The sequence below is a fragment of the Coprococcus sp. AF16-5 genome, from assembly GCF_003479365.1.
GTDB lineage: Bacteria > Bacillota > Clostridia > Lachnospirales > Lachnospiraceae > Coprococcus > Coprococcus aceti.
This window is the reverse complement of record NZ_QUGZ01000006.1, coordinates 1-57,671: the sequence shown is the minus strand read 5'-3', so window position 1 is coordinate 57,671 and position 57,671 is coordinate 1. Positions and strand designations below refer to the sequence as shown.

General features: G+C 42.7%; 48 protein-coding genes and 1 pseudogene (1 of these 49 running past the window's edge). 8 read left to right on the top strand and 41 right to left on the bottom strand.

The features are described 5' to 3' along the window. The 4 genes from DWW70_RS12985 to DWW70_RS12970 all read right to left on the bottom strand — a co-directional run. A protein-coding gene (locus DWW70_RS12985; protein ID WP_118650001.1) for an AGE family epimerase/isomerase crosses the window boundary here: on the bottom strand, positions 1-610 show its 5' portion. 566 nt of this gene lie to the left of the window's left edge; only the first 610 of its 1,176 coding nucleotides appear in the window; its start codon is at positions 608-610; the stop codon falls past the left edge of the window. Between the two features lie 24 nt (positions 611-634). Further along, a complete protein-coding gene (locus DWW70_RS12980) occupies positions 635-1,519 on the bottom strand; it encodes a carbohydrate ABC transporter permease (RefSeq protein ID WP_022216162.1) in 885 nt (294 codons plus the stop codon). 1 nt (position 1,520) lies between these two features. Continuing rightward, positions 1,521-2,552, bottom strand: a complete 1,032-nt coding sequence (locus DWW70_RS12975; protein ID WP_118650000.1) for a carbohydrate ABC transporter permease — start codon at positions 2,550-2,552, stop codon at positions 1,521-1,523. An 86-nt stretch (positions 2,553-2,638) separates the two neighbouring features. After that, a complete protein-coding gene (locus tag DWW70_RS12970) occupies positions 2,639-4,084 on the bottom strand; it encodes an ABC transporter substrate-binding protein (RefSeq protein WP_022216160.1) in 1,446 nt (481 codons plus the stop codon). A 290-nt stretch (positions 4,085-4,374) separates the two neighbouring features. On the opposite strand from DWW70_RS12970, the gene DWW70_RS12965 reads away from it, so the two are divergent. Next, positions 4,375-5,295 (top strand): helix-turn-helix domain-containing protein, encoded by a 921-nt coding sequence (locus tag DWW70_RS12965; RefSeq protein ID WP_118649999.1) that lies wholly within the window; start codon positions 4,375-4,377, stop codon positions 5,293-5,295. Positions 5,296-5,318: 23 nt separating this feature from the next. On the opposite strand, the gene DWW70_RS12960 is transcribed toward DWW70_RS12965, so the two are convergent. The 5 genes from DWW70_RS12960 to DWW70_RS12940 all read right to left on the bottom strand — a co-directional run bounded on the left by DWW70_RS12960 (position 5,319) and on the right by DWW70_RS12940 (position 13,302). Beyond that, positions 5,319-6,344, bottom strand: coding sequence for a LacI family DNA-binding transcriptional regulator (locus DWW70_RS12960; RefSeq protein WP_022216158.1), 1,026 nt, complete (start codon positions 6,342-6,344; stop codon positions 5,319-5,321). A 60-nt stretch (positions 6,345-6,404) separates the two neighbouring features. Then, positions 6,405-8,606 carry an alpha-galactosidase gene (locus tag DWW70_RS12955; RefSeq protein ID WP_118649998.1) on the bottom strand — a complete coding sequence of 734 codons (2,202 nt, stop codon included), beginning with the start codon at positions 8,604-8,606 and terminating at the stop codon, positions 6,405-6,407. Between the two features lie 35 nt (positions 8,607-8,641). Further along, positions 8,642-9,445, bottom strand: a complete 804-nt coding sequence (locus DWW70_RS12950) for a hypothetical protein (RefSeq protein WP_118649997.1) — start codon at positions 9,443-9,445, stop codon at positions 8,642-8,644. A 258-nt stretch (positions 9,446-9,703) separates the two neighbouring features. Then, positions 9,704-11,467, bottom strand: a complete 1,764-nt coding sequence (locus DWW70_RS12945; protein ID WP_118649996.1) for a phospho-sugar mutase — start codon at positions 11,465-11,467, stop codon at positions 9,704-9,706. A gap of 110 nt (positions 11,468-11,577) precedes the next feature. After that, on the bottom strand, positions 11,578-13,302 hold the full coding sequence (locus tag DWW70_RS12940) for a phospho-sugar mutase (RefSeq protein ID WP_118649995.1): 1,725 nt from the start codon (positions 13,300-13,302) through the stop codon (positions 11,578-11,580). 240 nt (positions 13,303-13,542) lie between these two features. Between DWW70_RS12940 and DWW70_RS12935 the strand changes: the two genes are divergently transcribed. After that, a complete protein-coding gene (locus DWW70_RS12935) occupies positions 13,543-14,043 on the top strand; it encodes a sensor histidine kinase (protein ID WP_243002957.1) in 501 nt (166 codons plus the stop codon). Between the two features lie 71 nt (positions 14,044-14,114). Here DWW70_RS12935 and DWW70_RS12930 read toward each other — a convergent pair whose 3' ends face one another. The 15 genes from DWW70_RS12930 to DWW70_RS12860 form a co-directional block, all read right to left on the bottom strand. Next, positions 14,115-15,851, bottom strand: a complete 1,737-nt coding sequence (locus DWW70_RS12930) for a phospho-sugar mutase (protein WP_022216152.1) — start codon at positions 15,849-15,851, stop codon at positions 14,115-14,117. Positions 15,852-15,935: 84 nt separating this feature from the next. After that, complete coding sequence (locus DWW70_RS12925) at positions 15,936-16,547, bottom strand: NUDIX hydrolase (protein ID WP_117550306.1); 612 nt, start codon at positions 16,545-16,547, stop codon at positions 15,936-15,938. Between the two features lie 448 nt (positions 16,548-16,995). Further along, complete coding sequence (locus tag DWW70_RS12920) at positions 16,996-17,739, bottom strand: hypothetical protein (protein WP_147360151.1); 744 nt, start codon at positions 17,737-17,739, stop codon at positions 16,996-16,998. A 10-nt stretch (positions 17,740-17,749) separates the two neighbouring features. Beyond that, on the bottom strand, positions 17,750-18,613 hold the full coding sequence (locus DWW70_RS12915) for a metal ABC transporter permease (RefSeq protein WP_055280263.1): 864 nt from the start codon (positions 18,611-18,613) through the stop codon (positions 17,750-17,752). Continuing rightward, complete coding sequence (locus DWW70_RS12910; protein WP_118649993.1) at positions 18,579-19,304, bottom strand: metal ABC transporter ATP-binding protein; 726 nt, start codon at positions 19,302-19,304, stop codon at positions 18,579-18,581. Before DWW70_RS12910 ends, DWW70_RS12915 begins: the two co-directional genes overlap by 35 nt. Before the next feature lie 43 nt (positions 19,305-19,347). Continuing rightward, positions 19,348-20,355 (bottom strand): metal ABC transporter substrate-binding protein, encoded by a 1,008-nt coding sequence (locus DWW70_RS12905; protein ID WP_118649992.1) that lies wholly within the window; start codon positions 20,353-20,355, stop codon positions 19,348-19,350. A 174-nt stretch (positions 20,356-20,529) separates the two neighbouring features. After that, a complete protein-coding gene (locus tag DWW70_RS12900) occupies positions 20,530-20,823 on the bottom strand; it encodes a hypothetical protein (RefSeq protein WP_015534692.1) in 294 nt (97 codons plus the stop codon). Between the two features lie 95 nt (positions 20,824-20,918). After that, a complete protein-coding gene (locus DWW70_RS12895) occupies positions 20,919-21,344 on the bottom strand; it encodes a Fur family transcriptional regulator (RefSeq protein ID WP_015534691.1) in 426 nt (141 codons plus the stop codon). A gap of 88 nt (positions 21,345-21,432) precedes the next feature. Next, complete coding sequence (locus DWW70_RS12890; RefSeq protein WP_118649990.1) at positions 21,433-22,254, bottom strand: class I SAM-dependent methyltransferase; 822 nt, start codon at positions 22,252-22,254, stop codon at positions 21,433-21,435. Positions 22,255-22,371: 117 nt separating this feature from the next. Then, on the bottom strand, positions 22,372-22,971 hold the full coding sequence (locus tag DWW70_RS12885) for a TetR/AcrR family transcriptional regulator (RefSeq protein ID WP_118650040.1): 600 nt from the start codon (positions 22,969-22,971) through the stop codon (positions 22,372-22,374). A gap of 59 nt (positions 22,972-23,030) precedes the next feature. Continuing rightward, positions 23,031-23,582, bottom strand: coding sequence for an NUDIX hydrolase (locus DWW70_RS12880; protein WP_118649989.1), 552 nt, complete (start codon positions 23,580-23,582; stop codon positions 23,031-23,033). Positions 23,583-23,686: 104 nt separating this feature from the next. Further along, positions 23,687-24,979, bottom strand: a complete 1,293-nt coding sequence (locus DWW70_RS12875; RefSeq protein WP_118649988.1) for a zinc ribbon domain-containing protein — start codon at positions 24,977-24,979, stop codon at positions 23,687-23,689. Positions 24,980-24,993: 14 nt separating this feature from the next. Then, positions 24,994-25,320: a MerR family transcriptional regulator gene (locus DWW70_RS12870; RefSeq protein WP_158576565.1), complete on the bottom strand. Its 327-nt coding sequence runs from the start codon at positions 25,318-25,320 to the stop codon at positions 24,994-24,996. A gap of 272 nt (positions 25,321-25,592) precedes the next feature. After that, positions 25,593-28,619 carry a protein kinase domain-containing protein gene (locus DWW70_RS12865; RefSeq protein ID WP_118649986.1) on the bottom strand — a complete coding sequence of 1,009 codons (3,027 nt, stop codon included), beginning with the start codon at positions 28,617-28,619 and terminating at the stop codon, positions 25,593-25,595. Between the two features lie 50 nt (positions 28,620-28,669). Next, positions 28,670-29,851: a hypothetical protein gene (locus DWW70_RS12860; RefSeq protein ID WP_118649985.1), complete on the bottom strand. Its 1,182-nt coding sequence runs from the start codon at positions 29,849-29,851 to the stop codon at positions 28,670-28,672. 251 nt (positions 29,852-30,102) lie between these two features. On the opposite strand from DWW70_RS12860, the gene DWW70_RS12855 reads away from it, so the two are divergent. Continuing rightward, complete coding sequence (locus tag DWW70_RS12855; RefSeq protein ID WP_118649984.1) at positions 30,103-30,750, top strand: DUF4230 domain-containing protein; 648 nt, start codon at positions 30,103-30,105, stop codon at positions 30,748-30,750. A 358-nt stretch (positions 30,751-31,108) separates the two neighbouring features. Continuing rightward, positions 31,109-31,654, top strand: coding sequence for a type III toxin-antitoxin system ToxN/AbiQ family toxin (locus DWW70_RS12850; RefSeq protein ID WP_118649983.1), 546 nt, complete (start codon positions 31,109-31,111; stop codon positions 31,652-31,654). Positions 31,655-31,659: 5 nt separating this feature from the next. On the opposite strand, the gene DWW70_RS12845 is transcribed toward DWW70_RS12850, so the two are convergent. Next, positions 31,660-34,431 carry an AAA family ATPase gene (locus tag DWW70_RS12845; RefSeq protein WP_118649982.1) on the bottom strand — a complete coding sequence of 924 codons (2,772 nt, stop codon included), beginning with the start codon at positions 34,429-34,431 and terminating at the stop codon, positions 31,660-31,662. Continuing rightward, entirely contained in the window at positions 34,428-35,600 is a 1,173-nt protein-coding gene (locus DWW70_RS12840; RefSeq protein ID WP_055272282.1) for an exonuclease SbcCD subunit D, read from the bottom strand. The genes DWW70_RS12845 and DWW70_RS12840 overlap by 4 nt, the downstream gene beginning before the upstream one ends. Before the next feature lie 171 nt (positions 35,601-35,771). Between DWW70_RS12840 and DWW70_RS12835 the strand changes: the two genes are divergently transcribed. Then, positions 35,772-36,290, top strand: a complete 519-nt coding sequence (locus DWW70_RS12835; protein WP_055272281.1) for a DUF6512 family protein — start codon at positions 35,772-35,774, stop codon at positions 36,288-36,290. On the opposite strand, the gene DWW70_RS12830 is transcribed toward DWW70_RS12835, so the two are convergent. The 10 genes from DWW70_RS12830 to DWW70_RS12785 all read right to left on the bottom strand — a co-directional run bounded on the left by DWW70_RS12830 (position 36,277) and on the right by DWW70_RS12785 (position 47,983). Beyond that, positions 36,277-36,855, bottom strand: a complete 579-nt coding sequence (locus tag DWW70_RS12830; protein ID WP_015534682.1) for a DUF1294 domain-containing protein — start codon at positions 36,853-36,855, stop codon at positions 36,277-36,279. The two genes, DWW70_RS12835 and DWW70_RS12830, sit on opposite strands and share 14 nt — an antisense overlap. A gap of 59 nt (positions 36,856-36,914) precedes the next feature. Beyond that, positions 36,915-39,371 carry an ABC transporter permease gene (locus DWW70_RS12825; RefSeq protein WP_022216823.1) on the bottom strand — a complete coding sequence of 819 codons (2,457 nt, stop codon included), beginning with the start codon at positions 39,369-39,371 and terminating at the stop codon, positions 36,915-36,917. An 11-nt stretch (positions 39,372-39,382) separates the two neighbouring features. Next, positions 39,383-40,144 (bottom strand): ABC transporter ATP-binding protein, encoded by a 762-nt coding sequence (locus tag DWW70_RS12820; RefSeq protein WP_015534679.1) that lies wholly within the window; start codon positions 40,142-40,144, stop codon positions 39,383-39,385. A gap of 107 nt (positions 40,145-40,251) precedes the next feature. Continuing rightward, positions 40,252-41,469, bottom strand: a complete 1,218-nt coding sequence (locus DWW70_RS12815; RefSeq protein ID WP_118649981.1) for a sensor histidine kinase — start codon at positions 41,467-41,469, stop codon at positions 40,252-40,254. 67 nt (positions 41,470-41,536) lie between these two features. Further along, positions 41,537-42,256, bottom strand: a complete 720-nt coding sequence (locus tag DWW70_RS12810) for a response regulator transcription factor (RefSeq protein WP_015534677.1) — start codon at positions 42,254-42,256, stop codon at positions 41,537-41,539. A 103-nt stretch (positions 42,257-42,359) separates the two neighbouring features. Continuing rightward, the gene (locus DWW70_RS12805) at positions 42,360-44,126 is read right to left on the bottom strand and encodes a MutS-related protein (RefSeq protein ID WP_118649980.1); all 1,767 of its coding nucleotides are present in this window, start codon (positions 44,124-44,126) and stop codon (positions 42,360-42,362) included. 87 nt (positions 44,127-44,213) lie between these two features. After that, the gene (locus tag DWW70_RS12800) at positions 44,214-44,780 is read right to left on the bottom strand and encodes a cytidylate kinase-like family protein (RefSeq protein ID WP_117550274.1); all 567 of its coding nucleotides are present in this window, start codon (positions 44,778-44,780) and stop codon (positions 44,214-44,216) included. A 129-nt stretch (positions 44,781-44,909) separates the two neighbouring features. After that, positions 44,910-45,389: a GNAT family N-acetyltransferase gene (locus DWW70_RS12795; RefSeq protein WP_118649979.1), complete on the bottom strand. Its 480-nt coding sequence runs from the start codon at positions 45,387-45,389 to the stop codon at positions 44,910-44,912. Positions 45,390-45,414: 25 nt separating this feature from the next. Continuing rightward, positions 45,415-45,849, bottom strand: a complete 435-nt coding sequence (locus DWW70_RS12790; RefSeq protein ID WP_133300880.1) for a hypothetical protein — start codon at positions 45,847-45,849, stop codon at positions 45,415-45,417. A 106-nt stretch (positions 45,850-45,955) separates the two neighbouring features. Beyond that, on the bottom strand, positions 45,956-47,983 hold the full coding sequence (locus DWW70_RS12785; protein WP_118649978.1) for a RecQ family ATP-dependent DNA helicase: 2,028 nt from the start codon (positions 47,981-47,983) through the stop codon (positions 45,956-45,958). Positions 47,984-48,478: 495 nt separating this feature from the next. Between DWW70_RS12785 and DWW70_RS15260 the strand changes: the two are divergent. Continuing rightward, a pseudogene (locus DWW70_RS15260) lies at positions 48,479-48,631 on the top strand (transposase); the annotation flags it as partial. 266 nt (positions 48,632-48,897) lie between these two features. Beyond that, positions 48,898-49,848, top strand: coding sequence for a hypothetical protein (locus tag DWW70_RS12770; protein WP_118649977.1), 951 nt, complete (start codon positions 48,898-48,900; stop codon positions 49,846-49,848). A gap of 91 nt (positions 49,849-49,939) precedes the next feature. Here the strand turns inward: DWW70_RS12770 and DWW70_RS12765 are convergent, their stop codons facing one another. The 5 genes from DWW70_RS12765 to DWW70_RS12740 all read right to left on the bottom strand — a co-directional run bounded on the left by DWW70_RS12765 (position 49,940) and on the right by DWW70_RS12740 (position 56,006). Continuing rightward, complete coding sequence (locus DWW70_RS12765; RefSeq protein ID WP_118649976.1) at positions 49,940-52,417, bottom strand: beta-mannosidase; 2,478 nt, start codon at positions 52,415-52,417, stop codon at positions 49,940-49,942. A gap of 24 nt (positions 52,418-52,441) precedes the next feature. Continuing rightward, positions 52,442-52,792 (bottom strand): arsenate reductase family protein, encoded by a 351-nt coding sequence (locus tag DWW70_RS12760; RefSeq protein ID WP_055145229.1) that lies wholly within the window; start codon positions 52,790-52,792, stop codon positions 52,442-52,444. A gap of 368 nt (positions 52,793-53,160) precedes the next feature. Next, on the bottom strand, positions 53,161-54,078 hold the full coding sequence (locus DWW70_RS12750; RefSeq protein ID WP_118016903.1) for a hypothetical protein: 918 nt from the start codon (positions 54,076-54,078) through the stop codon (positions 53,161-53,163). 420 nt (positions 54,079-54,498) lie between these two features. Then, a complete protein-coding gene (locus DWW70_RS12745) occupies positions 54,499-54,993 on the bottom strand; it encodes a hypothetical protein (protein WP_021984481.1) in 495 nt (164 codons plus the stop codon). Between the two features lie 212 nt (positions 54,994-55,205). Continuing rightward, positions 55,206-56,006 carry a hypothetical protein gene (locus tag DWW70_RS12740; RefSeq protein WP_243017727.1) on the bottom strand — a complete coding sequence of 267 codons (801 nt, stop codon included), beginning with the start codon at positions 56,004-56,006 and terminating at the stop codon, positions 55,206-55,208. Positions 56,007-56,369: 363 nt separating this feature from the next. Here DWW70_RS12740 and DWW70_RS12735 point away from each other — a divergent pair, with 363 nt between their 5' ends. After that, complete coding sequence (locus tag DWW70_RS12735; protein WP_118018530.1) at positions 56,370-57,536, top strand: IS110 family transposase; 1,167 nt, start codon at positions 56,370-56,372, stop codon at positions 57,534-57,536. Positions 57,537-57,671: the final 135 nt, after the last annotated feature.

Genomic DNA, 57,671 nt, shown 5'->3' with positions numbered 1-57,671 from the left:
CCTTTACCTTGGAATCCTTGGATACCTTATAAAGTTCTGTGTAAGCCTCAAGTGCATGGAGCAGTGTGTTCATTGTTCTCTCTGCGAGAACACCATTCTCAGAAAGCTTATCATTTGACTCCGGCTTGAACTCTCTTGTAAATGCCTCGAGATAGCCACCTTCGTCAGTACATTTCTCTTCTATTGTATGGAAAAGCTGCAGGGCCAGGTCCAAAGCTTCCGAATCACCGGAAGCTTCGTAATAGGCGGATAAGGCATATATACTAAATGCCTGATTGTATGTGTGTTTTGTCGTATCTTTGGGTGAACCATCGTAATTCATGGACCAATATATTCCGCCATATTCCCTGTCTATACAATATTCTTTCAGAAATTCATATCCATGAGCAGCCTCATCTAGAAGCTTCGGGTCCTTGAGTGCCTTATACGCACTTGCGAAGAACCAGGTAATTCTACTGTTAAGAATACAACCCTTCTCAGCCTTTTTATCAAGGTTGAGGTCATAATCCATATACCCATAAAATCCGCCGTACTCATCATCCCTCAGGGCCTCCCAGAATGGGATGATAGCATCTATTAATTCTTTTTGAATTTCATTTCTCATATTCATGAACTCTCTTCTTCTAATAAATTATTAACCCTTTACAGCACCCTGTGTAATACCACTGTAGATCTGTTTCTGACAGCAGATGAATACTATAAGTGCCGGTATGATCGATATGATAACACCTGCACATATCAGGTTGTACTGGCTGCCCATAGGTCCTACGAACTTGTAAAGTGAGATAGCCATTGTCTTGATCTCCGGGCTTATGAGGTAAAGGTTTGCAGCGTAGTACTCGTTGTAGATTACAACGCCTTTCAGTATACAAGCAGTAACGATAGCCGGCTTGAGAAGTGGAAGTATGATCTTCCAGTAGATGGTCCAGTATGATGCACCATCCACGATAGCTGACTCGTCAAGAGATACTGATATGTTCTCCATAAACTGTATAAAGATGTAGATCGAGATAACATCTGTACCACAGCTCATGATGATGTAACCATATAAGTGATCTATGAATCTCAGATCACCCATGATGTTGTAGACTGTAACCTGCATAGCAACTGCAGGGAGCAATGATGCCACAAGGAAAAGTGTTCTGATAAAGCCGTTTCCTGGGAACTTGAATCTATTAAGCACATATGCAAGCTGTGTTCCTATTACAACTGACACGATAAGTACGCATACCATGACTATTACTGAGTTGAGGAATGCACGTCCCATGTTGGCAGTCGTGAATGCCTTTACAAAGTTGCTGAAGTTCAGAAAGCTTTCAGGAAGTTCCATTACTGAAGTAGCCTTATACTCATCTGTTGTCTTGAAGGCTGTTGTAACACATGATATAAGAGGTACAACCGCACACAGTGAGAAGAATATGAGTACAAAGTACTTGAGGAAACCTCTTACATAATATCCAACGGTTCGTTTTTCTTTTATTGGTGCTATGCCTGGCACATCTGTCTTTCCTCTTGCCATGTTACTTGCCTCCCTTCGCAGAAGCAGTCATCTGCTTCATGTATTTCTTGGTATCTCTCTCCTGTTTCTTGCGAAGCTTCTTTGCCTTATAACTCTCATCATCTGAGCTTGAATCCTTGAAGATGTACTCAAAGAACAGCTTCTGAAGCGCAGCACATATAAGTATGATAAGGAGAAGTACAACGGCCATTGCTGAAGCAAGACCGACCTTCTGGCTTGTATGTGCTATCTTGTTCATGATGATGAAGTAAGTACCTGTTCCGTTTGCACCTGTTGTGATAACGAAAGGCTGCTCGAAAGCACTGAGTGATCCTGTTATTGCTAAAATTACATTTAATGTAACGATTGTCTTGATACTTGGCAGTATGATATATCTAAACTGCTGGAATTTATTTGCACCATCAAGCTCTGCCGCCTCATAAAGTTCTGCATCTACCGACATGATAGCTCCAATGAAGAGAACCATCATCTGTCCAAGGTATCTCCAGACCGAGGTTGAAACCAGTGTCCAGTTGTTGACACTCTGGTCTTTGAGCCAGTATGGAAGGTTGTCTAAGCTAAATCCACACAACTGAAGGATTGAGTCAAACACGAATCCTCTTGTGAAGAAGAATTTGAAAATGAAACCTACAGCGATACCACTGATAAGATAAGGGAAGAAAATAAATCCCTTGAAAAGGTTACCACCTTTTACTTTGAAACTCAGAAGAGTTGCAAGGAAAAGTGCAAGCACTAACTGTACAAGTGCTCCTACGATGTAATACAAACTGAGCTTTAATGCACCGAAACAGTCTTTTCTTGTGAACACATCGATATAATTTGCTAATCCTACGAATTCTCTCTTTTCTACAGGCGTCGTATATTTCATCTTGTAGAAACTAAATTTAACCATCTCTCCGAATGGTATATATGTAAATACTAATAGCAAAAGCAATGGGATAATTGCGAAGGCTGCGCATATTATAACCTGCTGCCCCTTCCTGCTTGACGCCCATTTACCAAAGCCGGATTGTTTTTTGTTAGCCATACTCATTCCACCGCCTTTTTTTAATAAACCGGGGCGGGCAATCCCCGCCCCGGTCTGTAGCTTATTCTTACTTATTTATATTGAAATCTTTATTACTTCTCAGTAACTTCGATTCCTAATGACTCCTGAGCATCTGACCACTTCTGGTTCCACTCAGCCATGATATCGTCGAATGACATGTCGCCGTTTGCAGCATGCTCGATGATGGCCTGGATCTTGTCGTTACCACCATTGCTTACGTTAAGCTCTGACTCTGAATTGAGCTGATTGAGGTAATCCTCCTCGCCCTCAAGAGCTGGCTCGTCTGCAACGAAGTCAACACCGTCGAATGAGATCTTTGACTCTGAACCAGGAACAATTGCAAGTGAATCCTCGTTGTAAGCATATCCTGACTTCTCTGTCATCCACTTAACAAATACAAGAGCTGCCTGTTTCTCATCATCTGAAGCGTTTACGTTGATACCGAAGCAGTAATCTGCTCCTGATGAAGCGTACTGCTTACCATTTACTGAGATAGGGAAAGGAATGTATCCTATATCGTCTGCGTTAGGTCCGCCTGCTTCCATCTGTGGGTATGCCCATGAACCAAGTACCATACATCCGATCTCGCCGTTGTTGATCATTCCCTTACATGACTCCCAATCTGTTGTTGAGTAATCATCCTCTGTAAGTCCCTGTGATACTGCATCGTAAAGGATCTTATATACTGCATAAGCATGTGTATCGTCGCCATAGTTCTTGAATGGATCCTTTGTATGGGCTAACTTCTGGTTCTTGTATGTAGCATCGCCTGTTGCTGTGATCGCGATATAATCATCCCAGGCTCCCATTGTCCAGCCTGCTGCATAGTTTGTGTAAAGTGGAATACAATCCGGATTCTTATCCTTGATTGCCTTGAGTGCCGCAATGAACTCCTCTGGTGTCTTAGGTACGTCTGTCACACCTGCATCAGCAAATACCTTCTTGTTGTATACGATACCCTGTGTTGTAGCTGCAAGAGGTACACCATATACCTGACCCTGATACAGCCATCTGTTTGAGTAATTTACAAGACTGCTCATTGTATCATAATCGCCATATGACATGAAATATGTTGAAAGGTCTGCCATGTCAACTGCTGGGATACACATTACTGTCTCGTAGTTTCCTGACTGAAGATGTGTAAGAGCATCTTCTGCATAGTTTGTATCTGTGATAACATCAACCTTGATATTTGGGTACTCCTTGTTGAAGTCCTCAAGATACTGCTTCCAGTTCTTTCCGCCGTAGTCATCTGAGTCCATATCAGTTCTGTTGTTGTAGAACTTGATCTCCGCTGAAAGATCTGTGAAGTCTGTTCCTAACTGGATGTCTGCATATGACTTGATTCCCTCAGCATCAGCTGTTGTGTCATCTGCTGAATCACTTCCTGCTGCCTCTGTGGCAGCCTTTGTTGCCTCTGTTGTGTCCTTGTTATCGCTGTCTGAGCCTCCACAACCTGCAAGTGATGCTGCCATAAGACCAGCCATTGCGATACATGCAATACGCTTTGATTTCATAGTTTTGTCCTCCTTAAAACCTTCTTTGTTTTTAACTTTATATTAAGTATACATTAATTTACTTTTTAGTCATCACTCAATTTTGTTTTTAATCACAGTATTTTGTACTTTTCGTTAATTTTACCATTATCGTTATTTTTTTTCAATATCGTATAGACATTTTATCTATATATTTTTATCTTTAATTAGCATTTTATTGTTTTTTTAGCTAATTAGCCACTAATTTATATCGCTTTTAGCTTGTGATGATTGTTTAATAATTGTATTATTATGGATAGGAGGTGGTTTACATGTTAGCTAAAGAATTAATTTCCTGCACTGTACTGTCAGGTTACAATATTCAGAAAGATATTGAGAACGCAAGATTCCACAGTGCGTTCTTTACATATGAAGAATCAATGATTAACGATGGCCTGATTCATCTTCTGGCCAACGGCGATATTTCTTTTGCTTATTCATGCAGTTATACCTTCTCTTTCATTCCGTGTTACCATTTCTTCTATATATATGAAGGAACTCTTACAGTAACATCGGGCAACAGCAAATCATCATATTCCAAGAATACAGCCGCGCTTTTTGAGGCAGGATCAGAAATAACATACGCCACGAACGGCAAGTGTCGTTTCTACGATGCATTCATCCTCGGAGCTCCACTTCGCCTGTATCACGAGTTTCTCCCCGAATCCATATATTATAAAAAGGACTCTGCCGGAGCCTCTGTACTCTGGAGTCATCTTTCACTGATAAGCAGACTCCAGGGGGAGTTGTCTGCCACCGATATTTTCAGAATTTCCAAATGGTTTAATGATATCCTGACCGAATTATGTGTATTTATTGAAAACTCATCCAAGAAGATGGATTGTGTGCCTTCTTATCTTTTATCGGTAAAGAATCAGATGGATACAAACTACGCCGAACCAATGTCGCTTGATGACCTCGAGGCAACTTACAGGATCAGCAGATACAGGATATGTAGAGAATTTTCATTTCACTTCGGTGAATCACCTATGCGCTATCTCAACAGTCGCAGGATCGATGCCGCCAAAAGGCTCCTTCTCACAACAGATCTGTCCGTCCACGAGGTCGGATCCCAGGTTGGAATCGAGAACACAAACCATTTTATAAATCTGTTCAAAAAAGACACCGGTACAACTCCGCTGTCTTTCAAGCAGGCTGCACCGGTGTCTATTTCCGATTTGCATTACAATTGATATGTAGTTTTATTATCGTTCCATTATCGTTCTATTCTGGCAACGCTATCCTTTACCACGATTCGTCCATCCACGACAAATATGCCATCAGTATATTTTTCGTTGGATATCTTTTTTATAATCTTATGCATGGTTCTCTCTGCCATCTCCTGCATATTGATCTCGTATGTGGTCACGCCTATATCGCAGCTTCCAGGATACATGTAATTATCAAACCCCACAACGGACACATCCTCAGGAACTCTGTAGCCCGCAGCATTGAGTATCTTTATGAGCGTAGCTGCCGCAAGATCACAGTTGCACACAAACGCTGTAGGCATATTCTTTGGAAGTTTAAAACAGTTCTCCTCGTCAAACTGACCCGTCTTCACATCTCTGTCCGGAATAACCCAGTCTTCTCTGAGCGGAATATCATGCTCCAACAAAGACTTTATATAGCCCAAATATCTGTCAGTTATACTGTTCGTTGAACCTATCGTGCCAACATATGCAATATCTCTATGTCCCATATCATACAGATAATTAGTCAGCATATAGCTTCCATAGAAACTGTTTGCTATAACCGTGTCTATCGGTCTCGAATTGTCATAGTAATCCACATATTCTACAGGAACCTTGGCTGTCTTCTCCAGCTTTTCCAGGTATTCCTTACCCATGGAACCTACAACAACTATTCCATCAACCTTGTCGTCCTCCAAGAGCATAGGCATCTCAGCGTTCAATACACTATCTCTGGAAACAAACTCCAGCATAGTAAAGCAGCCTCTTGCCACCGCCTTTTTGTTAAGCACCTGATATAACTGCCAATAGAACGACGGATACTTTCCAAGATATATCTCTTGAATGAGAACACCAATATTATACTTTTTCTTTGCCGTCTTCTTTCTGATCTCAGATGGTGACTGGTATCCCATCTCATCTGCCAATTGTTTGATCTGTGCTCTGAGCTCCTCGCTGACACCCTTCTGATCTGAAAGTGCCTTTGAGACCGTCACGGTACTCACGCCAACAATGGCAGCTATGTCTCCCAATTTTACTGATTTTGCCATAACTAGTCCTTCTCACTTTATTTTTTCACGTGGTTAAATAACTTAATTTTTATTTTATTTTTAGGTTAAACTATTGTCAAGTACAAAGTGATACAGTCTGCTCATATAATCTCCACGCATAGTTTCAATGAGCATTCCGGCATTCATGAGGAGATCTCCCCCATACACTTTCTCCGTTCCGTCAAGTCTGTAATCTGCAGCCACGTCAAGCCCTAAAAGTTTTATCTTTCTACTGTGTACGTTAGGTCTTCCAAGCACCTGAACGTAAGTCACCAACGCCTCACTCTTATCCTTTGCAACAACCATCCAGCAATCATACAGTCCATTTTCCCTATACGATGCAACCCTATAATAATCACCCTCCCTTACAAGATCATTATATTTATGATACATAGACACCTGCTCAGGGATCATCGCACGTTCTTCTTCACTTATTTTTGTGATATCGAGTTCATAGCCAAATGTTCCCGCTAGAGCCACATGTGCCCTGGTCATAAAAGGTGTACTCCTTCCAACTGTGTGATTAGGGCAATCCGACACATGGGCGCCCATGGTCGAAAGCGGATATATCAGTTCCGTTCCCTCCTGTATAGAAAGTCTCTCTATGGCATCCGTGTCATCGGAGCACCATATCTGCGGACTGTAGTAAAGCATGCCAGGGTCAAATCTTGCACCACCGCCCGAGCAGTTCTCAAGCAAAAGATCTGGGAAATCGTTAACAAGGCGCTCTTGCAGCTCATATACTCCAAGCACATACCTGTGAGCCAATTCTCCCTGCCTGTCTCCGGTGAATTCTACGCTGCCGATATCCGTGAGCTGTCTGTTCATATCCCACTTAACATACTCAATATTTGCTGATGAGATCACGTTATGCACACATTCATACACGTAGTCTCTAACTTCTTTTCTCGAGAGATCAAGCACGTACTGATTTCGCGATAATGTAGCCGTTCTCTCCGGAACCGCAAACGCCCAGTCGGGATGCTTTCTGTAAAGTTCAGAATCAGGGGAAATCATTTCAGGCTCCATCCATATTCCAAATTTCAGCCCCAGCTTATTCACCTCATCAACAAGATGTTTCAAACCGCCCTTGATCTTGTTTTCATTTACAAACCAGTCTCCAAGACTTGTGGCATCATCATTTCTATGTCCAAACCAGCCATCATCCATGACCAGCATCTCTATTCCATGTTCTGCCGCACTCTTTGCTATCGCAAGGAGCTTATCGGTATCAAAGTCAAAATATGTAGCCTCCCAGTTGTTGATGAGGACAGGTCTCTTCTGGTGAAGATATCTGCTCCTTATCATGTGGCATCTGTAAAAATCATGAAGATTTCTAGTCATCTGTCCAAGTCCATCATGGCTGTATGTAAGCACAACCTCAGGCGCTGTAAACGTCTCTCCAGGCGTGAGCCACCACTCAAATCCCTCTGAATGTATGCCCATGACTGCGCGTATGGAATCAAACTGTGATTTCTCTATCTGTGCGATGAAGTTACCCGAGTACACAAAATGCATTCCATATACATCACCCGTAGTCTGATCTGTACCCTTTGTCATCCATGCCATAAACGGATGGTCCTGGTGGGATGACTCACCGCGGAGAGAGCTTACACTCTGCTTGCCATAAGCTATCGGGCGTCTCTCGATCTGTCTCTCCCTGGCCCATGAGCCATGAAGAGTGAGCATCTCAAAATCCTCGTCATCCATGTCTATACATGCAGAATATACCTTTGTGAGCCTGATATCCTTATCACCTGCATTTTTCACGCTCACACTTCTGGTTATAACATCCTCATCCTCAAACACAGAATATATCAGGTCAACATCAATGCCACATCCCCCATCCATCATATGGACAACGAGAGTCTGAACCTCCTCTTCTCCCGCAAATGATGCCGGGAGGCCACTAATCCCCGGTTTTCCATTTACAATATCGTAATCCACAAATTTCAGATCAACGGTTCTGCTGCCATTTGCGGTCTTTACTGCAATACAACTCTCCCTGTAGTCTCCTATTCCATTTCCGGAATACTCTGTCGGAAATGTATCCATAAATGAACATCTCTCCCTGTTATTCTTGGACGGAACAAAAGGAGCCTCACACGTTCTCAAAAACTGATCACATTTCTGCGGACGAATCTTCTGTCCATAATATATATGTCCGACAAACCCCTCTTCATCGACGATTCCGATCCGGTAACTCGTGTTTCTCGTATCAAGTTCAAATATTCTGTTTGCCTCATCATATCTTATGCTCATATGTATCTATAGTCTCCTCGTTTTATTTATGGGTATCACTCTCTGCTTATGTATTCAAGAAATTCAAGTGCAAGATCCATATTCTTGGCATTCTCACCAAATCCCACTGCAACATCCATTTCATACCAACCGGTATCCTTCACCCAGGAATTATCACCGATCTTTATTCCGACAGGTATCTTCTCACCCGTTTCAATAACCGTTGCATACACAAACGAATCTTTATACTTTTCTTTCAGTTCATCAGTCAGCACCTTATCAAGATCCTGCATATATCCGAACTCTCCAAAACTCATGACAAGGTCTGTGTCGGCAAAGAACACGTCCACCGCATTCGCCATGAATTTGTTCTGTATAAGCTGTAGACTATCCTGACTCATGGCATCATTCGGATCAGTTGATACGCCGATCCCTGTACTTATGCTGACATATTCCTTCTCCGCATCAAGGCCATTTTCACTGAGGAATTCCTCATAATATGCCTTGTCATTCGCCGCAGATTCCTGTTGTGTAGTGTTGACCGCAAGGATGTTGAGTGCAGCAGATTCCGCCGTAAAATGTTTTATGACAAGGAATACAACTATGCCAACAACAACAAGTGCAAACAGAGCCTTCGGGGCATAATACTCCAGTATATATTCCCTTTTCTGCTGTTTGTTCATAAGACTGAGCTTCTGTTTCTCAGACATATGCTCATCCACATCCAAGACACTCTCCGGCTCTCGTTTCTCTTTTTCATCGGTTTTCTCATCGATGATATGTCCAGCGATACTTTTTATATTTTTCTTTTCTATTTCTCTCTCTTTTTTTATTTCTTTTTCTATTTCTTTTTCTGGCATATAATCTCCTATACTACTCCTATACGCGTTTGCCACACACTGCAGTTACTTTATACATTGTAGCATTTTTTAGTTAATTTTTAAACAGATTTTTAGCATTTTTAACTATATTTTACTTTTACAAAAGGGACCTCAGCCTCAAAGCCGAGATCCCTCTTGTTCAGCGCATTGGCTGGAAAGTGCATTTACATGTTAAATTTTGTAGTATATGGAAGGAATGTTTTTTTAGCAGTAAATTCTGCCATATTTTGTGATTGTTTATTTAACAAGCTCCTGCACACATGCTTTCATCTCGTCTATCTTTGACATGGCATTTTTTAGGCTGTTTTCATTCACGCCAAAGTAGAATTTGATCTTTGGTTCATTTCCAGAAGGCCTAACCGCGAACCACGCATTATTTTCCAGCTCATAGTACAGCACGTTTGATTTTGGAAGACCCATGTGTTCCTCTTCGCCATCAAGCGGCTTGCGGATTCCGCTCACATAATCCCTCATGCCGGTAACTTTGATACCTGCAAAGTTCGTAAGTGGATGGTTCCTGAAGTTCTCCATCATCTCCTTAATCTGTGCTGCACCATCTACACCCTTTAGAGTTATCCCAAACGCACCTTCAAAGTAATAGCCATATTTGTGATAAACCTCTTCCATGGCATTACAGATGGTTTCTCCCTGCAGCTTATAAAATGCTGCTATTTCACATAAAATGACAACGGCTGCGCAAGCGTCCTTGTCACGAGTGTAGTCTCCTACTAAACATCCAAAGCTCTCCTCCATTCCGAAGATGAACTTGTATGTGTTGTTCTTCTCAAAGAGAAGGATCTGCTCACCTATGTACTTGAATCCGGTGAGTGTCTCTATATATTTCAGATTATAATTCTCTGCTATCGCCTTTGTAAGATTGGTGCTGACTACTGTATTACAGATAGCACCATTTTCCGGCAGTTTGCCGACTGCCTTCTGCTCACGGCATACATACTCTGCTATCAGGGCACCTGTCATATTGGCATTGAAGCGGACATATGGATATGCCGGATCATCTGCAAATTCCGTGTCTTTCCAGATTCCCGTGCTGTCCTTGACGTATATTCCAAGTCTGTCTGCATCAGGATCTGTGGCCATGATAACGTCCGCATCAACCTTCTTTGCCAGGTCTATTCCCATGGCAAATGCTGATGGTTCCTCCGGATTTGGTGACTTGACTGTACTGAAGTCTCCGTCAGGAACAGTCTGTTCTTCTACAACATACACGTGCTTGAAGCCAAGTCTCTTGAGCACTTCCCTTACAGGTACATTTCCTGTTCCGTGAAGTGGTGTGTATACTATCTTGATATCGTCTGCAACCTTCGGAATGATATCGCCGTGGATGGTCTGTTTTATGAGTGCCTGATAGTAATTCTCATCAACACTCGTAGGAACCATACAGAACAGGCCGTCTGCGATAGCCTTGTCCTTATCCATGGTCTTGACATCCTCGTATCTCTCAACATTCGCCACATGTTTCAGGATATCCTGATCCTGAGGAGATACGATCTGACTGCCGTCCTCCCAGTACACCTTGTAGCCGTTGTACTCAGGTGGATTGTGGCTTGCTGTTACCACGATTCCGGCTATACATCCAAGCTCTCTCACTGCAAATGAAAGCTCCGGTGTAGGGCGGAGTGCATCAAACACATAAGTCTTTATGCCATTTGCATTGAGGCACAGAGCTGATGCCTCTGTGAACTCTGCTGACATATTTCGGCAGTCATGTGCAATTACTACACCTCTCTTAGCAGCCTCAGGGCCAACCTCAAGTATGTATTCTGCAAGGCCCTGTGTAGCCTTTGTAACTGTATATATATTCATTCTGTTGGTTCCAGCACCCATGATTCCGCGCATTCCGCCGGTTCCAAATTTCAGATTCTTGTAGAATCTGTCCTGGATCTCTTTGTCATCATCTGCGATACTTCTAAGTTCTTCCTTGGTCTTCTCATCAAAGCAGTCTGACTCAAGCCAGAACTTGTATTCGTCCATGTAACCCATCTTTTTTACCTCCACCTTGTAATTATTTTTAGTCGCTACCGCGATCTTCTAACCTATTTTCTGCTGACATTTATTTGCCAGCCATTCCGTTTCTTACCAGTCATCCCGTTTTACGAGAACATCGCCTTCACATTTACCGCAAGCTCGTCAAGCTGCTCTGCCGCATCCTCCTGTGAGTTTCCCTTTACCCCGAGATAGAACTTGATCTTCGGCTCTGTGCCTGAAGGTCTCACAAGGAACCATGCGCCATCCGCAAGCTGATAATATATCATGTTGGACTTTGGAAGCACCGCCGCCTCGGACTTGCCTGTCGCTGCGTCTGTCTCTGTTCCAAGCTTGTAGTCGTAGATCTTCTCCACGCTGTAAGTTCCGACCTTCTGCACCGGATTATCTCTCAGCGTCTGTATCATTGACTGTATCTTTGCAGCACCCTCGCGTCCATCAAACTTCATGGTCTGAACCTTCTCTTTGTAGTAACCATATTCCTGCCACAATTCAACCATTCTGTCCCACAGAGTCATGCCACGGTTCTTGTAGTATGCCGCAGCCTCACAGAGAAGCATCAGCGTTCCAACCGAGTCCTTGTCCCTTGCATATGTACCAGGCAGACATCCAAATGTATCTTCAAGCCCGAACACATAATTGTGTTCACCTGTCTGCTCATAAGCCCTCATTCTCGATGCTATATTCTTAAATCCGATCAGGTTGTTGCAGTCACAGAAAGTGTCGTACTTCTTACATATCTCCTTGACCATATTGGTGATAACAACCGTAGTTACAATCGCCGGATTCTCAGGCAGTCTTCCGCTCTGGGATCTCTGCATCAGCACGTAATCACAGAGGATCGCACCGAACATATTGCCCGTAAATTCTTTATACTCATTATTCTTGCTGTCATATCCATACATTCCAAGCCTATCCGCATCAGGATCTGTGACAAGAATCAGCTCTCCGCCGACCTTCTTCGCCAGCTCAAGACTCAGGGCATACGCCTCTGCGCCCTCAGGATTTGGGGACTTTACAGTTGGGAAATTACCATCTTGAACAGCCTGTTCCTCAACGACATGTACATCCTTGAAACCAAGTTCGCTGAGAACTCTTGTAACAGGCTTAAGGCCTGTTCCGTGAAGCGGAGAATATACGATCTTCAGATCTCCCGCCTTCTGAATCTCCTCCGGATTCATGACAAGCTTGTGAAGCTCTCCTATATATGCGTCATCGATCTCCTGACCGATCACATTCAACAGTCCTGCATCTATTGCAGCGTCCTTGTCCATAGTCTTAACCATGGAGAAATCTTCTATATTGTTGACCTCTGCAATGATCTCCTTATCCTGAGGAGATACGATCTGGGCTCCATCATCCCAGTAAACCTTATATCCGTTGTATTCCTTTGGATTGTGGCTTGCCGTTATATTCACGCCGATATTGCAGTGCAGATGTCTCACTGCAAATGAAAGCTCCGGTGTCGGGCGGAGCGCATCAAACAGATACACCTTCACGCCATTCGCACACAGGCAGAGAGCAGTTTCAAGCGCATACAGCGAAGCATTGTTTCTGTTGTCAAATGCTATAGCTGCCGACGGCTCTGATATTCCGATCTTCGCCAGGTAGTTAGCAATTCCTTGTGTTGCCATGCGAACCGTGTAAATGTTCATGCGGTTCGTTCCCGCTCCCATCACGCCTCGAAGTCCACCTGTTCCAAACTCAAGGTTTGTGTAAAATCTATCTTCAATCTCCGCTTCATTATCCTTTATGTTTACGAGCTCCTGCTTCGTAACATCATCTACCTGATCGCTGCCAAGCCACATCTCGTATCTCTGCTTTGCGTCCATCTTCTACCCCTTTCCTGACCTCACAGGCCACACAGATTTTTCCTTTTTATCTATCCACAATTTATCTTCCGTTCATTTTATTAGGCTATTTTTAGCTAATTTATTGTTATTTGTATAATATATTAAGCAGTTTTTAAATTCAATATTTAATCTTGCAATTTATATCACTTTGTTGCGCAGATGTATATTGCAGCCGTTTTATTATGGCGGTATTAACTAAAAGAATTATATTTTCTGCAATTGACTTGTAATATAACCGACCTTTTTTATTCCTTTACAGAGGCCATTTGTGATCTGCTCAAGATCAACCTGAGCGTTGTAGCCGGATTTGTGTACAGCAAGATCACGGAGGCACAGAAGGATCAGAAGGAGCTCGTAGTCCAGGTGGCATCCAGGGATCTGAAGAGCCGAATGCCGGAGTATGAACTGATCAGGATCATCGGTATACTGATCGATAATGCGCTTGAATCGACCGCCCCATTTGGCACTGCATATCTGTACCTGGACAGCAGGCAGAACCAGATAGAAATAAGAACAAGAAACAAGGGTTCCGTCAAAACCAACGAATTCCGCCAGAATATGTTCTCACCGGGATATACCACCAAAACCGGAGACAGACATGGCCATGGTTACGGTCTCTACAATCTGAAAAAACTGACCGACAAGTACAATGGTAAAATATATCTCGACACGGTAAATACCGACCAGGGAGACTACATACAGTTCGACGTCATCGTATAAGGACAGCAAAGCGCCGTCCGGTCACCAGACCAGACGGCGCTTTTTTGTATTTGCTATATATTATACTTATGCTACTCTGCCAGCTTGTTGAGCTTCTCAACAAGTGCTGTCTGGAGAGCTTCAAGCTTTGCATCTGCGTCATCAAGGCTTGTTCCCTTGATTCCGTAGTACAGCTTAATCTTTGGCTCTGTTCCTGATGGACGTACACATGCCCATGCGCCATCCTCAAGGTCGTAGTAGAGAACGTTTGACTGTGGAAGTCCTGACTCTGTGACCTCTCCGGTGGCAAGATCTGTGATCGTGTTCTTCTCGTAATCACGAACCTTGAGAACTTTGAGTGTATCGATCTGAGTAAGTGACTCAGCTCTGAGTGAGGACATGATCTTGCGGATCTTCTCTGCTCCTGTAACACCCTTGAGCGTTATTGTGTAGAGGCCTTCCTTGTAATATCCGTACTTCTCATAGAGATCAAGCATGTGATCCCACAGAGTGATTCCCTGGCTCTTGCAGTATGCAGCAGCCTCGCAGAGACACATAACTGCAACCGGAGCATCCTTGTCTCTTGCGTATGTTCCAACGAGACATCCGTAGCTCTCCTCCATACCCATTACGAAATTGTATGAATTATTCTGCTCGAAGAACTTGATCTGCTCACCGATGAACTTGAAGCCTGTTAGAACCTCGATGAGGTTGACATTGTAATCTGCAGCCAGTGGATCAGCCATATTTGTGGTTACAATAGTCTTGACCATGGCCGGATTCTTTGGCATGAGACCGCATTTTGTTCTCTCTCTGAACTGGTATTCAGCGATTATAAGTCCTGACATATTTCCTGTAAATGGCATATACTTGCCTGTCTTTGTATCGAGTGCGTATATTCCAAGACGGTCTGCATCAGGATCTGTAGCGAGAACTATGTCCGCATTCTTCTCCTTTGCCAGCTTGAGGGCAAGCTCAAATGCCTTTGGATCCTCTGGGTTTGGATACTCAAGCGTTGTGAACTCAGGGTCTGGAAGTTCCTGCTCAGGAACAATGTATACGTTTTTGAAACCAAGCTCGGACAGGACTCTCTTTACAGGTACAAGACCGGTTCCGTGGAACGGTGTGTATACGATCTTGATGTTCTCTGACTGCTCCTTGATGATCTCAGGATGAATGATCTGCTTCTTGAGTTCCTCCATATACGCGTCATCTATCTCGGCACCTATGATAGTGAGAAGGCCCTTGTCAAGCGCCTCCTGCTTATCCATGGTCTTTACTGTATGGAAATCTGTTACAGCCTTAACCTCTGCGATGATCTCTCTGTCCTTTGGAGCTGTGATCTGCGCGCCATCCTCCCAGTATACCTTGTAACCGTTGTACTCTGGTGGATTGTGGCTGGCTGTTATAACTATACCTGCTGTACATCCAAGCTTTCTGACTGCATATGAAAGCTCAGGTGTAGGTCTGAGTGACTCAAAGAGATATGACTTGATTCCATTTGCACACAGGCAGAGAGCTGCTTCTGCTGCAAACTCTGGAGAATACTTTCTTGAATCGTATGCTATTGCCACGCCCTTGTCCTGCGCATTCTGCTTCACAATGAAGTTTGCAAGACCCTGTGTAGCCTTGCGGACGGTGTAGAAGTTCATTCTGTTGGTTCCCGCGCCTATCACACCTCTGAGTCCACCAGTTCCAAATACAAGATCACGATAGAATCTGTCCTCGATCTCAGCCTCATCATCAGCTATGGCTGCAAGCTCCTTCTTGGTGTCCTCATCGAAATAATCATCTGTCATCCAAAAATCATATGTGTCTCTGTAACTCATCTTTCTACTTCTCCTTCTTTTTTCTCATTTAGCATGCCCTTTTATGAACGTTCTGCTGTTTGAGCAATCACTGCTCAGCGCTTCCTATTTTCTCAGGAATTCTAGTGGATCTCCCTCAGCCAGAAAATGTGTCATGAGGTATGCTCCTCTGAGCGACACCTGTTCCTCTGACAGGATTCTTCTGACCTCACCTCGGTCTGCGAGTATGACCTGTATGTCCTCTGTGCTCTCCTTGCTGTCGAGATTTGGTGTTCCTGTAACTGTTCCAAATACAGCACTGCTCATCTCATCCGTAAATCCCGGACCCATATAGAATGGCCTTCTGTAGAGTTCTTCTCCGCCCTCATATACATCAAGGGTAAGCCCTGTCTCTTCCTTCATCTCCCTGACTGCTGCCTGCGCCGGAGTCTCATCTCCATCCACCAGTCCTGCAGGAAGTTCATATATATATGTATCGAGTGGGTATCTGTACTGCCTTATGAGCACCAGCTTCGGCTCATCTTCCAGCTTAACTCCATATATAACTATTCCTTCCGGTTTTATATCGTGGGTCTTTATCTTGATGTCGTTCTCTTTATTCCTTGAAGCAAAGTAATAATTGAAGTCTTTTCCAGCCGTGTCAACCGCATCTATATGATAGAGGTTGAGGAACGGATTGTCTGTGAGTTTTTGTACACCTTTGTATTTCTCTTTCACTTCATCACATCCCTTCTGTATATTTTAATGTATTCAGCCGACCATACATTCGCAAAACCGCACGGTTCCCGTGCTCTTTCGCTGCTGCGCAGCTATTTTGCTCATTGTATGGGGCGGTGACTCTATTCGAGTCACCACAGGATAAGAACACCTGATTCTTACATGCAAGCATGTCGAATCCGCTGTTCTTATCCTGCACGGCTGAATATTTACCTTTATTTAAAATTAGCATAGTTTTTACAATATATCAAATTCTTTTTTAAGTAATTTTATCATTTTTTAGCTATTTTTAATGCTTTTTAGTATATTTGCGTCATTTTGCCATATTTTTCTATGTGATTCCTGGTTTTGATGCAGCTATGTGCCTCCTGATTCTGAATATTTTTTACTCAAAAAATCCGGGCACTTTGATCTGCCCGGATTCCAAAAATGTTATGCAATTTATACTCTACTGATTCTCTGTCGATACCAGTTGATATTCTGCATCTCTCAACCTGCAGTAATAAAATGTCTGTCCAGCCTCCTCTGTGTAGGTTTCAAATACTCCCGTAACGATCACCTCACTCTGGTCCGCCGGGTAATCGCCTGGATATACTGCACCTCCACCAAGTTCAAATTCAAGCCCCTGACTGCAGCATGCCAGAGCGTCGGCTATGAGACAATAATTATAATATTTGTCGGTTATTGGATAATAGGATGCATAATACTTTCCTTCTATCCTTATCGTCTTGCCCTCATATTCCTCAGGTTTTGACATCATCTGATATACCGTCGCATATACAAGATCGCTTCCCATAAGTGTGAGATCCACATCCACACCCTCAGACTTGTATTGCGCTATAACTGAGCTGTCTCCATTCACGACCTGCCCATATGTTGGTTCTGATGTCGCCTCAGTTACAGATGCGGATTCTGTCTCTGTCGTGGTTTGCATCTCTGTTGTGATCGTCGTCTCTGTTGTGGTCGTCGTCTCTGTTGTGGCTCCCGCCGACGACTTGCTTTCCACATCACCATCGCCTGTTTTCTGATTAAGCACCTTATCCACTGCATTCTGTGTGTTCAAACGACTGCCCGCAGTCTGAGATGCTCCACCACAGCCTGTGACAGTCAGCAACATACTCAGCACCAATATTGACATAATCAATCGCTTAAATCTGTGTCTGCATCCATGCATTCTTCTATTTCTATTCATATACATATTCTTATCTCCTCATCACTTTCCCTGCTATACTGTTAAATGCAAATATAACCATATCGCATGCAACGATCGTAGATCCTACCGGTGTTGAAAATAATATAGATACCAGCATGCCGGTCAAAGTTCCCACAACTGACAATACAGCCGAATATAATACCACTGACCTGAAACTATACATAACTCTCATTGCCGAAAGTGCAGGGAATACCAGAAGCGCCGTGATGAGCAGGGAGCCCACCAGATTCATTGCAAGCACTATTATCACAGCGATTATCACCGCCAGCGCCAGATTATATGCCCCTGCATTTTTCCCGATTGCCCTGGTAAAACTCTCGTCAAATGTGACTGCAAATATCCTGTTGTAGAACAAACAGAAAAACGCTATTACACATATTGACATAACTATACACAGCCACACTTCTCCCATAGTCAATGTAAGTATTGAGGTTGAACCAAACAACGTAGAGCACACATCCCCCGATACATTTGCTGACGTGGAAAATACATTCATTATCAGATAACCTACGGCTAAAGCACCGACAGACATCATAGCTATCGCGGCATCTCCCTTAAGCTTCGCATTTTGTCCCGACATAAGTATGAGAATTGCAGCAGCCACAGTCACCGGCATCACTATAATCGTGTTGTTTGTCAGTTTCAGAACAGATCCTACCGCCATTGCTCCAAATGCAACATGCGAAAGTCCATCGCCGATAAATGAAAATCTTTTAAGAACCAATGTTGCACCAAAAAGTGACGAACACAAAGCTATAAGAATACCAACCACAAGAGCATACTTAACAAATGGATACTGCATATAGTAAATTAACTTATCAACAAGCTGCACTCTGTCCACCACCTTTCTCATATTCTACCGAAATGATGTTCCAATATCTGCTGTTCTTATATTCCTCTCTGCTGCCCCAGAACGAGCCCCCATGATTCATATGAAGCACATGTCTGGCGCAATCTATTGCCCTCAGATCATGTGATATCATGATCACTGCCACACCATTTTCATTTAACTGCTGTATCATCTGATAGAACTGTGCCGTTGCGACAGGATCAAGGCCAGTTACCGGTTCGTCAAGCAGAAGAAGGTTCTCAGTTGCACACAGAGCTCTCGCCAGAAGGACGCGCTGCTGCTGTCCTCCCGACAAATGCCTGTAACATTTCCTGCGTATATCCCATATTCCAAGTCGTTCAAGTTGAGATTGTGCAAGCTGCTTTTCCTTTCTGCCATAAAAAGGACGTGCTCCGCACTTAGGCAGCGTTCCCGACAAAGCCACCTCCCATACAGTCGCAGGGAAATCCTTCTGCACAGGTGTCTGCTGCGGCAGATAGCCTATATCACGCGATGTCAAACCATCGCCAAACTTTATCTCTCCTGAAACCGGTTTCAACAGGCCAAGCAGAGTTTTTACCAAGGTACTCTTTCCCGCTCCGTTCTCTCCAACTATACAGAGATAGTCTCCCTTGTCTATACTGAAATTAAGGCCTGACGCAACTGCACGTCCATCATATCCCACTGCCAGGTCTTTGCACGTTATATATGACATTTGTTTTCTCCTATAAATCTAAATTTGTTTTATTGTTCAGCAATTAATTCAATGCCTGAGAAAGTACGTTCAAGTTATCTTCCATCACGTTCAGATACGTCTCACCATCAGCTACAGTCTTTGCAGTCACAGACTGCATGGAATTCATCGTCAGGATCTCCTGATTTTTCGAATCTGTTGTCTTCTTTATCGACTCTGCTATACTGTGATCTGCACCCTCTATCGTCAGAATAACCGGAAGCTTTAACTCATCCACCTTCTGCGCAAGGAATGTTATCGTCTCGAAACTTGCCTCCGACTCAGCACTGCATCCCACAAATGCAGCATAGTAAGTAAGGCCATAATCATCCGCCATATATCGGAAAGGGAATCTGTCGCCAAACAGAATTGCCTGACGTTTTCCCTTAGAAACTGTTAGTTCGTACCTTCCATCAAGATCATTGAGTTCATCAACGTACTTGCCTGCATTCTCCATGTAATCAGATTTATTATCTGGATCAAGTGCCTGGATATTATCCGCCAACACATTCGTCAATGCCACTGCGTTCTTGAGTGAAAGCCATACATGTTCATCATACTCCGGGCCTTCCTCTTCTTCCTCTGCCTGCATGCCTGGAACTACCTCTTCCTCTTTGACTGCAGTTCCCAAAGCGTCAAGCATATTTACAACCTTCATATCCTTATTAGTCGCTTCTTTCAGGGCACTATCCACCCAGCCATCAGACTCACCGCCAACATACACGAACATATCTGCGTCAGCTATCTTTGCTATATCCTCTGCAGTTGGCTGATAACTGTGAAGATCCATCCCCTGATCGAGCAGCATAGTAAGCTGAAACTTGTCGGAATCACCGCCTATAATATTGCGGATCCAGTCATACTGAGGAAAAGTCGTACATACAATGCTGTACGCCGCAGCATTTGCCGCATTTTCAGGCGCACTGCCTCCTTTCTGATCAGAATCTGATGCCGTCATTGATGCTCCGCAGCCACAAAATGCTGAAACAGTAAGTACCGATGCCATAACAAGGCCAAATATTCTATTTTTCATAATGATCAATAAACCTCCGAATTGATTGATATAATTGACAGGCATATTTTGATGCCTATAATTGGGTAAATTTAATAAACTGCCTCTAGATCAAAAAACACCAATAATAAGTATTCGCCCTTATCTTTAAATGTATTTCCAGACGCAATTCTCAGTCAATATCCGTACTTTAAATCAATTCAGCAATTCCACCTTCAGGGAAACGAGCGTATCGGTACAATACTCGTGGGTATACACCAATACAACTCCAAGTGTGAACACACTTAAGAACGCCAGGAACACTGGCGTAGTTGACATTGTCTTTATATTTGAAAGGAACTGTGCAGCCTGCTGCAAATGCATACATATAGGACATTCCTGCCCCGTACAGTCATGCTCCACATTGCGCGCAATATAGCCATAAGAGAAAAGTACTCCCGATACAAAGAACACTATAAGAATCCATGACATTATTCTCTTTTTACTCATTCTGCACACCTCCTTTTCATTGTAGGAATTTGGGGATATATAGTTTTCGTTGTGACCGTAACGATACAATCCCATCTGTAACAATCACGTTTAGTTTAGACTACAGCGACTCCACAACGCCTCTGACAATCTTTGCAAATACCACATATCGACGATCTGTCACAGTCGATCATAAATCCATACCTCTCCTGAACTCCTTTAGCTATGTGATTCATGGTATCGCGGTCAATATGTATGACTCTTCCGCACTTAACACACTGCATATGAAGGTGTTCGTGACAACTATGATCAGCCTTTTCCATTCTATACATACTTGAACCACCATCAGCACTCTGATACTTTATCAATTTGTCCTGGGTAACCATGCGGTCAAGATTGCGATATACAGTTGTTGTATTCGCATCTATGCCATTCTCATCCAAATACACACTTACATCAGCCGCGCAAAACCCTCTGTCCTGCCTCTCTGCAGCAAATGCCTCTATAGCCTGACTTATTCTCGTTTTATACTCCCTCGCCATAATATTCCTCTTTTTTGAATTTGCAAGTCATTTGCATTTTTACTGTATCATAAATGGCTTTTAACTTTATGTCAACACTTTTTATTTATCACTTTTCCATAACTACTATCTTGTTTGATATATTGCTGACAAATGGTATTTTGCCAATGACTTTATACACCGGTATGAACTCCGCCATTCCTTCTACAAGACTGTGCTGTTCTATGTATCTGTATTTCGGAATTATCGCTGCAAGTTTCTTTCCATTTGCCACGCCCCAGGAGAACCTGGCATGGCTTCCATGTATGGATTTCTCCTTGATATGCTTCGCCATGAACGGAGCCATAGTCTCTACGAGCACCGTAGCATGAGTAAATTTCCTGTCTATTATGTCGAATATTTTCTTCACATCAGCTTCTGTGAGATACATCGTAAGCCCCTCTATGATGACCAGCACAGGTTCACCTGCATACTCTACCAGGTCTGCCCATTTGCCGTCCATGGCAGATTCCGCTATCTGGTACACCGGTCCGTCCTCCTGCAGGAACTTTGCCCTTACAGTCATGGTCTCCGGGAGATCAATGTTGTACCAGCCTTTATATTTACCCTCATTTCTATAGCAACGGGTGTCAAGACCACAGGCGATATTCACAACCACAGCACCCTTATGCTTCTTCAGGTATTCTGATACAAGCTTATCAAGAACTATAGTTCGCGCTATAACTCCGCTTCCCATTGCCAGATCCTTGTCCGCCAGTGAAAAGTCATAATCCAGGCTGTCCACTATCTCTATAGCCTTGCCGTCATATATGGCATGATCCGGCTTTCTCGATTCCTTCGCCCTGGCATAAAGCGTCTGGAGCATCGTCTCTGGAACTCCGGTTATGTCCACCTTTGACCTGTCTGCTGTGCTGTTCTGTGTGCTAACCATTTTCTCATTTCCTCCTGCTTTTTAATTGTGCAAATACATGAAAGGCGTTTCGCGCGGCGTTTACATAAAATATAACATTTGTCATGTTTTGTTATGTTCGTAAAAATAAGAGGTTCATCATCGATGAACCTCTTTCTTTAAACTCTCTATCAACTTTTCTGTACCGCCTGTGGCATGAATGCCGATCTTTTCTGTCAGATACATTTTCTTCTCCACGTCTACATCCTCGTTCAGTATCGCCATGGCTCCTTCAAGCCGCATCTTCGCCAGCACGCGAACCAAAGCCTCATCCGGCTCGCATCCAAGCTGTGACCTGTAATATGCCGCAAATGAATGTCTCATGAACTCCTCAACCCTCTGATGATAATTCTCATAGCAGCTGCCGTCAGCGCCATGCATGATGATCATTACCTCTTCCCTGTGTGCCAGAAGGAATTGCATCATGAACTTATCTGCATCTACGCCCGTGGCGGGGTTCTCAATCTCCCCCTTCATAAGTTCTCCAAGCATGGCTTCATACTGATTCATAAGCGGTTCGAGTATCGCCTTGAACAGAGCCTCCTTGCTCTCAAATGAAAAGTAGAAAGCTCCGGTTGTAACTCCCGCACTCTTGCATATCTTTCTGAGGCTTGCCCTCTGGTAACCATTTTTAAGGAATTCCTCTTTACCGGCTTTTTTCAGTTTTTCTATCGTTTCACTGCGCTTGTCATTTTCCATAACACATGTCATGTTAGCACAAACTAACTAGTCTGGCAACCTATTTTTGAAAGTTATCTCTATTTGCCATCCAGGTATCTTCGCACCGTCTCAAGCCCTCCAATTGGCACACAAAACTTCTGGTCATGGTTCTTACATGCCTCATAGGTTTCCTCCAGATCAAACCAGCTCACGCCGTCCAGCTCTTCCTTCTGGATCGTCAGGTCTGCTATGTCCACCGGTTTCTGGTACACGAACACAAATGCCACCTCATTATCCCTGAACATTTTGCCGTGAAATTCCTTCTCATACTGTATTCTGAATGTTCCCGCAAAATCGAGGTCTTCATTTTTTGCATTTATGCCCAACTCCTCACCCAGTTCTCTGAGTGCCGACTCCATCGGTTCATCGCCTGCCTGTATATGTCCGGCAGAGGAAGTGTCATACCTTCCAGGAAATGAATCCTTATTCATAGCCCTCTTCTGCAGAAGGACCTTATACCTGCCATTCTCTTTCTTCGCTATCCAGATATGGGCAGTCCTGTGGCATATGCCTTTTGCATGTGCCTCGCTCCTCTCCACTATGTCTCCGGTAGGGTTGCCCTGTTCATCGCATATATCAAAAAGTTCCATTATAGTGTACCGTCCTTATTTCACTGATTCGATACAATTATAATGGAACTTTTTTCTTTTATCTATATATAATTAACACCTATAATTACACTTGTAACATAATGCTATAAAGCTGCTTTCGCCAGCTTGGTATTGCATCTAGTCATAACCTCAAGATAATATGCCGAATCAACTGGTGACATTTTATCAGCATCATACGCATCTGCTTTACTGACAAAATCTGCATATTTGCTCGCATAATCTGCATAGTCTGCGAGCATGCTCACCGTGTCATCTGAATTCTCATATTTCTCCATAAATTCAATATAATCGTCTATAAATACCTCATAGCTATCAAGAAACGCCTTGAGGTCGGGATCAACCACGCTAGAATCTGAAACCGAGGTTTCTTCATCTGCCGTATCCTCACTTTCCTGCTCACTTTCTTCAACTGTAGTTGTCTCTTCAACTTCTTCTGATGTGGCTGATTCTTCTTTTTCTTCAGTCGATGCTTCAGTTGTGATCTCCGTCTTAGCTTTCATCCTTTCAGGCGAAGAAAGATATATATCCATGGAGTCACTCGAGTAATGTGTAAGTTCCAAATGATAACCATCCTTATTATCAGCCTCAAACGAAGTCGATGTCGTTGAAGAATTTTTATCAAATCCTTTTTTCTTGCATGCTTCAATATAATCCGCATATTTTTCATCTGTCACTTTATCAGCACTCGCACTTAAATAATCTTTATCATTTGATAATACGTATCCATATTCTGTATCCGGAGCAGGAAGATATGCTGCAAGACCATCATCCGGCCAGTTTAGTTTTCTATTCTCATGAGATGATGAATGTCCTCCGCTATGACTTGCTCCAAAAGGAATCACGAGCAGAAATGCAAGAATAGCAAGTGCCACATATATGAATTTTTTCTTTTCTTTTATAATCTGCATACCCATAAGCCATGACACAGCAAGCAAGCCACTCTGTATCAATGCAATTATACCCGATAAAACCGAGCCAGAAGAAAATGAACCAATCGCTGCTATAATGCAAATAAACACAGACACTATAGTAACCTTGCTAAACTTGCTCTTTCTGTATGTCTTTTGTTCTTCTCTCTTTTCGTTGCGGTCTTCCTTTTCTTTTTCATTTGCCATTCTGGCGTATTCCATTTCTTTATATGTATTGCTCTTAAGTTTTTCTATTGCCACCGCATCACTGTCAAGTATCTTTTCTTTATCTCCGCAATATGGACAAGTATATTCTCCCTTATCTGCATCCACTTCCAAATCTCCATTGCAGTTTTTACACTTCAGCTTTATTATACGAGCACCTGTCTGACTCTCGCATCTATTTCCACACTCCGGACAAAATGTCGCCCCCTCCGAAATATTTGCTCCACATTTACTACAAAACATTGTTCTTCTCCTCCTTACGATATTTTCTCTATCAACTCATATGCCTGATCTATGTATTCATCGATCTCTACTTTCCGCTGTCTGAGCCTTAATATATGCGCATCAACCTCTCTCCTCACTTCATCTTTGCTAAGATTATCCAGTTCAGCTATCTCCCTGATGGAAAACTCCAGATTCTGAAGGAGCTTGATCATCCTGACTCTGTCCCGGGCTTTCGCATCATACAGCAGATAGCCTCTCTCATTTCTTGCTGCCGCAGACATTAAGCCGGCCTTTTCATATCCCTGAATCGCCCGTCTGCTGACCCCAGTATGTTCACACAACTCCCTCAATGTCTCCACTTTTTTTATCACCACCTCACGCAGACATTTTCTTAACTGTAAAATTGCACGTTACGTGCAGTCAACACATTGATGCCAGTCCATAACATATGCTGCCTTCGATGTTGATATTGTCCCACCGTATTTTTAAAAGTGGATTTGTCAGTGCAAAAAGGCACTCTGAATCCAGCCTGTCAGCTGTCTTCAGAGTGCCTTTTTCACATTTCATATATAATTTATCTTAATAATTATGTCTTACCGAAAGTCAGTTTACGACCGCCATCCTCATCGTGCTAAAGCTCCCGGATTATTTGCTCAAGCTCTTCCCGCTTTCTGTTGTATGCATCCAGATCACTGTTCCTTTCGCATAATTTTACTGCCCTACCCAGCCACGCAATGCACTCATTTCTATCTCCAAGTTCAATATAAATATTTGCTGCAGGAATAAGCATATAATTTATCAGATCAAGCTCTGAACTACATGTTCTGCTATAAACCTTCCATGCCTTGTGTATATTTCTGTCTACCTGACACGGATCGGCATCGATATATGTATAGAACCAGCCCTTAGTTATGTAATACGATAACCAGTTTTCAGCATTATCTGCAATTCTACCGAACCCTGAATTATCTATCTGAGTCATGATCATCCTGGCTCTGTTCAGAAGATCTACGACCTTTTTTCTGCTTCGCAATGTGAAATTTCCACCAAAACAGGATCTGACTGTATATGTCGCTGCCGCAATGATACCTGCAGCAAGCTTTAACCGAGCATCAGTTGTTCCTGCTTTTTCGTAGCACGCTATCGCCCTATCCATATATCTCATCTGAAGAGCATACAGTTTTTTCCCTTCTCTTGTCTCCGGTTCAAAGTTTCCGTCAAGAATTGTGTCCAGATAATCCATCCAGATATCACAGACAAATCCTTCTATGTAGTGGCTTTTTCCTTCCGACCATTTCTCTAGATATCCTAATATCTCCTCTGTATCGCTATACCGACCCATATCTGCATATATATGAGCCAGCTTATCACACACTTCAACCATTTCCCGGTCTGATATAAGTTCGTCTGTACGTCTGGCCATTTCCCATATTCTTCTTCCATGAGTCAGTATAAATTGTTCACTTTCTATAGGCAGCATCACAATTGTCTTTGCTGCAAGACGAAGATATTCCTTAGAATCGCGCAAGTTATCCACATTCATACAGCAATTTGCAACAGACACGCATGTCGATACCACGACGTTATCATCAGCGATCAGATTGGCAAGGCACGCTTTTACGGGCTGAAGCTCTTCTGTTTCTGGCGGTATGTTCTTCTCATCCCGCATATCTGCCCATTTTCTGCCAAGTTCTCTTCGTACTGCCTGACCTATAACAGGATGAAGCGCAAATTTTTTATGCCGTTCAACCCAGCCAATATCAGCCAGTTCATTTATCATATTCTCATCATCAGCATCAATAAAGCAGGAAAAATCTCTAAAATCTACACCATTGTCCCCAAACAAAGCCAGACTCATCAAAATCCCTCTCTGTTTCGGCGTAAGACCATCCATGCAAAACAGTGATGAGATCATATCTGTCATATGCCCATATACATTCCGGCTGTCTATTGTACAACCCGTTTTCACCACATCCAGTGCAGTAAATCCTTGTTTCCGAACCAGAGCACACGCCTCGTCAATTGACAGATACCCTCTGTCTATCTGTCTTGCCAGGATCATCAGCATGAGTGTGTGTCCATTCACCCTGTCTATCAGTTCGTCCAGTTTCTCATACAGATCAGCATCTGACTTTGATTCAGTATTCCGCATATTTGACAACATCAGTTCATACATACAACGTCTTTCAGAAAATGACGCAATCTGTATATGGTCATAACACTCCGGAATAATCCCCCCTCGTGTCACTACTATCAGCCTGCATCCTGTCCTCACAAGTTCTGATATTCCATCATCCAGGTATATATCACTGTTATCCAAAACTGGAACATTATCCACAACCACCAGACTTTCTTTTGAATTTTCCGATATGCACTCCCTGAATTTTCTAAGCTTTCTGTGGAAATAATCAGTTTCGTTTTCATCAGCCTGTCTGCAAACTGTATTTATATAAAACATATCGTCATTACATACAGTTGAATAAAACGAGTTTGAATAATTCAGATACAGCACTGTATCTAACCGGTCTCTGACATCTATGACAAATCTCCGAACCAGTGTACTCTTTCCGATTCCTCCCATTCCTGTTACAAATATACAAGGTTTTGTCTTTTCGGAAAACCAATCCGTAAGAAACTTTAATTCTCCCGTTCTCCCCACTACATTTTCAATACAAGCCACCAGACTTGATACAACATATGCTCTTGTCTCATCAGAATTCCCATACAAAGAATCAAGGATCATGAGCAGTTCATCCATGGTCTGATATCTGTCCGACCAGTTTCTCGAAAGAGTTCTGTGCAGACATTCTGCAAGTTCCATAGCAAATGAATCCCTGTAGAAATGCTTTTTATTATTTACAGGACATGAAGAATCTACCGTTGATCTATACATGAATTTCCCAGCGTCATATATTGCATTCTCGTCGCAGTCAAATACATCCGGGGCACGTCCGAACAAAAGGTAAAAAAGCACGGCTCCAACACCATACACATCACTCCACGTCCCAACATGTTCTATATCTCCACTTCTCAGCTCATATGGAGCCCACTTTGGAGTAAATCTTAATGTATTATTCTCAGCACAACTTTCTCCTGTTACACTGCATTCTTCAATATCATTTTTTCTGACAACCGAATCGAAATCATATAATTGAACCCAGTCCCGCGTTCCATCGAGTGCCAGCACATTTTCCGGTTTCACATCCAGGTATAAATATCCCCTGTCATGTAGCAGTTTCAGCGTTCTTGCAAGGCTTCTTACTATGCCTATAGCATCCTGAACTCTTTCAAATCGGCATTTGTCCAAAGTCGTGCCATCCTGATATGTGGTTACAATATATATTTTGTTCTCTCTTTCATAGATTTCATACGTATTTACTATGCGATTTGTAAGTCCATCAGTATCAAACAGGCTGTTGTTCAAGTCAAAAGTACATCGTAAATGTCGTCTTTCTTCTTCAGTTTTATACTGCATTTCCCTGATCCTAACCGGTCGCCTGACACCAGAGTTGTTGACATAATATCCATCATAAACTATAGACGAACTACCTCTGCCGAGTTCTCCTGTCAGCACATACTCGTATGGGCCGTCTTTAAAAGTAAGTATTCCATTTTCTTTCGTATTATAATCCGCATTATAATTCGTATTGTAATCCATATTCCGTATCCTGCTTTTTCATGAATCTCTGTTACAGCCAGCTTTTACTGTTACGATTGGCTGTCGAAATATATCTCCTGCATAAAATCCTCTCTGAATGTTGTAAGAGGATCATCATTTTCCAGCGCAAATAAAAATATCCAGTCATACGGATTGCCTGCGTAAAGTGTCTGATACCCGGAACTCAGCAGAATATCATTTATCCGCAGCCGACAATTCTCTGCATCTCTGCCACTCACCGTTCTGCCTCCACACGCAACTGCTTTCCCCGCCAGGTACTCATAAAATGAGAGAAGGATAAGCAATTTTCTCATTCTCTCATCTGATATGCGCGCACCATTAAGCACTTTTTCCAAACCATCCCGATCCGGATAACAATACACGGCAAACGCATGGATCAGCCCGCTGTCTGTAAGTATATTTCTGATATTTCTTCCACCGGCCGCTTTTCTGACATTTGGTCCATACAAACCTATCATTTGCAGATAAATAGTCCACACCGACAGTGAGGTTTCAAAGCCATTGCTTTTGCCGCCCTCAGGAAGCTCCACTTGAAATGCCCTGCGCTCTGCTGCGGCTATTCCATTCTCACCCGATATTTTCAGCCACATTCTCTTTAACATTTTTGTCGCAGTAACATGCTTATAGACAAATCTTTCTGCATTTTCGGCTATATATACCGCAGTTTCTTCCATAGATGAGAGATTCTTCACCTCACCTGCTATATCGCCTGTATAAAACACTGTATCACTGTCCGGAATTCTCTGAACATCCACACCCGGCAGATTTTCCAACATCATTTGCAGCGTCTTATAATCCGTTTTCAGTTTGATCGCCATATAGTACACTATCTCTTCCATATCATGAAGATCAAATCCCCTCGAAAGGCAGATCCTTCTCAGAAAATCCTCAGTCTCCTCGACTCCCAAGCCAAATACAAAGCTCAATTGCAATGCGGTACTCTTATTGATATTAATATCTCCTGAAAACCACTTTGGCATATTTCTCGGAGGCATCACACCGCACACGCTGTATCTTTTCTTTATAAAATCTGTTTTACTGCCCACGTCATCCAGACTCCCGGTATAACCTTTCTCTATAAGAAATGTATCCAAAGCCTCTCCAAAATCTCTGAAGAGATCCATCTGGCAACGCAGCTCTTCCAGATAATTGTCATCATATGAGGTGATTTCACTGCAGCGAGCCATCATCCTGTCTGTATATTCTGCCATTTGTATTTTCCGACTTTCCATAAATAATTATATATTAAATAGTATGTTGTTATCCTACTCATTGTCAATATATCAATATTAGGGTTGTCTATTATTGTCATTTAATGTAGAATTAATAAAAATGTGTGGAGGAATTTTCAATGAAAAAGCTACTGATTGGTATCGGCATTATATTAGCTCTAATTATTGTATTTTACCTGATAGTACTTATAACTGGATGGATATAGAATTTTTATTATGAGGACATACATATGAAAAAAATAAGCACTTTTTTACTTAAAGCATTTATTCTTATTTTATTTTGTGTAATTACATTTTTTATAACCCGATACTTATATGTACCAAAGGGGCAAAAAATCAAAAAAACCGATTCGGCTATCGGTAAAACAATTGAGTTATCAGGTGAAACCATACGTTCTAATATTGCCAACATTGGTAAACTTGCAACAGCAGAATACACATATACTCATGTTGAACATTTTGATAGTTCTAGAACTATAGGCGATTTTAAGATTCCACTAACAAAGACTTCTTACATATTTAGCTATGACGGAACCATCATCGCTGGTGTTGATTTTACCAAAACAAATGTCAACAAAAATGACACAAGCAAAACTATTACTATTACTTTGCCCGAAGTTGAAATTATCAGCTCTGATGTAGATCAGGATAGCTTTCAATTATATGATGAAAAAAAGAACATTTTTAACCCTACTGATATAACTGACTATGTCGAATCTTTTGCAGATTTAAAAACCTCCGAAGAGCAAAAAGCAATTGACAAAGGTTTACTCGATGATGCAAAAGCAAATGCCTGCACTATCATCAACTCTTACATGGCATCGCTTAATATACCAAACTACACAACAAATATAACATTTGCAGGCACAACCAATTAGCCAATATACACTTTGTATACTTTTATTAATGTTTTATAAAATATCAGTAATTACACTTGATATTGATCACTTTTTAGGATATTCCCAGATCACTATAAGTTACTAAATAAGTCAGCTCTAATTGACACTAACATTATTGAATGTTAGAATTCTTGTATGATATGATTATGGTAACCTTACCATGCGAAATGGGAACTTTAAGAGATGGGTGTTCTACCATATAAAACAAATGAACAATTTTAATATGGATGTTCTACCATACAAAATGGAACAATTTTATGGGAGCCCTACCATGCAAAAAGGTTTTTAAGAGCTGTGCATTTTAGCACAGCTCTTTTATATTCTCAGAAAGGCGATAATGGATATCCTAAATTTTTACTATATTGATTTAAAATACATAAGAAATCTGTCTCGTGCAGATGACAACGTAATGTCAGTCTCCCCTCAGGTAGGTAAGGAGAATCGACCATTTCTTGGAATAATCATTCTTATAGGTGGTCAGAAATATTGCATCCCCCTTACCTCACAAAAAAAGAAATTTGAAAATATGAAAAGCCAGATTGATTTCATCAAAATATTTGACCACAACAGCAGGCATCCTGAGTATTCTTCTAAAATCATAGGAATTCTCAATCTAAACAATATGATTCCAGTTAACAACTCAGTTATATCTAAGGTCAATCTGAAATTAAACCCTCACGATACCCCAGATAAAACAAAACGAAAGATTCTTATGCAGAAACAATTATCCTGGTGTCGGGATCATTCCGATACTATAATCAACAGAGCCAATAAAGTCTACTCTCTCATAACTGATTTTCCCGACAAAAATCGCAACCTTACAAAAAGATGTGTAGACTTTAATAAACTTGAGCACATTTTAGCCCAATACTCGGATGACTAAAATCACTACACCACCAGCCTCGCCTTCGCCCTGCCGGTTCTGTCCTTTTCCACCACGATCTGCTTGTCAATCTTCTCCTTGAGTTCAGTCACGTGCGATATTATTCCCACCAGCTTGCGTCCCTCGGTCACGCTGACCAGCGCTTTGTATGCCTGTGGCAGAGTCTTTTCTGTATCAAGGGATCCAAAGCCCTCATCCACAAACATGGTATCTATCTGAATTCCGCCAGCCGAGGCCTGCACCTCATCGGAAAGTCCAAGCGCAAGGGAAAGTGAAGCCATGAATGACTCGCCCCCAGAAAGAGACTTAACGTCTCGTCTGCTGCCGTTGTAATGATCCACAACACAGAGGTCAAGGCCGATCTGGCTTCGCCTGTCACTGCTGTCCGTCACACGCCCCAGTTCATACTGACCGTCTGACATCTTCAGAAATCTCAGATTTGCACGCTGAATTATCCTGTCAAAATACGACATCTGTATGTATGCCTCTAGGTTTATCTTATTCTTGCCGGATACATTCCCTGAGGCAGTGTCATAGAGCGACTTCACACTGACGTATTCCTTTTCTTTTGCCAAAAGCTCATCGGACTTTCTGCCGATATTCGCCATCGCCGTTTCATTTGCACGGATGCGGCTGTTTCCATCCTGCATGAGAAGTCTGATCCTTCCCAGCTCATCTCTTGCTGCGTTTTTATCTTCCTCAAGCTTGGCAAGTTCAAGCTTCTCTGCTGACTCCAGCGTGTCTGTCAGAGCCTTTATCTGCCCCTCCAGCGTCTTAATATCCTGGATCACAGCATTATATTTCTTCTCAGAGACGTCAAATGAATCCTGCAATTTCTTTGCTCTGCCAAGAATCTCGTTCATCTGCGTTTCCGCCTCACTCCGATTCCTGAATCTGAGCCCCGCGGCCAGTTCTGTCGCCTGTTCTCTGTCTGAGACAACCTTTGCCGTGAGCGCCGATATATTTCTCTCAAGCTCCGCCAGCTTAACCTGCATCCCGGCAAATGTTTCTTCTTCCTGAGGAAGTTTTGCAGCAAGCTCATCCCTTCTGCTGACCCTTTTGCGTTCAGCCTCAATCTGTCTGTCAGTCTCCGCAATCTTCTCATTATAGTATCCAATATTCTTCTCAACCTTTTCCGGCAGAACATCTATATCCTCCGGATCGTCAAATTTCCTTCCAGCCTGCTCAATAATGCTGTTTCTGATCTCCATGACGCTGGCAAGCTTTACCTTTGCATCCGTAGCACTGGCATTTGCCCTGTCGCGGGCTTTGTCAGCATCCTTCTTCGCATCATCTAACTGTGCATCTGTCGGAGCCTCCTTTGGCAGCGATGCAAGGAGTTTGTGCTCCGTCGCACCGCACACAGGGCACGCCTGTCCCTCCTTCAGATCCTTTGCTAGGATCCCCGCCTGGGCATTCCTGTAGAGCGTGCTCATATGCTCATACATATCCTGCTTTCTGGTATACATCTCATTATCAAACAGATACTGCTTCTGTGCTTTGTACACCGCCTGCTTTCTTCTGCTGTATTCCATGAGCAGTCTGCTTATGCCATTCAGATAGTCAACAGCGTCAGCCATCTTCTCCCTCGATGCCGTGATTGCAACTATTTTCTCCCCCGCATCCGCAAGCTGTGTCTGCTCCTGCCTCAGCTTTTCTATGCTCTTCTGTTTGTCTGTCACAAGCATTCTGCCCTTCTCGGCCTGTTCATTTTGCCTTTGCAGGAGCTGTTCCTCGTCTGCAATATTTTTTCGCTTCTCGTCCAGTTTCTCATAGTTTGGAAGCTCGTTATTTATAACTGCTGCCTGCCTTTGGAGCTCTTCCGTCTCTGGGAGCGCTTCCTTTGTCCTGTTTAGCTCTGTCTCAGCAGTAGTTCTGTCATTCTGTACATTTGCAAGCTCCAAATGTGTCTTTTCAAGCTGCACTCTGGCTTTCTCTGTCTGCTGTGCCTTGCCTATCAGCGTGTCAAGTTCCCCGACCCGGGTCTCAAGTGTACCGATCTGCTTCTCATATGAATCCGTTCTTGCCTTCTCCGTTACAATAAGCTTTCCGATGAGTTTGATCACCTCATCAATTGGCATCTGGCCGTCCTTCGCTTTTTGGACACTGAGCCCAAAAGGGTCATCCTCTCCGCAGACTATCCCGGATATATACTGCTCTATACTCTTCTTCATATCGTCCCGTTCACTCTGAAGCTTTCTCGTCTCATCCTGAAGACGCTTCTGCAGAACAAAATACCTTGATGTGTGAAAAAGCTTGCTGAATATCTTCTGTCTGTCCCCGGACTCCGCCACCAACAGTTCCTTGAACTCGCCCTGGGCAAGCATGGATATCTGCGAAAACTGCTCTCTGTCCACACCCAACAATTCCTGAAGATATGAATTTACCTTCGTTCTGTTGGAGATGACCGAGTCATCCGGCAGATACAATTCTGCAGCCGCATCCTGCAGGGTAGTTCCTTCACCTTTTTTCTTACGTCTCTCATAGGAAGGATTTCTTTTAACTCTGTAAGTCTTCCCCATATGATCAAATGTCAGCTCAACGTAGGTATCTGTGTCCACATCGGCATACGTTGATCTCATCATCCTCGCATCACGGCTCGCCCCGCTCGGCTCATCATACAGCGCATAACAGATGGCATCGAATATCGTGGTCTTTCCCGCACCTGTATCCCCAGTCACAAGATACAAGCCTTCAGCCCCAAGCTGGGCCATGTCAAGCATCTGGACTCCCGCATATGGTCCAAATGCCGACATCGTAAGATTAAGTGGTCTCATAATCGCTCCTCTCTCCATACAGAGTCTATAATATTCTGAACAAAACTCCTCTGTTCATCGCTCATTTCCTGGTTGTTCTGCTTCTCATACAACTCTCCAAACAGATCTATAGGCTTTTTCCCTTCAAGCACAGCGCCATCGTCTATCGTCTGTGTCACACGGGTTCTGGTGTTGTCGTATCCAAGCTTCATCACATTTGGATAGACCGTTCTGAGTTTTCCCAAAGCATCCGGCACGTCATCCTCGTCCGTGAGAACCACATACAGATAATCATCCACAGCCGTCCCCTCATAGTTTCGCCTGTCCATCAGCTCGTCAAATGTTCCCTTTACCTCGCGCAGCTCATGCATCGGAACAAGCGGAACAGTCCTTATCTCTATTTTCTTGTTCTCAGGGATGTCAACAACTGCCACCGATTTGGTGTGGTTAGCCTCCGAAAGAGAATACTTAAGCGGTGTTCCACAGTATCTGACAGTCTCCCTGCCCACCTTCTGCGGCCCATGTATATGCCCCAGCGCCACATAGTCAAATGAGTCGAATACCGACACATCCACATTGTCCAGACCGCCCACATTCTCCTCCGACTCCGAGCGCACAGCCCCGGTCACGAACTGGTGGGCCACAAGGATATTTGTAACCTTCTCATCAACATCCATGTGCTCCACCGCCACACGGCAGGCATCCGTGTAATCTTTTATATCATCCGCCTCATCAGGGAATACCGCTCTGACCATTGCCGGCTTCACAAATGGCAGCATGTATATGTTCGCCAGCTGTCCTTTTCCATCCTCCAGCTTATATGGTCTGACCAGCCCATCTCCCATCATGGCTATATGTGCCGAATCATATACCGGCGATATATGGATTCCACTGAGATCAATCAGACTTGATGCAAATGCCAGCTTGGCCGCCGAATCATGGTTGCCGCTGATGATATATACTTGCAGCTTTCTCTTTGCAAGCGAGGTCAGGAAGCTGTCCAGCAGTTTCACCGCCTCCTCGCTCGGCACAGACTTATCATATACATCCCCGGCTATGATGACTCCATCCGGCTGCTCATCATCGATGATGCCCAATATTTCTTTTAATATATACTCCTGATCCTCCAACATAGAAAATTCATTTACACGCTTTCCTATGTGAAGATCAGATAAATGGATCAAACGCATATGTACTTCCCCTTTAAACAAAACATTCGTTGAAATAATTATAACATCACCGACAATATATCCCAATTATGTTTATCTTAATTTCGTTGATTTCGGTTTCTCCGCTACATGAAATACCATATTCGTCATATACTATGTAATATAGCACTAGTTTTCATCGGAGAACTCTCTATGGCAACTACTAACAAACTCAATTTTTTTCGTTTTTTCTTCATATCGATCCTCGGAGTGCTGCTGCATTTCACCTACGAGTGGTCAAATGACAATCCCGCTGTCGGACTATTCTCGGCAGTGAACGAGTCAACCTGGGAACACCTGAAACTTATATTCTTTCCAATGCTCCTGCTGACAATGATTGAATTTCTCTGGGCTCATATAAAAGATAAGCCCCTGCCGGAACATTATCTTCCAGCAAGGACTGTCGGTATCCTGTCAGGTATGGCATTCATTGTGGTCGGTTTCTACACTCTAAACGGTGTACTGGGCAGGAATTATGAATTTCTGAATATCGCACTTTATTTTGCTGGGGTTGTATATGCATTGCGCACCGAAAACAGATTAGAATCCAGGCAAATGTGCATAAACGACTACGTTTCCATGACTATCCTGGCAATTCTCGCGGTTGCATTCTTTGCATTTACCAACTATCCGCCTGAACTTGGGATATTTTCGGATCCTACAGCAGATTAACCACACACATCAAAAGCACCACCTGCATTACAAGTATAAGTGGCACTCCAACCGAGAAATAATTCTTCCTTATCTTGTGCCTAAACACCACCATTCCAAGCAGAGCACCGATACTTCCACCGGCAAATGCCATACCGAGAAGGACCGCTATAGGTATCCTGTATCCGCCCTTGACCGCTCTGTATTTGTCAATTCCGAACATGACAAATGTTACAACACTCACTGCCGCAACGAACCAAAGTGTCCATCTGTATTCCACAAACACATCCCAGAATGCAAAGCTCCATTTGCCCACAGGTCTGAGCTTCCACGTCATGAACACCGCAAGCTCTATCACACACACGCACACTGTGAACACTCTCAGCATCATATTTGTCTTGGATGCAGTCCTGTCACACAACGCAAATGCTATAATCATGCCAGGGGCACCACCGGCAATGGCTATGATCCCCAGCAGAACACTGAGCGCCTTATGACTTGTTCTCCTGCGTCTCGCAGCCGTCACTCCATCAAGGACAGCTCCTAGTATATTTATACATATCAGATATATGATCAACTTATCCATTATATATACCCACCTTGTCTACTGACATTGTATACATAGTTCCACTCTCCTATATACTTCTACTGATCTGCGATGAGCACCTGCGGCTGAACCTTTCTGATGTTCCCCGCTCTGATAAATGCTACCACAGAGAATAACACGCTCATAAATACCAATGGTATAACCAGTGATATCACGCTTGTACTTAAATTAAAACTGTATATTCCAAATGATTCAAATCCTGCCTTGAAGAATGGCTTGCTGACGATAAGTGCCAGAACTATACCAAGCAGCGAACCCACAACTGCCGTCACGATAAAGCGGACCGCAAGCTGGCATCTGAGTCTGAAGGATGTAAATCCAAGTGCCTTGTATATTCCGATATCCTTCTGCTCACGCATGAGAACCTTGCCACACACGATTATGACCGTGACTATCACGAATACAGCCCCCAACATATATGTGAGCAATGTGAGTCCCTGTATTGCAATGTTGACTGTACCCGCCACTTCTTCAAAATCATCCTTTGCTGAATGTATTGAATACGTGATGCCCTGATTATCGCCATATCTCTTATCTATCTCCTGGATTATCGCATCACATTCATCAGTATTGTCAAGATCATAACATATTCCTTTGCCGCTCCATTCCTCTTCATCTGAACTGCTTTTGGCAGCTCCACTGACACCAGACTCACTTACGGTCTCTTCGCTGGCAAACTTACTATATGCAGCCTTACTAATTGCAAAGTTCTTGCCCATATCATTTGCCGAATCGTATATGCCGGAGATCACCATCTTCCTTGCCACGCCGCCGCGCTTGACTGTGACTGTGTCACCTACGTTCATGTGAAATCCATCAGCCACATACTGGGTTATCAGCACTTCATTGTCATATGTGCAGGTTCTTCCCTTTCTTATCGTGTTGATCATATCAGGGTCCTCCACTATATAACAATACATCTGCACATCATCGAACAGAAGGTACTCGCTGGACATTTGATATTTTCTATACGCTGTGTGTTCTGATATAACATTCTCTATATCCTTCTGCGTATCCTCATCGACAAACGAAGCAGTCAGGTCATACTTCGTGACTGAAAACATATCCACCAGCATATTCTGTGAATTAAACCAGCGCATCATATCGTTCATAAGTATCATGAACATGGCAAGTATAGCAGTCACTATGATGGCTGCGGCATACTGTTTCTTCTCAGATATAAACTGTCTGTATGCAAGACTCACACCAAGTTTCTTGCCTGAGACCGGAAGTTTCAGAACGCTTGAGAAATGCACACTGTCCCGTCCACCTCTTATTGCCTTTATAGGTGTGGCCTCGGATATTCTCCTTGTCTTCAACATGATAAATGCTGCTACTAGAAGCAGTATCGCCAATATGACACACAGCACAAGTCCTACATTAATATCAGACGGAACTTCAAGTCCTGAAGAAGATCTTGTGGCACTATTTATAATTTTTAGTATCGGAATGGCCAGTGGTATTCCAGCAAACAGTCCAGCCGCCACAGTGCACATATACCCGGCAAGCAACGCCAGCTTCACCGATGCATTTGTCATTCCGACCGCTTTGAGTATTCCTATGTTAACAAAATCCATGTCTATGCTGCTGCCGATGTTGTGTCCTAGAACTATCATAGCCGCCACCAGAAGCAGCACAACAAATATAAGCAGCACCGCGGAGAATACCTTTGTCATAAGAAGCATGTAATTTCCCGCCTGCTCCTTTGATAAAGTTATCCAGCAATATGACGCGAAATCACTCACATTATTCAGTTCTCTCTCAAACTCCATCTCCGTGAGGTCCAGGCCCGGCTTTTTATCTATTATGATAAGCTTTGACAATTCAAAGGATCTCTTGTCATCTTCCAGTCCGCTTCTATTATCTTCCGCAGCCTTTGCCTTGAGATCCGCAAAATCCTCATCTGAGATCAATATCGTCTTTATTCCCATGACCGAAGATCCCATATATGGATCCTCGAAAAATGACGCAACTTTGAAGGTATAAGAACCGTTATCATTGCCCAGCTCGACTGTATCACCAATCTTGCAGTCATACATACCTATGAAACTGAACGGCACACTTACCTCACCTTTTTCAAGCCGGCGATCTGTCATTTTGTTATCCACATCATACTGATCATATGTGAGCACGCTGTCTGTATCATTCAAAACGAAGCTGCTGTTTCCGCCTTTTCCATTGCAGTCCTTAAGCAGCAGATATACAACATCAGTTGCTTTCACTTCCTGCACTGCATCACATTTGCCAATATTCTTTATTATCTTGTCTGCACTTGTTCCATAGGCATCCAGCCTGTTCTCCCCGTAAAGTGCGGCAAGCATACCTCCATAACCAACCTCTTCCATAGCTTCCGAATCATGCCTTATGGAATTCGTGTAGTAAGAAAGCACTGAACAGAATGCCAGAGAAATGATAAGCATGAGCACGAACACACTTATATGCACGCCCTTGTTTCTTCTCATATTTCCTCGAAGCACCATCATGATATATCTCATCCCGGCACCTCCTACCACTGCATGGAACCAAGCCATGCATCTATCTGGCTCTCACGGCTCTTGCGATCTTCTTCAATATATTGTGACAGCTTCAGCTCACCTATGATCCTTCCGTCCTCTATGTAGATGATCCTGTTCGCCCTGATAGCAGCCCTCACATCGTGGGTAACCATGAGTATGCTCTGTCCCTCCACGTTGAGCTCGGTGAGAAGGTCCAGCACATCCTGGGTATTCCTGCGGTTTAATGCGCCTGTCGGCTCATCCGCGAAAAGGATACCCGGACTGTTGATGACCGCTCTGGCAATAGCGCCCCTCTGTGCCTCTCCGCCGGACACCTGTGCCGGAAGTCGGTCAGCAGCACTTTCTATATTCATCTTTTTTATGAGTTCATCAGCCCTGTTTTCAGTCTCTTTTGTTCTCGTATCCTTATTCATATAACCCGGCACAAGTATGTTCTCTCTAATGCTGAGGTTACTAACAAGATGTATCTGCTGAAACACAAATCCAAACTCATACACCCTGAGTTCTGCCATGCGCTTCTCATTGTATTCTGTTATATCCTCGCCATCATATATGACCTTTCCCGAAGTCGGTCTGTCCATCCCGGACAGACTGTAAAGCAGTGTGGATTTTCCCGAGCCTGACGCTCCCATGATGACTGTAAAATCTCCCTTATAGATATCCAGATCCATGTTGTTGAGCACATGATTCTGCACGCCCTCACTGGAAAAGCTTTTGCAAAGATCTCTTGCCTGAAGTATTATATCTGCCATTTTTCTCTCCTTTTTATAGTTGTAGCACGGGGGCATTCAGACATCCTCTACAGATCTTCACCTCGCCACCGTGCTACAACCATATCACCCTATTTATTAACAAGTCCTTAACAAACCTTTCTTGCTGCAAAATATAACACTGCCTCCAGGCCATCAGCATGATTTACAAGTTCCACATCTCCGCCCATTCTGTCCATGAGATAATGGACAATAAATAGTCCAAGGCCCGCTCCAGGTTCATCACCGGAGTTTTCCCCTCGATAAAACTTCTCATATATGAACGGCATGTCCTTATCCGGGATTCCTGTTCCATGATCCTTTATGGACAGCCTGTATACCATATCAGCGCCGCTCACATGGACATTCCTTGGAAGTTTTTCGGGCGATATACATTCCGTAACAATACTTATCTCTGTGTCTCTGGCATACTTAGAGGCATTTGACAGTATATTTTCTATCACCTGAACCACTCTTCCCGAATCTGAATGCTCAAGCACTGCCTCGGTTATATCTCCATTCACCACGATATCCATTCCGAGACCTATATCTGACAGAATCTGTTCCAGCAGAGGTTTTATCTCAACCTTATCACTCTTCACCACCAGTCTGTCCAGATCATGCAAGGAATGAATAAACATGTCATTCGTTATGGACGTCACCTCATCACATTTCTTCATGATGACCGACGCATACCTCTCCCTGCGCTCCTGGGTGGCATCCATATTCATGACCAATGCCTCCGCATATCCTCTTATGGATGCGATCGGAGTCTTTATATCATGTGACAGCGTGGCTATAACTGTCTTGTTGTTCTCTATCGCTTCCTGCTCTCTACGCCTTGCATGCACTATCTCCGTTCTCATATGGTCAAATGCCCACGTGAAGCTTCCGAACATATTTACCCGTCTGTACTTAAGTTCGGTGTCCATATCCCCTGCTGCCAGATGTGATGCATAATCCTCCAGCTCGTCAAATGGCCTGAGAACACACACGTATATGTACAGGAATAATACAATCACAACACACAAGACAACGATATACATGATCACTATATTCCTAAGTCCTGACTTGCCGGTATCTATCTTTTGTTCCCTGAGTTCATTCATTACAGCGTCAAGCTTTTCGTCAGCATCTGTGGATCCCGAATCATACAGTTGTTTCACTTCATTCAGTTCCACTATATACTGCCCATATTCATCATCTTTTATCCGCCGTGTCTCGTCCTGCTTCTCCCTGTAGAACAGCCAGGCAAAAACTATGGTTATGGCGCACATGAACACGATCAGCATTTTTATTATATTGCTTCTTACTGAATGTCGTTTCATATAAACTCCCTATAGCTGCCAAGTGGACATCCACCTTACAAGCTCATATTATTCTCACTGTCTTTGTCTATTCACTATCTCCCAGCACATATCCCGTTCCCCATACCGTACGGATAAGCTGCGGATGTGAAGGATCTGTCTCAAGCTTTTCCCTGAGCCACCTTACATGCACCGCAACCGTGGATGGCTCCACATCGCTGTACAGCCCCCACACGGCACTCATGATCTGTTCCTTGGTCAATACCCTGCCTCTGTTCTCCGCCATGTATACAAGCAGGTCAAATTCCTTCGGCTTCATATCCACATTACTTTTGTTTCTGTTCACAGTCCGTGCGTGCCTGTTGATCTCTATCTCGTTCCCGTCTGTGTTCAGGGTCAACATCTCAGACTTATTGTCATCAACACCATAAGTTCTCCTGAGTATCGAACGGATACGAGACATAAGCTCTTTCAGTGAATACGGCTTTGCGATATAGTCATCTCCACCCATATCAAGGCCATTCACCTTGTCATCCTCACTCGTCCTTGCACTTGCAAATATGATTGGCACCTGCGAAGTATGCCTGAGTTCTTTACAGAATGAGAAACCTGTACCATCGGGAAGATTGATATCCAGAAGTATGAGATCACATTTGTTATCTGTCAGCACTTCATATGCATCGTCTATGCTGGCTGCGTACAGAAAAGCATAGCCGTTGTCCTCCAGCATATCCTGTATCAGCATAGACAGATCAGCGTCATCATCCACTATAAGTATTGTTCTCTTGTCTGTATGCTTTTCTGTCATCCTATACCCTCCAATGTCTTCACTGTAGACAATTCATATTATATGACTCTAAACTGCCCACATATCGTCTGTAATATCATCCACAAGCAGTGCATACAGCCAACTATTTTTCTTTATTCACCAGCATGTCATATGTAACACCATATTTCTCCGCTATGTCACTGGCATATGATTTACCAGCAGGTGGCGCTATCTCGATCTTGTAAGATCTTTGTGAGCCCTCGTTGTGTACGATCAGCGAATATACCTTGCCCTCTGTACGCCCTTCATTCATCTCATCCACATCAAAGCCCAGCTTATGCATATGCGTGTTGTATATCGTTCTCGTTCCCTTTGTCAGAATAGCTCTCACGGAATCCCTGGCTATATAATAGCCCTCCTCAAATGATGTGGTTGAAAATGTCTCATTGAGAAGTATGAGACTGCGATCATTCGCACCGTCAAATATCTCCCTGAATCTCTTGCACTCCTCACCAAGTCTTCCAAGATCCAGGGTCTTGTCTTCGTCAGCAGGGAAATGTGTAAATACGCAGTCCACTGGAGCAAATTCAAATTCATCACCTGGGATATATATACCACCCTGAGCCAGTACAAAAAGCTGACCTATCGTCTGGGTTATGGTCGTCTTTCCACCCCTATTTGCTCCTGTCAGAATATACACTCTGTGCTCGCTGTCAAAGTCCAGATCATTGGTCACTATGTGCTCCGACTCCTCCGTATCAAATGCCGCAAGCTTGATATTATATACGCCACGAGCCTTCATATAATATCTGCTCTTGGAATTGGCTTCCTTAGATGTACCTGCGTCCGGCTGATATGCAGAGTTCACAACCCTTGCCTTGGAAAATACCGCACCTCTGCTTTGCAATTTTTCTATATACTCAGCCCATCTTATATAGTATGTAAGCTCCGGTATGAGATCCGTCATGTCAGTTATGGTAATCGACACATACTTATTTAACGTCTCCCTCATTCTCTTTACAATTCTTGTTATGAGCTTAGTGACTACCCTGTCTGTATACCTCGTAATGTCTTTAGATTTGTCAGAATCAGGGATTCCCACCATACCTGCCGCCAGATTATTTGCGCCCCCGGTTACCACTCTTCCCTGAAGTTCCTGCTGAAATTTGGATAATGCTTCATTTACCGCATCTAACGGCTGAAATCTGAAGTCACTCTTAGCGTCGAGGTTGTCACTTATCTTATCTCTGGACATCAAATGACCGTAGAAATTGCTCAGCACACCGCCCCTTGTAAATTGCTTACTATTTACAGATATCAAGCCAACGCCATCAGCCTCATATCTGCTGTTCAGATTAATTCCTATAGTTATACTTCGAACCTCACCACTCACCTTTTTCAGCTCTGATATGTCCTTCTTCAGCTCACTGAAACCGTTGTCCTCATATATATTCTGAACATACTCCTTAAGACCTGTAAATCCCTCGGAATTCAAGTTTTTATCCTTCAGGCAGGAATATAACGAATCAACGCATTCTATGTAATCGTCTATCTCATCAAGTCTGTGCATAAGATCCCATATACCTGAATTCTCATCATAATCGCGTTTAAAGCTGCCGTAATCCTTGAGAAAGCTTATCTTCCCAAGAATCTCCATCATGTCGTCTCTGAGTTTTTTATTTCCAATTATGTCGTCAAACACACCACCTCTGTACTTTGTAACAGATGGATCTGCATATATCCGTGACATAACTCCCATTATATAATTTTGCTCGGACTCATTTGCAGACAACTGCCTGCATATCATGTCCAATCCCAGATCATGCATGGTCACAGGGCTCAGTGTTTTAAACGAATACTTCCCTTCCGGAACCAAAAGGCTGTATTTTCCTGTTGCTTTTTCTCCCATATCTATACCTTTCAAATCATAATGTCAGAAACCTCTCTGACTAACTCACACTATCCGGCTTCTATCTGCCTGCCATCTGTCTCTGTTCTACTTGCCAATTACCTTCATATACGCCGCGACCATCTCCACTACGCCGTCCACGCCGAGCTTCGCCTCATCAAGGCACAGGTCATAATGTCCTGAATATCCCCAGTTCTCTCCTGAGTAATAGTCATGATAGCTTCTTCGCTTGGCATCAGTCTCCTCCACAATACTCTTTGCCTTTGATTCTGATATGCCATGCTTGTCCATTATCCTCTTTATTCTGCTGTCTTTATCTCCGCACAGGAATATTCTCACTGCATCGTTCCTGTTCTTGAATGCAAAGTCCGAGGCTCTTCCCACTACAACGCCATCCTGTCCGTCAAGCAATCTCTCAAGTACCTCCTCCGGGGTCTTTCTTCTCTTCACGACAAAGTCATCTGACACCGACTGCATCATAGAATCTATAGCCTTCTCTCCAAAGAAAAACGGATATTTGTCATACACACCCTTCTCCTTTGCCAGCCTTATTATCTCTTTCTTTGTGTAACAGGCTATACCATATTTTGAGGCAAGTCTTGCTGCCACCTCATCGCCGTCACATCCACACTCTCTGCCTATTGTAATTATCATTCTGTGCGCCTCCACTCGTCATTCTTATATAATAGAAATGTCTCATCTCTATAACTCATCAAACAATACACCCCCATTATATTACAATATAGCTGCAGCTGCATCCTATAACTTGCAATATCTACCTCTTTAGAATTCCCGTTCCATACATACAAAATGCTTATCAAAAAGATCACACTCTCCAACCGTTTCAAAGCCAATCTTGGCGTATGTCGAAAGCGCCACCACATGTCCCTCTCTGACAAGTATATGAACGCCCTTCATGCCTCTGCTTTTCAGGACATCACAGGCATAGTTCATCATAGTCTTCGCAATTCCCTGTCCCTGCATATCCTTCCTGACGCACAGCCTTGAAAGTTCTCCCGATGGAGCCAGATCGTCTCTCCAGCACGTAAGTGCCTCAACGGCATCGTCGTGATCTATGGATATTGTGGCTACAATCTCTTCTTTGTCATTCTTCATAACAAACAGATCCTCGTTCTTCAGGTCAAATGCTATGGTATTCTCGTCAGGATAATTCTCGCTCCACTCACATGGTCCGCCTATCATGGCGTGATAGAGTGAGAGCAGCTCTTCTTTGTCTTTTGATGTTGCATTTATTATCTTCATATGTCTGATCCCTTTCTAAAAATGATTACAACAAATCAAGCAGTTCTTTATTGTATATACTATCATCCAGTTCTGGTTCATTCCAATCTGACGCACACATCTCTGAGAATCTTAGAACTGCATTAGCTATCTTAAAATCATCCTCATCTGTACTAAGCAATAGTTTTAACATCGTATATATTTTATTACAAACATCAATATTAATTGCTTTCATACAACTATCCGGTATACCTCTAAAATAGTCTTCCCCTTCGCATTCCCCCGCATGTACATCCTCTATCTTTCCATTTCTGTATACAGCCACACTTAATGCTTTTGCCAACCTTTTCAACACAATATCTCGTATAATTCCTTTTCTTTCAATAAATTTTATTTCTTCATCCGTTTTTAATTTCTTAATCTCGTTTACTACTTCTTTTTCATACAAACTGTATATAGTTTCAAATACCATTATCTTCATACCTCATTATTGTCAATCTATTGTTAATCATAAAGTAATCTATCACTTTCTTTTTAAACGTATCGATTTCGATCCCTTTAAGATGAATAATATTTTTCTCACTCCACTATTCCCTCACCGTATCCTGCGAAAAATACTCCTTAAGCAGAGTTATTATCACCCTCTGGCTCTCCCTGTTATGTGTGATCGCATAGTATGTTCTGCCAAACTTCGCTTTCCGCTCTTCCTCACGAATTCCAATCTCCGCCCCTTTTGAGGTAACCCGCTTAGTCTTGCTGCCATCATCCATGTCCAGTTCTTCAATGTAGCCATTTTGCTGTAGCAGACCATTGATAAATGCCGCTGTCAGCTTTTTCATGCCTGTGATTCCCTGTTTCTGATTCAGTTCATTTATACGATTCGCCAGCTCAGAAACAATACATTCATCGACGATCTCCACATCATCAAGCATGTTCGGATCAATATAGAACTCTTTCTTCCTGACTGTTTTCTCTTTTCTGCGCTGCTTTTCCGATTCCACACCTTGTGTCCCTAAGTCACCAGGATTGTCAGAATCCAAAGCTTCCGCTTTCATGCTCTCCACATATTCCGTATGTGCAAGGCAGAATTCGTCTATAATCTCTGCAAATGTCTCTCCATAACTCTCCGTCTTCTGCACTCCCATACCATATACGTTCTTCATATCCTCACTGTTTCTCGGCAACTTAATGCACATATCCTTGAGAGTCTTATCCGAACAAATGATAAATGGCGGCACATTCTGCTTCCTTGCAAGCTCCAGGCGTCCAGCCCGGAGAAGTTCAAACAGTTTCATTCCCTCATCTGTCAGATCAGCCATCACCGCCATCTTTTTCACAGCACGTTTGTCAGTTATGTATGACTGCTCAGTCTCTTCCTCCGTCACAACACAATTACTGCATTTGTCACATGTGCAAGGGCTTTCATCTCCAAAATACCTCAGTATATACTGTCTCAGGCACTGATCCGTTTCACAATAACGTATCATTTGATTCAGCTTCCGCTGGTCATTTGCCCGCAGTTCATCATCGTCTATTCCTGCATTTGCAGAACTAACCTTATGTTCTAGCAAACGCTTGTTTATCATGATATCCTGCTTTGAGAAGAACAGTACGCACTCCGCTTCCTCACCATCACGTCCGGCTCTTCCAGCCTCCTGATAGTAATACTCAAGGCTCTGCGGCATATTATAATGAAGCACATACCTCACATTTGACTTGTCGATACCCATGCCAAATGCATTTGTCGCCACCATCACACTGAGCCTGTCATATGTGAAATCCTCCTGACTCCTCTTGCGATCCTCCATCGATAATCCGGCATGATACCGGCCGGCAGATATTCCATGTGCCACCAACAATTTGTGTACCTTCTCCACATTCTTCTTGGTAGCACAATATATGATCCCGCTCTCTCCCTCATGTCTCTTGACATAGTTCAATACACTGTTGTCCGTCTCACGTCCGCCTTTCCTGTTCACAACCTTGAAGAACAGATTCGGTCTGTCAAACCCTGTGACAATCGTGACAGGAGATTCAAGTCTAAGATTCTGGACGATATCCCGCCTTACTATATCTGTTGCTGTAGCGGTAAACGCACCCACAACAGGGCGCGCTGGCAGCTTATCTATAAAATCCGCTATTTCCAGATAGCTTGGTCTGAAATCCTGTCCCCACTGGGATATGCAATGGGCCTCATCAACTGTCACCATTGCAATACTTGCCTTGCCGGCAAAATCCAGAAACTGCGCAGTGCCAAGTCTCTCCGGGGTAACATACATGAGTGTATATCTGCCCTGTCCGGCATATTCCAAAGCTTTTCTGATCTGTCCTTCTGTCAATGTACTATTGATATACGCAGCGTGAACTCCCGCCTGGTTCAGTGCCTTAACCTGGTCTATCATAAGAGATATCAGAGGTGAGATAACTATCGTTATGCCCTTACCGGAAGCACCCATCATGAGTGCAGGGAGCTGATAACACAGCGACTTACCCGCTCCGGTTGGCATGATTCCAACTACATCCCTGCCTGCAAGTATTCCATCTATAAGCTCCTGCTGCCCTGCTCTCAGACTGTCATATCCAAAATAGTGTTTTAATGTCTCCTGTAAATTCAATCTATGTCCTTTCCAGCCTCTTCAAGCTAAAATAAATAATATTTACAAATCCGAAACCTCCGCCTCAAATGTCTGTTGACTTTTTCTTTAGCATGATTTATTCTTTACTTATTAAGAAATGGGTTTTCTACTGGGTAGGGTTTTACACCTGACAAGGCTTGCTCGTTTCTTTTTTTATTTCTAAAACATCGTACAGATACATTTTCCCAGAAGCGGTATGTCTGATCAATAATCTTGCACTAAACACATTGTATCGATCAACCTCACCACTTTCATCGTAAACCGGTAACGCAAATCTGGTATCATATCTATACCATCTTTAGGCGTTTGCAAAACGCCACAAACCGCATAAATACGGCATTTTTGTTACTAAAATCAAAAATCTCCTCATGGTTTGTGATATAATGGAATTGTTCATAAACCATAAACCACGCCCCGAAAGGAGACATACCTATGATACCACAAAAACAACTCACTTTGACAGATATTTTTGAGGATTCCCTTTTGCTCGTCTTTCTACATTATTCTAGGTATCTCAGGGAATTCTGTGATTTTACTAAAATTCCGGACACTTCCAAAATTACCCGTTTTAAACAGGACTTCTTTCCGTACTTACAATCTGTTTTTGACAATCTTGTAGATGTCACCGTCTTCTTCTAATCTTATTACCGAAAATGCATGATGACCTTATTTACTACTTAATGTCTTTGTTTTACGACCTTTCACCATATTTTACCTATGTTCTATCCTGTACCTCCAAACATTCCACTAATAAGTTTTTAAGGCGATTAATTATCAAACCTTAGAGTACGCCCAATTTTTATTAAACTACCAGTTGATTGACCAATCCAGGTAAAAAGATGGATAATCATAATATATATTACAGAATATAGAAAGATGAGGTGGAAGCTTGTATGGATGGTTCAATGCTCAAGAAAGAAATACGTGTATATTCAGACAAATATGATATAGAAGGTGTCATAAAGGACTACGGCATGGTGATCAAGCTGGTATTTTCATATAACGGACGCAGGATAGTGATGGGAATGTCCAGACCATTTCCAGGAAGTAGCTATGAGCTTCTGGGACGACAGATCATCGATTCCTATGTGAACAATTTGGTAAATGATAACGAAAAGCTCATGCTTCACTACTGGTATGTTGAGTCATTTGTATCAGAAGGCGAACGATACCAGATGGGACACGGCGTCGTAACCGGACATCAAAGACTCACAGATGGCACATGGATCCATACTTCGGTTGTAAATGATATACATGTAGATACCGAGGCCGAGGAGCTTGTTGTCACAACTATGAACAGCGTGTATCGCTGTCCTCTTGCGTACTGCGACTGGGAACATCAGGATGAATACTCAGAGGTTATCCCTGACTATGAAGTCCTGAGTAAGAAATATAAAGGAATGGACACGCTGCTCAGACCTGTTATAGAACCGGGAAAAGTTCTTCTTGTACTTGCCAATTTCTGTGAGTATTACTTTCATTCACTGTATTATGTGCCAGAAGATTCTGAAGACAACACTCCCTGCGAATATTCGGCATACCCGCACGTCGGAACATTTCAGGACAGTTTTCTGATCAGCGCATACAATAAAGGTCAGGAATGCAATGAGCTTGTTGATGTGAGATATTTCCCGCATTATCAGAATATCGAGTTCTACTCCGAATATACAGACGAAAAGCCATTATATGTAGAAAATATCGGCTACAGCGTGATCTATGTACAGTCAAGTGCCGGAACGATCAAGATTGCCCCTGGTGAACGCAAGGAAGTTACACCTGAGAACACCGAGAAAGAGCCACCTGTTCTTCCGGATGGCGATCTGTATCCTGCGGGGGTATACTAATTTATCTCTCATCTTCGAAACTATGAAAATTGTGAATGCCAGCGCATTTTAAGCGCTGGCATTTACTATCTGTAACTCTATCCTATCAAGGTCAATTTATATCATATACACTTCTAAGCCTCAGCTTATCTACGCTTCCACTTATAACCTTTACAGTCTTTGAATCTGCATTCAGGTCAAAATAATTATCCGACAGGATCAGATCCTCATTCTGGTTCAGGATCTCCACACTCTTCGCATAAGCATCCGCACTGACTGTGATATAGTCGCCATCCACTGTCGCCTGCAAATGAGGCTCCTCGTAGCAGAAATACTTCGGATATGAGAATATGACAGTCCCCTCTGATATTACCTGTCCTTTCATACTTGCCTGATAGCTCACATACTGATGGTAAATGTCGATACCAGGAAGTTCAACCTTGTCAAGCCATACGCTCGTCAGCGCTGGCGCAGTGATCTCCTCCTCGTGGGATTCAAGAACACGAGCTGACGCATCCCTCAACTGCCAGGACACAAGTATTTTCTCTGTGTTCATGGTTTCATTTGCCACACAGAGGCGTATGGACTTCGGGAATTCAAATGGAAGTCTCACCAGCTCCTGTCCGCTTCCAAGCATGCCCTCCTCTTCACAGGAGATCATGATCGGAGCAAAGAAACGTCTTGCATAGTAGTGCAGCGCCTTTAAGCGCTGGCAGTAATCCACACTGGACCAGGATGCAACCGGCCAGCAGTCGTTGAACTGCCAGTACACTGCTCCCATGCACCTGTCATCATTTCTGTTTCTTCGAAAATGCTCGACGCCATACCTGTTAGCATCCGCCTGCAGAAGCTGCGATGCGTAGATAACCGTCTCGAAATCAGATGGATATCTATATGTCTGCTGCATATAATTCATTATCTTTCCATTTGCCGAGCCATTTCTCTGATGCCGCTCCATAATGTATGAAAAGATATTCATATCACGCTCATCATCCGTAAATGTCTCAACAGTCTTCTTTGAAGGAAATGACTGGAAACCGAATTCGGAAAGATATCTGAAGCAAAACTTTCTGTACTCAGAAAATGGCTTATCACCATGCCACACAGCCCAATAATGCACATCTCCGCGGTTCTCATCTCTCGGATCATCAAATGAACCACCTGAGGACGGGCTCGCTGGCCAGTAGAATACCTGTGGAGCATACTGCTTCATGATCTGCGGGAGAATTCGCTCGTACATAATAATATAGTCCCGAACCTCGCTGTCCTTGCTCACCCATTTTCTCTCCTTAACAAACTGCTCCATCTCATTATTGCCACACATAAGCCCGAGTGACGCATGATGGCGGATCCTCTTTAAGTTGTCAATAAATTCCGCGGTGATATTTGCCTCAAATTCTGGTGTGAGATCGTAGACAGCACACGCAAACATGAAATCCTGCCACACCACAAGTCCCATCTCATCGCACATATCATAGAACCAGTCGTCAGGATAATATCCACCGCCCCACACACGTATAGAATTGAAATTCGCAAATACCGCCTTCTCAAGCAGAGCTCTTGTGGTCTCAGGTGTCACACGTCCAAGGAGATGGTCCTCCGGAATGTAATCCGCACCCATGGCAAATATATTTACACCGTTTACGCAGGTGGCAAACCTCTCTCCCCATTTGTCCTTTGTACGGTCCATGGTTATTGTCCGCAGGCCGATCTTTCTCGTCCAGTTGTCAACCACCGTACCATCATCTTTCACAAGGTCAACGGAAACAGTGTAAAGGTTCTGCTCACCATACCCACGCGGCCACCAGAGCTGTGGGTTGTCTATATGTATATTCTTCGTGATATCTTCATTTAATATTCTATTTATAATTTCGTTTCCAACCGGATCTACTACTCTAACTTTTACACTCAGCTGTCCCGTCTCTGATCCAGAACCAATATACTTCCGGACAAATTCTATCTCCGGCTTTATATCAAGTTCCACTGAGTCCTGACCATGATGCTGCAGGATTTCAACAGAATCTATCCGTGCGGTATCAATGCCAAGCAAGCTGACCGGCCGCCATATTCCTGCATCTGGAAGATGTGCGCCCCAGTCCCAGCCAAACATGCAGTGAGCTTTTCTGATATGTACAAATCCGTTCATGGCATCCTCGGTTCCCCGTGTTGGAGCCTTCGCAAATGCATCTGCGATGAACTTTGTCGGCGAATAAAAATATACACTTAATATATTATCCGTCTGCTTCAGGGTATCCTTTACCGAATACTCCCATGTCCTGTGCATATTGTCGGCGTGTCCAAGCTTCACACCATTGAGCGTGATATCCGCAATGGTGTCCAGCCCTTCAAACCGAAGGATAACCTCATCCGATCCCAGCAGCTCATCATCACACGAAAAGCTGGTGCGGTACTCATAATCGTAATCCATCAGCTTCAGTGCTTCTATCTCATTGTCCTTCCAGAACGGATCTTCCATCTTGCCCGCCTGCAGCAGATCCCCATACACCGATCCCGGCACTGTCGCCGTGATCCAATCGTCATCGCCTACGCGATGCATTTCCCAATTGTTGTTTACACCAATTTTTTTCATTTTTTCTCCACGGGGACGTTCCTACTACAGCATCATCTCTGTCCACTCTTTCTCTTTAAATCCAGTCAGCACGAAACCTTCAGCAACGACAAGCGGTCTCTTCACCAACATGCCATTTGTCGCAAGAAGCTGCAACTGCTCATCCTCGCTCATGTCCGGAAGCTTGTCCTTCAGTTTCATCTCCTTATACAGCATGCCGCTCGTATTGAAGAATCTCTTGAGCGGAAGTCCACTCTTCTCATACCATTTCTTAAGCTCCTCATATGTAGGATTATCATCCACAATGTGACGCTCCGTGTATTCTATCCTATTCTCGTCAAGCCATTTCTTTGCCTTCTGGCAGGTTGAACACTTTGGGTAACATATAAATTCCATCGTCTTTTCTCCTTTTCTATTTGGCTTATTGCTACAAGCCTCAATTTCATCATATCAAGTTGCTTAATGATTTTCTCTCCAATATTTCTGACAAATGGCGCACATTCCCATGTCATTTACTCTCAGTGGAGAAAAATACTTCTTTATGTTTATTGAAAATACAGTGTTATATTCTCCATTGCCATCTCTCGAAGTAATCTTGTCCGGCATATCCGGGTTATAACCCATTGAGCCACAGCAAATGCAGGTATTCATCCATTTTGCCATCTTGGGGTATTGTTTCAGGTAGTTTAGGGCTTCGGTTTTTCTGTCCAGGGAGTCTCCTTATCTTCTTTATCCTTTTTAGGCAATGCTAAATACTGCATTGGCTATATTACAGCCTCATTTTCTTTGTGCTCATTTACAGAAATATTTCCTGTCAAGTCCTCACCAATCTTGTAAGTGGATAACTTATCGATTGCCATTTGAACCTGAAACTCATTTAATTCGATCTCAACATCGTAAATATTTCCGCTTCTTGGCAGTCTGACATGAATAACTGCAAAATGCTGATACTCCTCCGTATTATAAATTCCCTCCTCGTACTTCTTAAGGCGTACTATTTTTCTTGATATTCCCTCGACCAACCGATAATCTATTGCATATATTTTTTTCTCTGTGAACCCGTGTAAATGTGTAGTTTCAAATGCTAATGCATTTGTTTTATAGAAAAGCATCTGACTTTTTAAATATGACGCTTCAAGCTCTTCATAATCAATATCACCCTTCAACCACTTCCGTACCGGCATTCCTATATACAGTGAAAACTCCAGCCAAAACAGGAATCCGAACAGGCAAAGTCCTATAATAGCCATATAATAACGCCCTAAAGGAATAAGGCACAAGGTACAAAACATTAGAAACAATGGCAATATCATTTTGACAAGATATTCCCGTCTTTGAAATCTTTTTAATAAATCCATTTCCATGCTTTGATATTTAGGTTTCTCAAAATGGTGCTCATTGAGATAGATCACATATTTCTCATGCCACTCAGAGCTTTCAAAATAGCTGCCATCCATATATTGCACTTTCGTCTCCTGGGCTTTCATATCTGCTTTGCTTTCCTTGCAATAGGCATAGATTAAATATACAATGATCATCGGACAAGCAATACATGCCGCATATTTTCCAGCCATATCTCCTCTGACAAAAAACAGGAGCGGTCCTATAAGCACTATAGAAGCAATATACACAACCAATGATTTCTTGGTCATGGCAAACGGAAATTTGTCATTTCTCCCCATATAATTCTATTTCCTCCAACTACAAACTCATTTCCAACAAAGAGTCCATCTGTTCGCAGACAACCAAATATCACCGATACTATTCCAACAGACAATCGCTGCATCTACAAATTTTTGCCCCTTCTTTAATTTCTTTATTCTATAAACATTTTTTCCTGCCAAAAACACAGTTACATAATCTTCAAAAAAGCCCTCTAGTCCACTTAAACTAGGACTTTACGCGACAGTAAGCAGACCATTTCTGTGTGTTCCGTCCACGGAAATAAATCCACAAGCGCGATTTTCTCCACTTGATACATCCGCTTGCGTCTCGGTGTGCCACAGGTACAGGTTGTAACGTATCTCTCATTTTCAGAGGGACTCTTCTTCATGACAAAAGCTACGTCACCACAATATTCTTTATTTAACAAAATAATATCTTTATTTACGAAAATCATAATTAAGATATTTGTTTAGTATTGATAACCCACTTTGAAAAATCTCCAAACATTTATTTTTTTCATCAACATTAAAACTAGGATGATATTCTTCATTTTTTAGAAGTTTCAAATTACTTCCATAGAATAACTTATTATAAATATCAACAATTTCTTCATCATTATAATCTCCTACAAATTCTTCATTTAGTGATTTTGATAAATCACTAAATAAATGCCATGTATCTATTAAACTTTGACAATTTTGCGATATTTCTACATTATCTATTAACTCGGTAATTTTAGATAGATAAAAGACTGTTATTCCTTTTTCAAAAATAATATGTTCCTTATCCGCAAATATATTTGCTTCTTCGACACTAGAAAAAACTAACAGCCGTTGATTAAAAAGCAAGAAACCATCTTCATCGTTGCTATACCATATAAAAAAATAAGTTAATCCATTATAAATAATTTTTGTCAAATAATATTTCGTCATAACTTTGTTCCTAATTATTCCAAATCTTCTTTTGTTGGTAGTCTGCGGATTTCTCTTCCATCTGTGCATTTGCGCGGAACATCCGATATTCCGGCGGACAAGTTTTCAAATACTCGGATTGACAAATCATCTAATTCTGTTATAAAATGTATCTAGAAAATGAGTTTTACAACCGTACAGTTTTTACTCAAGCGGCTCACTCGTTTCTTTTTTTATTCATTTTCTTTATGCTCGTTTACAGAAAGATTTCCTATCAAATCTTCACCAATTTTGCAAGTGGATAACTTATCAATTGCCATTTGAACCTGAAACTCATTTAGTTCGATCTCAACATCGTAAATGTTTCCGCTTCTTGGCAGTCTGACATGAATAACTGCAAAATGCTGATACTCCTCCGTATTATAAATTCCATCCTCATACTTCTTAAGACGTACTATTTTTCTTGATATTCCTTCCACCAACCGATAATCTATTGCATATATTTTTTTCTCTGTAAATCCATGTAAATGTGTAGTTCCAAATGCTAATGCATTTGTTTTATAGAAAAGCATCTTACTTTTTAAATATGACGCTTCAAGCTCCTCATAATCAATATCGCCCTTCAACCACTTCCGTACCGGCATTCCTATATACAGTGAAAACTCTAGCCAAAAAAAGAATCCGAATAGGCAAAATCCTATGATGGCCATATAATAACGCCCTAAAGGAATAAGACACAAGGTACAAAACATCAGGAACAATGGCAATATCATATTAACAAGATATTCCCGTCTTTGAAATCTTTTTAATAAATCCAGTTTCATGCTTTGATATTTAGGTTTCTCAAAAGGGTGCTCATTGAGATAGGCTACATATTTCTCATGCCACTCAGGGCTTTCAAAATAACTGCCATTCATATATTGTGCTTTCATCTCACGAGCTTTCGTATCTGCTTTACTTTCCTTGCAATACGCATAGAGCAAATATGCAATGAGCATCGGACAAACAATGCATGCCGCACATTTTCCAACCATATCTCCTATGACCAAAAACAGAAATAGTCCCAGAAGAACTGTAAAAACAATATACACAACCAATGATTTCTTTGTCATAGCGAATGGAAATTTGTCATTTTTTCTTGTATGATTATTTAGAAGCTAATAATCATTCATTCCTTTCATTTTAATATCGTGGTTCAATACATTCAGATACTGTGGACTTTTGATTTTTTCCTGTAGCTCTGACTACTCGTAGGAGTGTATTGCCGCTACCTTTATCTGAATTGTTTATAGCTGGATGTTGCCGGAGTAATCTGAGTACTTATTTCCATCAAGTCTACGATGATAATCGATGGTGGATATCACGGTATCAGACTTTAGAAAGGGAGGTACAACCTCATGATTTATGTAGGCATTGACATTGCCAAACTCAATCACTTTGCCTCAGCCATATCTTCTGATGGTGAAGAACTAATCAAGCCGTTCAAATTTACAAATGACAATGATGGCTTCCAACTGCTGCTTTCCAAGCTAGATCCTCTAGACAAGGACAGCCTCATCATTGGTCTTGAATCGACGGCACACTACGGCGACAACCTTGTTCGATATCTTGTTGCTAAGAATTACAAAGTGTGTGTGTTGAACCCCATCAAGACTTCTACTATGCGTAAGAACAACATTCGCAAAACGAAGACTGACAAAGTCGACACATACATCATTTGCAAAACTCTCATGATGCAGGAATCTCTCAGATTTGTGACCTTCTATGATCTTGATCTGATGGACTTAAAAGCCCTTGGACGCTTCCGTCAGAAAACCATTAAGCAGCGAACCCGCCTAAAGATTCAGCTGACTTCTTACGTAGATGAGATATTCCCTGAATTGCAGTATTTCTTCAAATCAGGTCTGCATCAAAAATCTGTCTATGCGCTTCTCAAGGAAGCACCAACACCGGAAGCTATTGCTTCTATGCATATGACTCATCTGGCTCATCTTCTCAAAGTGAACTCGCATGGACGCTTTGATAAAGAGATGGCTCAGCAGTTAAGAGTTCTCGCACAGAAGTCTGTCGGTGCCAGCGACAGTTCTCTATCTATCCAGGTAACTCACACCATACAACAAATAGAGTTACTCGATAGCCAATTAGAAAGAGTTGAAGCTGAAATGACAGAAATAATGAAATTCAATGATTCTGTCATTATGACCATTCCTGGTATCGGATATATCAATGGAGGAATGATACTTGGTGAAATCGGTGATATACATCGTTTCTCCAGCCCCAACAAGCTGCTTGCATATGCCGGTTTAGATCCTTCTGTCTATCAGTCTGGAAACTTTCAGGCTAAGAAGACCAGAATGTCCAAACGTGGATCCAAAGTTCTCAGATATGCACTTGTTAATGCAGCTCACAATGTTGTTAAAAATAATGCCACCTTCAAGGCTTACTACGAAACCAAGATGGCTGAAGGCCGGACTCACTATAATGCCCTCGGGCACTGTGCCGGCAAGCTTGTCAGAGTCATCTGGAAGATGCTCACTGACGAAGTAGAATTTAACCTCAATTAAGAGGTCTGGATACCTACATCATAGATTTGTTTAAAAGCACCCATCAGGGAGCCTTATTAAGGTTACCCATTTTTACCACGAAAATGATTTAATAATTTCCAGCTAATCTATGGTTGACTTTTCATAGCTGGTCTC

What these genes read in the sequence shown, in the direction of transcription:
- DWW70_RS12980 (WP_022216162.1), bottom strand. Translation starts at nt 1,519, where the DNA reads ATGGCAAGAGGAAAGACAGATGTGCCAGGCATAGCACCAATAAAAGAA.
- DWW70_RS12975 (WP_118650000.1), bottom strand. Translation starts at nt 2,552, where the DNA reads ATGAGTATGGCTAACAAAAAACAATCCGGCTTTGGTAAATGGGCGTCA.
- DWW70_RS12970 (WP_022216160.1), bottom strand. Translation starts at nt 4,084, where the DNA reads ATGAAATCAAAGCGTATTGCATGTATCGCAATGGCTGGTCTTATGGCA.
- DWW70_RS12965 (WP_118649999.1), top strand. Translation starts at nt 4,375, where the DNA reads ATGTTAGCTAAAGAATTAATTTCCTGCACTGTACTGTCAGGTTACAAT.
- DWW70_RS12960 (WP_022216158.1), bottom strand. Translation starts at nt 6,344, where the DNA reads ATGGCAAAATCAGTAAAATTGGGAGACATAGCTGCCATTGTTGGCGTG.
- DWW70_RS12955 (WP_118649998.1), bottom strand. Translation starts at nt 8,606, where the DNA reads ATGAGCATAAGATATGATGAGGCAAACAGAATATTTGAACTTGATACG.
- DWW70_RS12950 (WP_118649997.1), bottom strand. Translation starts at nt 9,445, where the DNA reads ATGCCAGAAAAAGAAATAGAAAAAGAAATAAAAAAAGAGAGAGAAATA.
- DWW70_RS12945 (WP_118649996.1), bottom strand. Translation starts at nt 11,467, where the DNA reads ATGGGTTACATGGACGAATACAAGTTCTGGCTTGAGTCAGACTGCTTT.
- DWW70_RS12940 (WP_118649995.1), bottom strand. Translation starts at nt 13,302, where the DNA reads ATGGACGCAAAGCAGAGATACGAGATGTGGCTTGGCAGCGATCAGGTA.
- DWW70_RS12930 (WP_022216152.1), bottom strand. Translation starts at nt 15,851, where the DNA reads ATGAGTTACAGAGACACATATGATTTTTGGATGACAGATGATTATTTC.
- DWW70_RS12920 (WP_147360151.1), bottom strand. Translation starts at nt 17,739, where the DNA reads ATGAATAGAAATAGAAGAATGCATGGATGCAGACACAGATTTAAGCGA.
- DWW70_RS12915 (WP_055280263.1), bottom strand. Translation starts at nt 18,613, where the DNA reads ATGAGAAAGGTGGTGGACAGAGTGCAGCTTGTTGATAAGTTAATTTAC.
- DWW70_RS12910 (WP_118649993.1), bottom strand. Translation starts at nt 19,304, where the DNA reads ATGTCATATATAACGTGCAAAGACCTGGCAGTGGGATATGATGGACGT.
- DWW70_RS12905 (WP_118649992.1), bottom strand. Translation starts at nt 20,355, where the DNA reads ATGAAAAATAGAATATTTGGCCTTGTTATGGCATCGGTACTTACTGTT.
- DWW70_RS12900 (WP_015534692.1), bottom strand. Translation starts at nt 20,823, where the DNA reads ATGAGTAAAAAGAGAATAATGTCATGGATTCTTATAGTGTTCTTTGTA.
- DWW70_RS12895 (WP_015534691.1), bottom strand. Translation starts at nt 21,344, where the DNA reads ATGGCGAGGGAGTATAAAACGAGAATAAGTCAGGCTATAGAGGCATTT.
- DWW70_RS12890 (WP_118649990.1), bottom strand. Translation starts at nt 22,254, where the DNA reads ATGGTTAGCACACAGAACAGCACAGCAGACAGGTCAAAGGTGGACATA.
- DWW70_RS12885 (WP_118650040.1), bottom strand. Translation starts at nt 22,971, where the DNA reads ATGGAAAATGACAAGCGCAGTGAAACGATAGAAAAACTGAAAAAAGCC.
- DWW70_RS12880 (WP_118649989.1), bottom strand. Translation starts at nt 23,582, where the DNA reads ATGGAACTTTTTGATATATGCGATGAACAGGGCAACCCTACCGGAGAC.
- DWW70_RS12875 (WP_118649988.1), bottom strand. Translation starts at nt 24,979, where the DNA reads ATGTTTTGTAGTAAATGTGGAGCAAATATTTCGGAGGGGGCGACATTT.
- DWW70_RS12865 (WP_118649986.1), bottom strand. Translation starts at nt 28,619, where the DNA reads ATGGATTACAATACGAATTATAATGCGGATTATAATACGAAAGAAAAT.
- DWW70_RS12860 (WP_118649985.1), bottom strand. Translation starts at nt 29,851, where the DNA reads ATGGCAGAATATACAGACAGGATGATGGCTCGCTGCAGTGAAATCACC.
- DWW70_RS12855 (WP_118649984.1), top strand. Translation starts at nt 30,103, where the DNA reads ATGAAAAAAATAAGCACTTTTTTACTTAAAGCATTTATTCTTATTTTA.
- DWW70_RS12850 (WP_118649983.1), top strand. Translation starts at nt 31,109, where the DNA reads ATGGATATCCTAAATTTTTACTATATTGATTTAAAATACATAAGAAAT.
- DWW70_RS12845 (WP_118649982.1), bottom strand. Translation starts at nt 34,431, where the DNA reads ATGAGACCACTTAATCTTACGATGTCGGCATTTGGACCATATGCGGGA.
- DWW70_RS12840 (WP_055272282.1), bottom strand. Translation starts at nt 35,600, where the DNA reads ATGCGTTTGATCCATTTATCTGATCTTCACATAGGAAAGCGTGTAAAT.
- DWW70_RS12835 (WP_055272281.1), top strand. Translation starts at nt 35,772, where the DNA reads ATGGCAACTACTAACAAACTCAATTTTTTTCGTTTTTTCTTCATATCG.
- DWW70_RS12830 (WP_015534682.1), bottom strand. Translation starts at nt 36,855, where the DNA reads ATGGATAAGTTGATCATATATCTGATATGTATAAATATACTAGGAGCT.
- DWW70_RS12825 (WP_022216823.1), bottom strand. Translation starts at nt 39,371, where the DNA reads ATGAGATATATCATGATGGTGCTTCGAGGAAATATGAGAAGAAACAAG.
- DWW70_RS12820 (WP_015534679.1), bottom strand. Translation starts at nt 40,144, where the DNA reads ATGGCAGATATAATACTTCAGGCAAGAGATCTTTGCAAAAGCTTTTCC.
- DWW70_RS12815 (WP_118649981.1), bottom strand. Translation starts at nt 41,469, where the DNA reads ATGAAACGACATTCAGTAAGAAGCAATATAATAAAAATGCTGATCGTG.
- DWW70_RS12810 (WP_015534677.1), bottom strand. Translation starts at nt 42,256, where the DNA reads ATGACAGAAAAGCATACAGACAAGAGAACAATACTTATAGTGGATGAT.
- DWW70_RS12805 (WP_118649980.1), bottom strand. Translation starts at nt 44,126, where the DNA reads ATGGGAGAAAAAGCAACAGGAAAATACAGCCTTTTGGTTCCGGAAGGG.
- DWW70_RS12800 (WP_117550274.1), bottom strand. Translation starts at nt 44,780, where the DNA reads ATGATAATTACAATAGGCAGAGAGTGTGGATGTGACGGCGATGAGGTG.
- DWW70_RS12795 (WP_118649979.1), bottom strand. Translation starts at nt 45,389, where the DNA reads ATGAAGATAATAAATGCAACATCAAAAGACAAAGAAGAGCTGCTCTCA.
- DWW70_RS12790 (WP_133300880.1), bottom strand. Translation starts at nt 45,849, where the DNA reads ATGAAGATAATGGTATTTGAAACTATATACAGTTTGTATGAAAAAGAA.
- DWW70_RS12770 (WP_118649977.1), top strand. Translation starts at nt 48,898, where the DNA reads ATGGATGGTTCAATGCTCAAGAAAGAAATACGTGTATATTCAGACAAA.
- DWW70_RS12765 (WP_118649976.1), bottom strand. Translation starts at nt 52,417, where the DNA reads ATGAAAAAAATTGGTGTAAACAACAATTGGGAAATGCATCGCGTAGGC.
- DWW70_RS12760 (WP_055145229.1), bottom strand. Translation starts at nt 52,792, where the DNA reads ATGGAATTTATATGTTACCCAAAGTGTTCAACCTGCCAGAAGGCAAAG.
- DWW70_RS12750 (WP_118016903.1), bottom strand. Translation starts at nt 54,078, where the DNA reads ATGGGGAGAAATGACAAATTTCCGTTTGCCATGACCAAGAAATCATTG.
- DWW70_RS12745 (WP_021984481.1), bottom strand. Translation starts at nt 54,993, where the DNA reads ATGACGAAATATTATTTGACAAAAATTATTTATAATGGATTAACTTAT.
- DWW70_RS12740 (WP_243017727.1), bottom strand. Translation starts at nt 56,006, where the DNA reads ATGGTTGGAAAATGTGCGGCATGCATTGTTTGTCCGATGCTCATTGCA.
- DWW70_RS12735 (WP_118018530.1), top strand. Translation starts at nt 56,370, where the DNA reads ATGATTTATGTAGGCATTGACATTGCCAAACTCAATCACTTTGCCTCA.